Source organism: Erwinia phyllosphaerae, assembly GCF_019132875.1.
Taxonomy (GTDB): Bacteria; Pseudomonadota; Gammaproteobacteria; order Enterobacterales; family Enterobacteriaceae; genus Erwinia; species Erwinia phyllosphaerae.
This window is the reverse complement of record NZ_JAHSPF010000002.1, coordinates 113544-171214: the sequence shown is the minus strand read 5'-3', so window position 1 is coordinate 171214 and position 57671 is coordinate 113544. Positions and strand designations below refer to the sequence as shown.

Genomic DNA, 57671 nt, shown 5'->3' with positions numbered 1-57671 from the left:
GCGATTAGCGAGCTGAACAATATCGCCACGATGGGCCAGCGCGTCATTACCGATATCGGCACGCAGGTCCGCTGGTATGCCAAAAAGTCCAGCAACGGCAGGGGCGGCACGAAAACATCACAGGGTAAGGACTACAGCGGCTACAGCCCCGAGGACGTTATTCAGACCATCGACCTGCAGACCATGACGTGGCAGGGAAATACGGCCATCAGCGGCAGCGGAACAACCGTCGCCGGGCGTGATACCTCAGGCGCAGACACCACTATTATTCACGCCGGTGATATCACTGCGGATAGCGGACAGACACCGCTGACCCCACCTTCCGGACACCTGGTGGAAATCGCTCAGCCAGACGGCGATGGCGACACCGCAATCAGGGCGATCGTCCCAAACACAACGCTGCCGGATAACAGCCTGTATCAGTTGCATCCCGGCAGCAACGTGCCGTTCCTGATCGAGACCGATCCGCGCTTTACCGATAAAAAGCAGTGGCTGGGCAGCGACTATATGCAGAACCGGCTCACGCAGGATCCGGACAACGTGCTGAAGCGTCTGGGAGACGGGTTTTACGAGCAGCAGCTTGTCCGCCAGCAGGTGGTGGCGCTGACCGGCAACCGCTACCTGAGCGGCTATAGCAGCGACGAGGCACAGTTCCGGGCGCTGATGGATACCGGCGTCGCCTTTGCCGAAAAGTACAGCCTGACCGTCGGCGTGGCGCTGACTGCGGCACAGATGGCGCAGTTGACCAGCGACATGGTATGGCTGGTGAAACAGACCGTCACGCTGCCGGACGGCACCACGCAAGAGGTACTGGTGCCGCAGCTGTATGCCCGCGTTAAACCAGGCGATCTGGACGGCAGCGGCGCGCTGCTGGCGGGTAACAATATCTCGCTGAACGTCAGCAACGATCTGACCAACAGCGGACATATTAAAGGCCGCAACGTCACGCAGCTGACGGCAGATAATCTGAACAACAGCGGCTTTATCGGCGGCGGCCGCGTTGACCTGCGAGCCCGCACCGATATCAATAATACGGGCGGAACGCTGCTGGGCAGCAGCAGCCTGACGGCAATAGCGGGCCGCGATATCAACAGCATCAGCACGCTGGGCGGTCGCCCGGACAATATCACCTTTGATCGTCCGGCGGGCATCTACGTGCAGAACGACAGCGGCACGCTGGTATTGCAGGCGATGAACAATGTTAACCTCACCGCGACACAAATCAGCAACGGCGGCGCAGGCAGCCAGACGCAGATTGTTGCCGGAAACGACCTGAACCTGGGCACCCTCACCCTCACCGGCAGCGAGAGCGCCAGCTGGGGCAAAGGCAACGACCGCACGCTGACGCAGAGCACGGATATCGGCAGCCAGATTATCGGTAACGGCGACGTGCTGCTGTCGGCAGGCCACGACCTGAATGCCACAGCGGCCACGGTCAGTGCCGGTAACGCGCTGCGCGTGGCGGCGGGCAATGACATCAGCCTCACCAGCGGTAACGCCTCTTATCACCTTATCGAGAACAGCCACCAGACCAGCGGCGGCATGCTGTCGAAAAAATCGGTTACCACGCATGATGAGGTGCAAAGCCGGAGCGCGGTAAGCAGCAGCTTTGATGGCGAGACGGTCAGGATGCAGGCGGGACATGACCTGAGCGTCTCAGGAAGTACCGTGGCAGGCACGCACGATGTAGCCCTGGCGGCAGGCAACAATCTGACCCTCACCACGACGGAGGAAACGCGCCGGGAAAACCATCTGCGCAAGGAGACAAAAAGCGGCCTTTCCGGCACGGGCGGCATTGGCGTCACGGTCGGCAGCAGCTCGCTGAAAACCACCGACGATGCGGTAACCCACGGTAATCTCGGCAGCATGGTCGGCAGCTCACAGGGCAGCGTGACGCTGAGCGCGGGCAATAACCTGCTGGTTCAGGGTTCGGACGTGCTGGCAGGAAAAGACCTTCGCCTGAGCGGGAAGGAAGTGAATATTCTGGCAGCGGAAAACCAGTCTTCACAGACTCATATCACCGAGCAGAAGCAGAGCGGCCTGACGCTGGCATTGTCGGGGGCCGCAGGCTCCGCGCTGAACGCGGCGGTCACCACGGCGAAGCAGGCCAGCGAAGAAAGCGACGGCCGCCTGGCGGCGTTGCAGGGCATGAAGACAGCGCTTTCGGGCGTCAGCGCCACCCAGGCGCTCAGGCTGGACGAAGCGAAAGGTAACGACCCGTCGAACAACAACACCGTCGGCGTCAGCCTCTCTTACGGCAGCCAGAGCTCGAAATCGGAAAGCGTGCTGGCACAGACTACCCAACGGGGCAGCAGCCTGACGGCGGCCGGCAATCTCAGCATTACCGCAACCGGCAGCGGCGTAAAAGGCGAAAGCGGCGATATCACCGTGGCGGGCAGTCAGCTTCAGGCGGGCCAAGACCTGCTGCTGTCGGCCAGCCGCGACGTCAATTTGTTTTCAGCCGAAGAAACCAGCAGCACGCGCAGCAATAACAGTAGTAAAGGCGGCAGCGTGGGCGTCGGCATCACGGCGGGCAGCGGCGGCACGGGCCTTAACGTCTCGGCCAGCGTTAACAAAGGCAAAGGCCATGAAAATGCGGACATCGTCAGCCACGTGGAAACGCAGCTGAACGCGGGCAACCAGGTAACGATAGCCAGCGGCCGCGACACCACGCTTGCCGGCGCGCAGGTCAGTGGCGAAACGGTGAAGGTCGACGCGGGCCGCAACCTGACCATCGCCAGCGAGCAGGACAGCGAAATGTTTGACGCGAAGCAGCAGAATGCCGGTGCCGGTGCCGGTTATACCTTCGGTGCAGGCACGGCAACGGCCAGCGTAAACGCCTCACGCGATAAAATGAACAGCGACTGGCAGTCGGTGACGGAGCAGTCGGGTATTTTCGCCGGCAGCGGCGGCTTTGATATCACCGTGGGCAAGCACACGCAGCTGCACGGCGCGGTTATCGGCTCGACGGCAGAAGCGGACAAGAACAAACTGGACACCGGCACGCTGGGCTTCAGCGACATTCACAACCACGCGGAATACGAGGTTGAGCACGTCAGCGCGGGTATCAGCACGGGCGGCAGCATCGGCAGCCAGTTCGCCGGGAATATGGCAAACGGCCTGCTGGCGGGCCTGAACGGTTCGGACAGCGCGGACAGCACGACAAAAGCAGCCGTGGTGGAAGGCACCCTCACTATCCGCGATAAGGCAAATCAGCAGCAGAATGTTGCAGAGTTAAGCCGGGATGTGGAAAATGCGAATCCGGGGCTTGCACAAATCTTCGACAAGGAAAAAGAGCAGAACCGGTTGAAGGCGGCGCAGCTTATTGGGGAGATTGGCTCGCAGGTAATGGATATTGCACGGACGGAAGGCACCATCCGGGCAACGAATGCGGGCAAGGCGGAGTTGGAAGCTAAAGGGATTAAGGAGCCGGAGAAAGGCGCGTCGAAGGAAGCCTGGGCCGACTACAATAAAGCGCTGGCGGCAACGGACAGCTACAAAGCGGCGCAGCAGCAATGGGGAACCGGCAGCGCCATTCAGCAGGGACTTCAGGCGGCCACGGCAGCGATACAGGGCCTGGCAGGCGGTAGCGTGGCGCAGGCAGTCAGCGGCGCGGCGGCACCGTATCTGGCGGAAGTGATCCACGGCATGACCACCACGAAAGGCCCGGACGGCAAAGATGTGGTGAACGTCGAAGCGAACCTGATGGCGCACGCGGTGGTCGGTGCGGTCACGGCGTACGCCGCAGGCAACAGCGCGCTGGCGGGCGCGTCCGGTGCGGCAATGGGCGAATTTATCGCGCAGCAGATGTATCCGGACGTTGACCGTAACAGCCTGACCGAAACCCAGAAGCAAACCATCAGCGCACTCGGTACGCTGGCGGCAGGTCTTGCAGGTGGCGTTGTGGGTGACAGCATGGCGGACGCTGTGGCAGGGGCGCAGGCCGGGAAAAACTCGACGGACAACAATAACCTTTCGTTACCAGGCGGACTGGGAAGTTACGGCCAGGCGGCGGCTTCGCTGGGAACCTCAATGACCGAAGCCGGGGCAACGGCGGAAGAAATCAACGCCGCGCTGAGTAAGAATGCGAAAGGTGATTTACCCGAGGGCGCAAATATAACCAAAGTTATTGTTGAAGGTTATAAAGATGGCGTACTGATTGCCGGTGCTGGTTATTTAGGTCCGGCGGCATCGGTGGGTAAAGTTGTGGGTGGTGCAGTTATTGCCGAAATAGCCAACGGCACCTATCAGTGGTTCGATATAAGCCAGCCGGGTAATGAAAATAAAACCTGGGATTATGGCAGCAGCGTATCAGCCGGAATAACCGGTGCGCTGGCTCCGGGGCGTGGCGTCTGGCAAAACGTTGGCATAGCGGCAGGTGGCGCGGTGTTAACGGATGGCGCTGATGCCGGGGCTGTTGGTAGTGCCGCCGCCGGAGCCTGGGCTGGCGGGATGTTCGGAGAATATGCGCCGGGTATTGTAAATTCAGTAACAGGAAAAGAGCTACCCAGCATTGTTTATGATTACTGGGGGGGTGTCGCTTCTGAGTTTACATATGGCTTTATGAAGGACATAGGCACACCTCAAAATAACTCTAAGGATAAAAAATAATGAAAAAAATATGTGGTTATGCAGCCTTATTTTTCTATAGCTGTTTTTCATCAATAATAATGCTCATCATACTTGGGGCTGGGATCTCAGGCTTTTATTATATAAAGAGTGGTTTTTTTAATTTCCCTTTATCACAAATAAAACGAGCTATTGTTTTTGGCTGTATTGCAGGCACAGCCATAACAGTAGCAGCAATCGTCTTTAATCTGATTGATTATTTTAAAGCCCGAAAATCATCCCCATCCGCTCCGAAGTAAACAACGATCCCGGCCCAAACGAGCCGGGAGTTATCTTTGACAAGGAAAAAGAGCAGAACCGGCTGAAGGCGGCACGGCTTATTGGGAAGATTGGCTCGCAGGTTGCGGATATCGCGCGGACTGGGGGTCAGATAGCGGGCGAAAAAGCGAAGCGCGACCCGGCAAAACTGGCCGAAGCGAAAGCGCAGCTGGAAAGCAAAGGTAAAGCGTTCACGGATGAAGACGTTGCGAAGCAGGCTTATAGCAACGCAATGGCATCCTGGGGAACCGGCAGCGCCATCCAGCAGGGGATCAGCGCGGCCACGGCGGCAATCCAGGGCCTGGCGGGCGGAAATATCGGTCAGGCCATCAGCGGTGCAGCCTCACCCTACCTTGCTGAGCAAATTCACAAGCTGACGGAAGGCAATCCGGAAGCACAGGCGATGGCCCACGCGGTTGTCGGGGCGGTAGCGTCTTATGCCTCGGGCAACAACGCCCTGGCGGGAGCCGCCGGAGCAGTCAGTGGCGAGCTCATGGCGCAGCTGGTGATGAGGCAGCTGTATCCGAATAAAACGGACGTAAGCCAGCTGACGGAGACGGAGAAACAAACCATCAGCGCGCTGGGTACGCTGGCGGCAGCAAATAAACAGAAACCAGGAATTGTGGCTAATTATGAATCGGGAACCCAGGCCGCTATCAAAGAAGCCTGTAGCGGCGGAACGCCGGTATCCTGTGAAACGGCGATGGCAGCAGTGGGCAGCGCAATAGCCTGGCCGCTGCTGCCGGGTGCAGCAGCAGCAACCAGCCTGATCGGCGCGGGGGCTAATGCTGGGGTGGGCTTGCTGATTAATGGTGAAGTGAATCCAAATGATGTGATTCTGGGGTACTGGACAGGCGCATTTACAGCCGGAACGAGGCTGTGGGGTACGATGGCCGTGAATGCTGGCAGTGGTGCCACATCAAGTTACCTTAAAGGTGACAATCCGCTGAAAGGTGGATTGATCAGCGGGGCTGCATCTGGCCTAGGTTATGGTGCAGGTAAATTGGTTGAATTGCCATTTGATAAAGTCCTTAATCCAATGAAGCCATGGAAAGACTGGATCTGGACGGATGTCGGGATGGGAATATCCAAACCGTTGCCGATTAATCCAGTGCCAGGTATGGCTGGTAATGCCTCGGGTAGTACGGCGACAGAAATCTTCAATGATCAAGCAGGTAAAGCAGATGCGAAATTCCAAAAAAGGAACCAAAAATGAATACAAAATCTTGGTTCTTCATTTTTTTCTATCTGTTTTTTGCTTGCAATGTAGCAATGATCGTATTGTTTTTATTTTTATACGTTCTCATTAGAGGTTATCTCTTATTGGTTTACCACATCCCATTTGAGCTGACCTGGCGTGATTCATGGAAGTATACCAAAGCTGCCTGTTTCACAGGGTCGTTGATAGCTACTGGTTGTTGGTGGATTTATTACCAGCATTCAAAAAAAAAGTAGATACAAGTGACCTGACAGATACTCTTTAGCAATCAGCTGCAATAAAAAGGGTTCTGGTTCACTGAGACGGCCAGTATTACTGGTGCATATACGAGCGCTAAGTTGCAAGGGAAACATATACTTCCAAGTGTAATTGGTGCTGGTTTTGGTACAGCGGTGGGTGCAGCAGGTGGTAAATCTGTAGAAATTGGAAATAAATACTTCCCTATTGTCTCAGATAAAACCGCTGGTATTGCTGGAGCTATTGGCGGTTCTGTAATTAGCGAAGCGACGGGAAGTAAAGTTGAAGATAAGCTAAAGGTTGAAGGAGATAACAAATGACACCTAATACTTATGGCTTAAAATCTCTTTTTATTTTACTGATAACTTTTATCGTTACCATGACTCTTGCTTTTTTGTCAGGTTGCTTATGTGCTGCAATTTTGGTTTATTTTAAAAATGGTTCTTTCATTTTTGGCTGGCATGAAGATGTTCTTTTTTCAATTAAAAGAGGTATCGCGGTGGGAATCCCTACAGGCGTAGGTATCTGGCTTTTATCCAAGATGAAAGAAAAAGAAGATCCATCCTCAGACTCGTAAAGCTCTAACCCCGGTATTGGCCGGGGTTCTCTTCTCTGCTGATCACTCTTCAGTAGCCACGTAATCCAGCCTTCCCCACTCAACCGTGCCTGCCGGGATCTTGCGTGGCCGCTTCTGCGGCGTGGCAACCAGCTCAATATATGCCGCGATCTCCTGCTGCTTGCGGTCGGATAACTTCTTACAGGCCAGCTAAGAACCGGGAGCCGGTGCCACGAAGGAAGCCTGGGCCGATTACAATAAGGCGCTGGCGGCAACGGACAGCTACAAAGCGGCGCAGCAGCAATGGGGAACCGGCAGCGCCATCCAGCAGGGAATAAGCGCGGCTACGGCAACGATACAGGGCCTGTCGGGCGGTAGCGTGGCGCAGGCGGTCAGCGGCGCGGCGGCACCGTATCTGGCGGAAGTGATCCACGACATGACCACCACGAAAGGCCCGGACGGCAAAGATGTGGTGAACGTCGAAGCGAACCTGATGGCGCACGCGGTGGTCGGTGCGGTCACGGCGTACGCAGCAGGCAACAGCGCGCTGGCAGGCGCGTCCGGTGCGGCAATGGGCGAATTTATCGCGCAGCAGATGTATCCGGACGTTGACCGTAACAGCCTGACCGAAACCCAGAAGCAAACCATCAGCGCACTCGGTACGCTGGCGGCAGGTCTTGCAGGTGGCGTTGTGGGTGACAGCATGGCGGACGCTGTGGCGGGGGCGCAGGCCGGGAAAAACTCGACGGACAACAATAACCTTTCGTTACCAGGCGGACTGGGAAGTTACGGCCAGGCGGCGGCTTCGCTGGGAACCTCAATGACCGAAGCCGGGGCAACGGCGGAAGAAATCAACGCCGCGCTGAGTAAGAATGCGAAAGGTGATTTACCCGAGGGCGCAAATATAACCAAAGTTATTGTTGAAGGTTATAAAGATGGCGTACTGATTGCCGGCGCAGCTTATTTAGGCCCGGCGGCAACGGCAGGTAAAGTAATATCGGGTTCTACAATTGGTGCTATCGCAAATGGTACTTATCAATGGTTCGATATCAACAGTGAACAAAATAAGAGCCTGCCGGAAAATCAGCAAAAAACCTGGGATTTCTGGAGCAGCACATCAGCGGCAATTACCGGTGGTCTGGCTCCGGGGCGGAGTGTCTGGCAGAACGTGGGAATAGCGGCAGGGAGTGCAGTATTTACTGACGGTGTTGATACTGGTTCTATCAGTGGTGCGATGGCCGGAGGTCTGATTGGTGGCGCTGTTGGTAAATACTCACCTGATTTACTTGAACCTATCATAGGCCCTTCAGCTGGTTTCTGGACTGATGTAGGCAGCTCTTTTATATCTGAGGCTACAAGTAGTGCAACGAAAAATGCGATAAATAAGCTGGAGAAAAAACAGTGAAAAAAAAGCCGATAATAACGCTCTTAATATTAAGTATCTTATACGGGACGGCTTTCTTTTTTTGTATAGGCTTGATATTGAGATTAGCGATTAATTTTATATATCTGAGAAGTATCAGTCTAGATATACAAGATATCCTCAAAACAGGAGTTATAAGTTTTATAGCAGGTGTAGCCGGTGGCTTAGGTTCATGGATTTTCGCCAAAATAGACGAGCGTAAAGATCGAAAACCGCCCCCATCCGATTCGTAGTAAATAACAATCCCAGCCCCAGCGGCTGGGATCCTTACCTTACAACAAGCCACTTAATCCAGCCTTCTCCCACTCAACCGTGCCTGCCGGGATCTTGCGTGGCCGCTTGTGCGGCGTGGCAACCAGCTCAATATACGCCGCGATCTCCCGCTGCTTACGGTCGGATAACTTCTTACAGGCCCGCTTCAGCGTGGTCACCACCTCCGGCTCTGCGGGCAGCTCCGGCTACGGTTCCTGCTGGGTAATAATCAGATATTCCTGCATTACCTGCACGTTAACCGGCGCCCCCGTCGCAAGCCCTGCCTTTTCCAGTCGCCAGTATTCAAAGCAAAAAATGCTGAATAAACACCAACACAAAAATTCTTTTCATTTATTAATTTTAAAACCGAAGAAATAATTTAACTAAAAACGCCAAAAAGAAAAACCATATATTTTACTTTCAAGGTGTTTTTGTAATCTATTTTAATATCGTTATGGCTTAGAGAAGCCAGCAAAGTTCATCATATGCTATGGCTTTTTTATGCGCCTGACCACCCTCGCCTTTCTACGGCCATGCAGACATACAGACTTCCAAATACAGTTTTACCCATATTTAATAATGCATTAAGTTTTAACGATAGAATTTTAATTCATATAAGAACGTCATGTCCTCCGTGTTAGCTTATGCTGAAAATAATTTGTTATCGCATGCCTTGTTGGCAGGAGATCGTATGGCTGTGCAACACTCAAAAAAAACACATCTCGGTAATCGTGAGCTGCAACCCGAAACGCAAATGCTGAACTACGGTTTTGATCCGGCGCTCTCTGAAGGCGCCGTTAAGCCGCCAGTATTTCTGACTTCTACCTTTATTTTTAACAGCGCGGAAGAAGGCCGGGACTTCTTTGATTACGTCTCCGGGCGTCGTGAACCGCCAGAGGGCGAAGCGAACGGCCTGGTTTACTCGCGCTTTAACCATCCCAACAGCGAAATTGTCGAAGATCGCCTGGCGATCTATGAACGCACCGAAAGCGCGGCGCTATTCTCTTCCGGCATGTCCGCCATCTCTACTGCGCTGCTGGCCTTTGTCGAGCCTGGCGACGCAATTCTGCATTCGCAGCCGCTCTATGGCGGCACCGAAACGCTGTTGAGTAAAACCTTTCATAAACTGGGCGTGGCCTCCGTTGGCTTCGCTGATGGCGTGGACGAAGCCTCGGTGCAGGCTGCCGCTGATGAAGCGATGAAGCAAGGACGCGTCTCCGTCATCCTGATTGAGTCGCCAGCTAATCCAACCAATAGCCTGGTCGATGTTGCGCTGATTAAACGGGTGGCGGACGTGATTGAACAACGACAGCAGCATCGTCCGGTCATCGCCTGTGATAACACGCTGCTTGGACCAGTATTCCAGCGTCCGATTGAGCACGGGGCCGATTTGTCCCTTTACTCTCTGACCAAATACGTTGGCGGTCATTCCGACCTGATTGCCGGTGCGGTAATGGGCAGCAAGGCGTTAATTAAAAAGATTAAGCATCTGCGTAGCGCTATCGGCACGCAGCTCGATCCGCACTCCTGCTGGATGATTGGCCGTTCACTGGAAACCCTGGCGCTGCGCATGGAACGTGCCAACGAGAATGCGGCCGCCGTTGCGGCATTTTTACGCTCGCACGAAAAAATTGAAAAGCTGCACTATTTGCCGTTTCTGGAAGCGGGCTCCCCTGCGGCCAACGTGTTTCAAAAACAGTGTAGCGGCGCAGGCTCTACGTTTTCATTTGATGTCGTGGGCGGCCAGGCGGCGGCTTTTAAGCTGCTGAATGCGCTACAGCTGTTTAAGCTGGCGGTCAGCCTTGGCGGCACCGAATCGCTTGCCAGCCATCCGGCCAGCACCACGCATTCTGGCGTGCCGGTAGATGTCCGGACGCGTATCGGCATCAACGAAGCGACCGTGCGCGTTTCGATTGGCATCGAAAATAAAGACGATTTGATTGAGGATTTACGGCTGGCGCTGGCGGCGGTGTAATTTACTTCCCCGTTCCGCTTCTGTGTTCCAGCCATTTCTCATAAGCCCGGGGCCATGCAGCAGCAGGCGTGCCGGGCTTGCCCATGCCAAAACCGTGACCACCGCTGGCGTAACGGTGCATTTCAACCGGTACACCTGCTTTCTGGCAGGCTGCATACATAATTAAGGTGTTTGCCGGATCGGAGACAGGATCGTCTTCTGCCTGCACCAGAAAAAAAGGCGGTGCGGCGGGCGTGACGTAGTTCTGCACTGACCAGGCGGCTTCCGCTTTTGCTGTCGCATGCGGGCTGACAAGAATACGGTGGACAGAAGTGTGCGTATAAGGTTTTTCGAGGGTAATCACCGGATAGATCAGCGCGGCGCTGTCTGCCTGTGCGGGCAGGCTGTCGAGCTTATCTGTCGGTGGGTAAGACTGGAATTCAGGGCGTGCGGCGGCCATGCCCAACAGATGACCTCCGGCGGAAAATCCCAGCACGCTGACGGATTTTTCACGCTGCCTGATAATGCGTAAAGCCCGCTGCGCGTCCTGTAGAGCAACTAATGCCCCATCGTTCCAGCCTTCACTCGGCAGGCGATAGCTCAAAATGTAGCAGGTATAGCCGCGCCGGGTCAGCCACTGTGCCGCCGGCAGCGACTCTTTGCCCGTTTCAATCCGCTTGTAGCCTCCTCCGCCCGCGATCAGTACCGCCCGCCCGTCCGGATGCGCCGGAGTCATTACGGTCAGCGTCGGGACAGCAATCTGGTGCTGAGCGCCCGTTGCAGACACGATCATCTTACTCTCAGGCCCGCCGCCGCCCGGTGGAACGCCATCCCACAGTGGGATTATCTGGCTTTGCCCATACAAAGAGGAGGCAAATGAGAGCTCGCTTTTAGTAGCGACGAGAGTGGCCGCAACGCTCGCCAGAAAATGACGCCGGTTCATCTGATTCTCCTTAACGCTGCCGGAAATGACGTCTTATTATCGCTGGCTGAAGATAAAAACGCCGTGTTTCTTTGTTTCCTTACGGCGCAATTTGTTTCACCAGCGCCGTGACGCGTCCGGCAACCCGTCTCTATTTTTACGAAACGCAATGGTCCACGCTTTTCTTACCTTATGCCACAATGAAAACATCTTTTTTTTAGTAAAGGAATTCTGATGAATATTCGTTGTCGTGTTCTGTATTGTGCCGCAGCGTTATGGAGCAGCTCGCTGATGGCGATCCCTTTACCCGCGAAGCCGCCAGAAACGCTGGCGCCGGATAACTATATTTCCCGCGTAAACAAGGACAACAGCATAACCTGGCGGCTTTGGGCACCCTCCGCTAAAGCCGTAGAAGTAGTAACCGGTGCAACTCCCGATCGCTATGTCGCGCATGCCATGACCAAAGATGAGCGCGGTATCTGGTCGTTTACCAGCGACCCCGTACAGCCCAACTTATATGAATATTTCTTTAATGTGGATGGCTTCAGAAGCGTTGATACCGGCAGCGCACAGGTAAAGCCGCAGCGTCAGGTTAATACCAGCCTGATCCTGGTGCCCGGCAGCCTGCTGGACGAACGCGAAGTGCCGCATGGCGAAATTCATACGCTGACCTGGCACTCCTCGGTGTTAAACCGTGAGCGGCAGCTTTCCGTCTGGGTTGCGCCAGGCGCGGAAAAAAGCACGGCTCCTTTACCGGTGCTCTACTTTTATCACGGCTTTGGTGATACCGGCCTTTCTGCACTGGTACAGGGCCGTATTCCGCAAATCATGGATAACCTGCTGGCGGAACAAAAAGTCGTCCCGATGCTGGTAGTGATGCCGGATACGGAAACCGAGCTGGATGGCGTCATCCCCGAGAGCGTTCCTCCAGCCAGCCGCCGCCAGACGTTTTATCCGCGTAATGCGCAGGCCGCCGATAAAGAGCTTATGCAGGAAATTATCCCCCGGATTGCAGAGCGTTATAACGTGCGTAAAGATGCAGATGGTCAGGCGCTGGCCGGATTATCACAGGGCGGTTATCAGACGCTGGTCAGCGGCATGCGTCACCTGAATCAGTTTGCGTGGCTGGGTATCTTCAGCGGCGTCACCACGGAAAGCGTGCCCGACTTTCGCGTCACGGCGCAGCTCAAAAAAGCGACCGCCGTTAATCGCCAGCTTAAGCTGTTTACTCTGGTGACGGGCGAAGACGACATCACTGCGGGACGCGACATGACTGGCCTGAAAGCCCAACTCGATCGCAGCGGCATCGTTACGGACTGGCACAGCGTGCCCGGTCTGGGTCACGAAATGGATCTCTGGCGTCCGGCCTATATTGAATTTGTGCAAAAACTTTTTCGTTAGCGGTTTACCGGCGGCAGCATCTTGCTTAACGCCAGCCGGTTAACGCCGCCGTCCGATCGATAGCAAATTTTATCCACGCAGGCATACATCAACGCTATGCCTCTTCCGCCTTCGCTCAGGTTTTCCAACTCTGGCAGCGCATCGTCAACCGATGGCGCAGACGAAAGCTGCGCCGCAGGCACGGGCACTCCGCTGTCAATCAGCATCACGGTTATCGCACCCGCATCATGGCTGAATGCTACGCGATAGTCTGCCTCCTGCCGGGTCGGGTAGCCGTGGCGAATAATATTGCTGGCGGCTTCGCAAAGCGCCAGATCGAGTGGATAAATCCAGCTTTCATCAACGGGGAAATGCGCCAGATAGCGGCGCAAAACCGAACCCAGCATGGTCAGACTGTTAAGCGTGGCCGGAAACAGCCACTCTTCATCAGGCACCTGGTGCGTCATTGCTTATTCCCCCATGTTCAGTTCGGCTATCGCGTCGCTCCGCTCCGGGTAAATGGTAAAAACGCGATCCATGCGGGTTAGCGAGAACATGTTTTTGATATTGCCGTTTAGCGCGCAGAGCGCCAGCGTGCCTTTGCCGCTGCTGGCCTTCAGCAGCGAAATCAGCGCCCCCAGGCAGCTACTGTCGATAAAATCAACGCGGGAAAAATCCAGCACCAGTCGACTCTCGCCCTGCTGAATCACGGCTAACACTTCTTCTTTAAAGCGCAGCGCGACAGAAGCATCAAGCCGTCGCGTCACGGGCGTTAACAGCGTCACGCCCTGCTGTTTTTCTCTTTCAATTTTCATCGATTTTTTCTCCATTTGACAGATAGAGCGGCTGACGTTCAATGACCATCAGGGAGATATCATCCGCCGCCGGCGCGTTTTCACCCGGCGCGGTATCGCGCCAGAGATTAAGTCTGTGCTGCACCTGAGCCAGCAGGCTGGCCACCGGCATGTTGCCAAGCGAAGCCAGCAGCGACTCCAGCTGCCGGGAGCCAAACATAACGTGTTCCGGGTTTTCGCATTCGCTGATGCCGTCGCTATAGAGGCAGAGCCGTTCGCCGGGTTCAAGCCTGAAGCTGCTCTCTTCCCAGCTGAGCTCTTCGAGCAAGCCAACCGGCGGGCCGCCATCGCCCACGTGGCGTATGTCACCCTCGCAACTGACAATAAAAGGGGTTGGATGGCCGGCCTGGCAGAGCTTTCCCTCACCGCTTTGTAAATTGATGACGCCGTAAATCATGGTGAAATAGCTCAGCACATCGTGGTTTTGCGCGCAAAAACGTTCATTAAGGATGCTGACTACCTGGGCAGGAGGGGTAATCTCCTCTCCACTAAACAGAAAACGATCCACCGTACGACCATGCAGAAATTGCCTGGCGACAGCGACCGACAGCATTGCAGCGCTGACGCCGTGTCCTGCGACATCAACGCAATAGAAGCCTACGGCCTGGTGATCGAGCGGAAAAAAATTAAAAATATCGCCCGATACCCACGCCGAAGGAATAAATAGCCAGTCGGCGTAGTAAGGGTCATGGTGCAGAGCGTGCGGAGGTAAAATGCTGAGCTGTAGTCTGGCCGCCGCCTGTAGATCCTGCTCAATCTGTCTTAACGCTTCGCTTAAGTTATTGTTTCGGGCCGCCAGCGTAGCTTCCAGCCGCAGAACACGCTCGCCTGCGTGCAGCCTTGCCTGTAATTCGATTTGATTAACCGGCTTGCGCAAAAAGTCATCGGCGCCGACGGCAAAACCCGTTCGCAGATCTTCAACGCTTTCCCGGGCGGTAAGCACGATCAAATAGACATAGCGATCCTGCACCCGCTGGCGAACCTGCTGACAGAGCGTCAGGCCGTCCATTACCGGCATCTCCCAGTCGCTGATCAGCAGGTTGATCGGATGTTCCAGCAGTATGGCCAGCGCCTGTTCGCCGTTTTCGGCCTCGAAGACCTGATATCCCCATTTTTTCAGCAGTGCGGCCAGCAGCTTGCGCCAGGTGGCTGCGTCGTCGACGACCAGTACGGGCTGAGATTGCAGCGTTAACATAGTAGTGGCCTCAGAAGGGCAGAAACCAGATCAGGGAAACGGTACCTTCACGGAACTTTGCATTGCTGTTGCTGCGGCCAGGAAAGTGGGTTCCGCTGTAGTTACTGTACTGCACGGAAAACGATCCTGGCGTATAGCCTGCATAGCCAAAGCTGTAGCTATAATCCCCGTTCCAGGGCTGTTGCTGCTCAGATTTGGGATACCAGAAGGCGGTAGCCCGGATAAAAAAGTGTTGTTTGAAGGTATAGCCGCAGCCGCCCAGTCCAACCTGTTTATTTGCCCGAATATCGTTGTCGGCAAGCGAGTAATAACGCGGAACCCAGCTGTAGCCGACCTGGCAGGTCAGCGCATCGCCTTTATTGATCAGCAGATGTTTTTCCAGAGATTTCGGCAAAGAAAATTTATAGGCGAACGTAAAAGCGCCCTGCTCAAAATAGGTATGGCGCGCATTGCCGGAAGTAAACAGATGGTTATCGCCATAGTTACTGTAAACCAGGCTAAAGGTGTTGGGATGCCAGTCGTCATAGCCAAAGCTGTAACGAAAATCCGTGGTGTATTTGTCAAAATCGGTAATCGGCGCGCGGAGAATGACGTTGCCAAACCAGTAGCTGTACGGTGAATATTGCAGGCTGAGATTCAGCAGCTGATTAATTTTTTTCTTTTGCTGTGCAGAGGCCGAGCCGTTTGGAATGGTCAGCCACTGCTGTTTCATGCCGCTGGAAAAGCTGAGCGCGCCGGAAAACTTATTTTTATTGCCGGAAAACAGGCGGCTCCAGCGGCTGGTGAGCGCAGCGGCCTGCAAGGGTTCGCTGCTGGCCGACACGGTATCATTATCGGTGGTGGCGGCCTGCGCGCAGGGCAGAAACGCCGCGCAGATAAGCACCCACAGCAGCCCCCGGTTAAGCGCTGTCCGCCCGCGATAAAACATGCAGTTTTCCTTCTTCTAATTAGGGATAAAGCGGCCGCCAATCTCTTTTTTCGCCATCCACCACAGCAGGCCCAGCGCGCTGAGATGAATAAAAGTGTTGCGCAACCAGGCATGATGCCAGAGATCAAAATGCACAAACTGGCTGACTGCCAGCACCACAAAAACGTGCACGATAAAGGTGTACAGCGAATGCTGGCCCAGCGGGATCAAGAACCAGCCAAACAGACGTTCGACAGGCTGCCAGAAAAAAGTCAAAAGCAGATACACCAGCAGCATCAGGCAAAAATCATTCAATACCCGGCAGGGCCCCAGCGCGTTTTTTCCGGCCAGGTGATGATAAAACCAGTTGAAATCCGCTGGCGGAATAACGTGTAGCAATAGCGCTGGCGGCATAAAGGGGTTGGTGTGGTTCTGGGCAATAAACATCATTACCAGCGCGTAAATGACCATGATGCCCATAACAACGCGGCCTGGCGGCATGCGCGCCAGCGACATCAGTTCATCTTTGTACCAGCCGCAGCACATGCCGCAGACAAAAATAAGCTGCCAGGCAAGCAGAGGAAAAGCGAATTCAAACTCCGCTACCGTCAGCCGCGTTGACCAGAGCTGATAGCTGATATAGGCCGCCAGCGAAGCAAGCAGTAGCCAGACCACCCGCCCGCTTTGCAACAGGCCAAGGAACAGTGGGCTAACCAGCAGCAAACAGATATACAGGCCCAAAATTTGCGTCTGGTGCGGCCCTATTTGCAGGTAAAGAACGATATTAAACCAGGTCTCTTTGATCTGCGGCGTGGTGGGGAAAAGCGCCCAGACGGTGCCGGAGTAGCGATCGACAAAGTGCGTAACCTCAAAGGTATTTACTACGCTCAGCCTGTTTAGCGCCAGTATCAGCAAAATAATCGTAAGGTTAACCAGATAAATTTTTGCGGCGCGCCGCCACAGCGTCCAGCCAATCGTCAGCAGCACCTCTTTTTGCAGGCGCTGGCGGTTTAGCATGCCCAGCATAAAGCCAGACAGAATCACAAATCCTTCGGCCCCGGTGGTTAAACCAAAACGCTCCCAGGTGAAAATATTTACCAGCGATAAAATTTCGGTGTGGGCCACCACCATCATCACCAGCGCAATGCCTCGCAACATATCAATGCGCAAATCACGTTTTCCGGGAACGGCATAGCGCCAGGCGCGCCAGTCGATAGCTGTAGTCTGCGAAACGGAAGCTGAATCCACCATTATTCATTACCATAATTAATATCAAGCGAAGCGGAATGATAAGGAAAAAGCGCGTTTACCACGTAAAGAAAAGTGTAGACACGTTGCGATTTAAGTCACGCAGCCGCCATGAAAATAAAAAAATATTATAAACACCAATATAACAGTCGGTTAGAAGACAACCATGAATCATTGCCTTTACGTATCTTGCAATAGCCTTTACACAAACTATGATTCCAGTTAACAACAACTTAAGTAAACACCTTCATACAGATTACTGTTTTTATTTCATCAGGTGAAAAAGCATACAACGGCCCTATCAGACAGAGACCGGACGCCAATGGATCACTATTTTTCACGTTTTGAGCAGCGCCGCCCGCCCGACCCCTTGTCCACGCCAGCATGGGTGGTAAAAGCGTGGCAAATTCTTGCCGTAGCCGGATTGATTCTGGGGGCCAACTACATCCGCTGGCGCTGGACGGCTTCACTGAATATGGACGCCTTATGGTATGCCGTGCCGCTGGCTATGGCGGAAACCTTCGCCTGGTTCGGAACGCTGTTGTTTACTATCAATATCTGGCAGGAAAAAGATCCTCCGCGCTTCTCGGCGCCAGAAGATATTAACGATTGCCTGCAGCCTGAGGATCAGGGTGAATCCCGCCCGCCGAAGGTAGATCTGTTTATTGCCACCTATTCGGAAGATCCGGAGCTGGTCAGGCTTTCTATTCAGGACGCGCTGAAAATGCGCTATCCCGGCAAAATCATTTTTAAGATCCATGTTCTTGATGACGGCAAGCGGCCTGAAATGCGCGCGGTCTGCGAGCAGGAATGCGTCGGCTATATTAGCCGTGAGAATAATATCGGCTTCAAGGCGGGCAATATCCGCAACGGGATGGAGCAGACCGACGGCGACTTTCTGGTTATTTGCGATGCCGATACTCGCGTATTTCCCACGCTGCTGGCGAATACGCTCGGCTACTTCCGCGATCCGGACGTTGCCTGGGTACAGACGCCGCAGTGGTTTTACGATCTGCCTGAAGGAGAACGCTTCGCCAGCTGGCTGCGTCGTCGTGCCGGACTACCGGGCTATCTTTTCGGCCGTTTGACCGAGGGCGTATTTGGTCGTCTGACCGTCGGCAGCGATCCTTTTTTTAACGATCCGCGCATGTTTTATGATGTGATCCTGCGGCGGCGCAACTGGGCTAACGCGGCATTCTGCTGCGGAGCGGCCTCCATCCATCGACGTGAAGCAGTTATGCAGGCGGCACTGCGCAGCTACGTTTTTACTGTCGAAGAAGAAATTGCACGCTATACGCGCGATATCAGCGATGAAGAGACGCGGGCCGCGTTGAGTATGGCGATGCGTCCCCACGTAATTAACGACACCGAACTAACGCCGTATAAATTCCATGTTTCCGAGGACATTTATACTTCTATCGTGCTGCACGGCGACAGCGGCCGTCGCTGGCGGTCGGTGATGCATCCCGGTATTGAATCTAAAATGCTGTCGCCGCAGGATCTCTTAACCTGGATGATCCAGCGTTTTAAATATGCCGCTGGCTCGCTGGATATTCTGTTCCACGATAAAATTTTCAGCCGTCGGCGCTTCAGGCTAAGCCTGGGGCAAACCCTGATGTACGGCACTACCTTTTGGTCCTATCTTGCCTGCATCTGGAACACGGTTTTTCTCATTTCTCCGCTGGTTTACCTTTTTACCGGTATCCCACCAGTGTCGGCCTATTCCACGCCTTTTTATCTGCATTTTTTGCCGTTTTTTATCGTCTCCGAGCTGGCCTTTATGTTCGGCACATGGGGCATTTCCGCCTGGGATGGACGCTCATCCTACCTGGCTTTTTTCTCTGTCAATTTGCGTGCGCTAAATACGGTGCTGCGGGGAGAAAAGGTTAAATTCCACGTCACGCCAAAAGAGCGGCAGTCCGGCCGTTTTCTCTATCTGGTCAAGCCGCAGCTGGCGATTGTCGCGCTGACGCTGCTGGGGCTTATCTGGGGCGGCATTCAGGTGGCGCGAGGCAACGTCGATGACCCGTCGGGTTATGTGATTAATATCTTCTGGGGAGCGGTAAATATTGCTGCCATGATGCCAATGATTATGGCAGCCATGTGGACGCCGCCGACCGTGCAGGAGGCGGGTCCCGTATGAGCCTGAAAGCCGGTATTCTCAGCGCCCGCAGCTATCTGACTATCCTGATCGGCTTTCTGCTCGGTTTTGCCATCGTTTTGTGGGTAGAAAGGCAGATGCCTACACGGGTTGAAACCTCTGACGGTATTGTACTGAGCAAAAGTTTTCCTCCTTTGCCGCAGCCGCGTGAGCTTACCTTCGACGAGGCCGTCTGGGCGCGCATCGCCTGGCAATATTTTATCAACAACAGCCAGCCCAATGGCCTGGTAAATGCCGAAGCGGCTAAGCCCTGGCTAAGCCTCTGGAGCACCGGCAGCTATCTGCTGGCTACGATTGCGGCGTTTCAGCTACAGATTATTCCCGCAGACGAATTTGACGACCGGATTACCTCTGCCCTTGCCTCCCTTGGCGAACTGCCGCTTCAGCCTGAAGGATTGCCTGCCGCCCTCTATCATGCGGATACGCTGTTGCCGATCGCCTCACCCAATGGCAATGTCGGTTCAGCCATTGATATGGGTCGCCTGCTGATGCCGTTGCAGATCTTACTCTGGCGCTATCCACAGCACGCCGTTGAGGTCAACCAGCTACTGGCTAAGTGGCAGCTTGCCGCGCTATTGCAGAGCAGCGGGCCGCAAGGTGCCAGCCTGCCCGTTAACCGCTGGGTTATTCGTACTGACGATCCGCGCAGCAGCTACGGCTACCGGCTTTATGCGGGTAGCGTGCTGCGGCTGATCAATGCCGCTGCCGGTCTCGCCGTTAGCCAGCCGCCGGATGGCCTGAAAATGATAGAGATCGACGGCTATGCCATGCCGGATGAAGGCATACGGACGCCGTGGGGAAAACAGCCCTCTCTGGTCAGCATGCCTTATCTGCTTAGCGGTCTGGAACAGGGTTTCGATGCCCGTAGCGGAGAGATAACCTGGCGTCTGATGCAAATCCTACAGCAGCGCACCGGCAAGCCGGAAAATGAGGGTGAAATCAATGCGGATTACGCCGAGCAGGCGCCCGATTTTGCCAGCGCCCTGCCGGGCAGTCAGCCGCAGCAGGAGGACAATAATCATGCAGGCGAAGCGCTTACCGATCGTGCGCTTGTCTCTACCCGTTCCGCTTTTGCCTGGTACGCTCTGTTTCGCAACCACTGGAGCGAAGCGCTACGGCAGCAGATGCTGCCAATGATAGAACCGGGAAAAGGCTGGAAAGCGGGCTTCAATCCCGACGGCAGCATGAATTCTGCTGTGAATGCCGACACTAACGCAATGGTGCTGGAAAGCCTCTCTTACATTGCCCATGGCCAACTACTTTGCCTGGGCTGCCCTGCTCCGGCGTCAGCCGTTATAAGCCCGCAACAAGGAGTCGCTTCTAAATGAAATTATTATGGCTTCGTCAAACCCGTGCAGGCCTTTTGCTGATGCTGCTGATGCTGGCGGCACCTGCGCTACAGGCGGCGATAAGCCTGCCCGCTTCCGATTATAAAGTTCGACATGGCGAATTAACGCCGCGTGAAATGAACATAGCAAGAAATGCCTGGGCCTATTTTATTGCTAACTACCAGCCCACTACCGGGCTGGTGAATGCGGTAAACAAATATCCTTCTACCACCATGTGGGATAGCGCGTCCTATCTTGCCGCGCTGACCGCAGCAAGAGAGCTGGGCATTATTGATAAAGCGGAGTTCGACCGCCGCTTTTTGCAGTTTATGGCCACGCTTAACAAGCTGGTGCTGTTTCAAAACCAGGTGCCTAACAAAGCCTACAACACCATCACGGCCCAAAAGGTGAACTACCTGAACAAACCGGGCGAGATTGGTTTTTCCGCTATCGATATTGGCCGCATGCTGCTCTGGCTGAAGATCATCAAAGAACGCTATCCGGAACACGCTAACAACATTGATAACGTAGTGCTCGGCTGGGATTTCACCCATGTGGTGGATGACTGCGGAACGCTTTATGGCGCTTATCTGGATAAAGATAAGCAGCCGCAGTATGTCCAGGAAGGCCGTCTCGGCTACGAAGAGTACGCGGCGGCAGGCTATCAGCTGTGGGGCTTTTCCACCTGTCAGGCAAGTCGGCCAGAACCCTATGCCCTTGCGGATATCTACTGCGTGCTGGTGCCCTACGATTCCCGCGACTCACGCTTAACGAATCAGCATAACTATGTTGTTACCGAATCCTATCTGCTCCACGGGCTGGAAATGGGCTGGGACGACAGTGAAGACCGCTCGAACAGCCCTAACAATTTCAGCCATCCCTGGATGAAGAATTTTGCCGATCGCGTTTATCAGGCGCAGGAAAATCGCTACATGATTACGGGGACGCTGACCGCGCGATCGGAACATCAGCTCGATAAGCCACCCTACTTCGTTTACGACACCGTTTACAGCGACGGCTACAACTGGAACACCATCACCGATAAAGGCCAGTATGTCCCTAATGTGGCGGCGGTATCGCTGAAAGCAGCGCTCGGCATGTGGGTTCTATGGGACTCGCCTTATACCGATCGTCTGTTTGATGCGATTGAAAATGCCGATGAAAAAGATAAAGGCTATTACGAAGGGCTGTATGAGAACGGCGACGGGCCAATCAAAGAGTTTACCGCCAATAATAACGGCATCATGCTCGAAGCACTGCTGTTTAAAAAAGAGGGCAAGCTGCTGCGCTTTAATAGCAACGATCCTCGCAAGAGCGACTATGCGCCCTCGATGTGGGAGAAACGTCTGGTCGACACCTTTGAAGAGAACAACGGCAAACGCAATCGCCCGTTTCTTAGCGTGACGCCTGGCATTAAAACCTGGTGTGAGCAAAGCGGAACCGCCGTGCGTACGGCACCATCCTGCCGCGCCTGCAAGTGCGCCCGCTGTGACAGCCAGGCGCCCGTTAAACTGCCGCCGGTAGCCACCTCATGCCTAAAACAGTAACGCGTGTCGTTATCCTGCTGCTGGTGTTGCTGGCGGCGGCTGGCTGGCTGCTGGCGCGCCAGGACGCGGCGGGCTGGCGCTGGCTGGTGAACGGCGGATGGCATACCACTGCACGAATGGGCAAGCTGAATACGGAGGAGCAACGCTGGGCAACCATTGCCTGGCGCTATTTTGAAAATAACAGCCAGGCGGGCAGCGGGCTGGTAAACGGAGAAGATAAGCGGCCGGTCGCCAGCCTGTGGCAGATGGGCGATGTTCTTATTGCCCTGACCGCCGCACGGCAGCTCAACCTGATAGACGATGCCGCCTTCGACCAGCGCCTGACGCTGCTGCTCGGCACGCTGAACCAGATGCCGCTAACCCCGGCCAAACTGCCTAACCTGCTTTATAACACGCAAACGGTGAAGATGGTCGGCTATGGCAATACGCCGCAGGTGATTGGCTGGTCGTCCCGTGATATTGCCCGGCTGCTGATGGCGCTGCGCATCGTCGCGGCTTTTCATCCGGAATACAGCGAATACCTGGAGCGTACTCTTCTGCGCTGGGATTTTTGCCGACTCGTGGATGATAAAGGCCAGCTTTACAGCGGCCAGATGCAGGATAAAAAGCTGATTACCCGTGCAGAGGGTCGGCTTGGCGACAGCGAATACAGCGCGGCAGGTTTTGGCCTGTGGGGATTTGCTAATCAGCAATCGCTACGGCCTCCCGCGCAGCACGTCATCATTAACGGCCTTGCACTTGATATTGATGCGCGCGATCCCCGCACGACCTGGACGCCATCCGCTATCACCACCACGCCGTATGCCCTGAGCGGCATAGAGTATGGCTGGGAATTACCGGGCGCGGATCGTGACGTTATCAACCTGCTGCGCCAGCGCGCCAGCAACGTTTATCGCGTGCAGGAAATGCGCTGGGAAAAAGAAAAAATTCTGACCGCCCGCAGCGACTTTTCTATCTCTGCGCCACCGTGGCACGTTAACGACACCATTTTTGCCAACGGCTACGCCTGGAACACGCTGTCGGACGAGGGCAAATGGGTACCGCGGCTGGCTCAGGTTTCGACCCGGGCCGTGTTCGGACTCTGGACGCTATGGGACACGCCTTTTACCGATGCGCTAATGAAAATGACCCGGCTACAAAACGATCCCGCTCGCGGCTGGTTTGAAGGCCGCGTGGAAGCTACGGGCAGCTATAACCGCGCTATCACGCTTTCCACTAACGCTATGGTGCTGGAAGCGCTGTTTTTTAAAAGCAATATGGGGCCGCTGCTCCGTCACGGTGAAATCTCTGCGCAAAGCTATTTTCGGCGGCAGCTGGACGACCCTTTTACCGCACCGCAGCGCTGCTTTCCAGTGGTTGCCAGCACCGCTGATGCCGCAGATTAGGAGAGACTATGCCTGAAGTTCAGTTACCTCAAGCGCTTGATTCGCTGCGCGCAGCAGTACTTATGTACGATGCCAACGAGCGGTTAACCGCTTACAACAAGCAGGTAGTACGCTTCTATCCGGGAATAGAGGAGCGTCTCTGCCTGGGGATGACGCTGACGCAGATAGCGGAAAATTTTATCGCTTCGGTCTACATGACGGAAAACGACCAGCGCAAACAGGATATGGTGGAAAACCTGGTGAGTCGCTGTCGGCTTGATAATCACAGCGAAATGCGGCGCATCGGTAACCGGAAAGTTTTTGTGCAGCACAACCGCACGCCGCAGGGCGGCATCGTCAGCCTGCATATTGATATGTCCGGCTTTGAGCTTATTAACGAGTCGCGCCAGCAGCTGCACGAGGATTTTGTTCTGGCCGCAGAATCGACACAAATTGGCATCTGGGACTGGCAGCAGGATAACGACCTGTTACAGGTTAACGACGCCTTACTCAACATGCTTGGCTATCCGCGTGAAACCTGGCACTACAGCTCAAGCTTACTTGATACGCTGCTTCATCCTGAAGATCGTGAACCGCTTCAGCGGCTGTTTGCCAGCGCCAGTAATTCGCAGCTGCCTATCTTTGAAAGAGAGATCCGCTTACTTCACCTTAACGGCGAATACCGCTGGATGCTGCTGTCAGGCCAGGTCGCCAGCGTCACGGTAGAAGGCGGTACGGCACGGGTTATCGGGACGCTACAGGACATTACCAAACGCAAAGAGGCGGAACAGCTCTCTTTGCAGGCGGTGGCCGCCGCGCGTGCCGCTAACGAAGCGAAAAGCGCTTTTCTTGCCAATATGAGCCATGAAATTCGTACGCCGATGAACGGCATTCTTGGCATGACCCAGCTCTGTCTTGATAACCCACTGACGGAAGAGCAGCGGGAATATATGACGCTGGTTTATCACTCCGCCCATACGCTGCTGCGCGTTATCAACGATATTCTGGATTACTCGAAAATCGAAGCGGGTAAAATCGAACTGGATGAAGAAGAGTTCGAAATACGCCCTTGGCTTCAGTCGGTGATACGCCCACTGCTGCCTTCCGCGTCGGAAAAAAATATAGAGTTGTTAATACAGGTTGCTCCAGAAGCGCCGCTCAAACTTCTGACGGATACCGTTCGCCTGCGCCAGGTATTAACCAACCTCGTCAGTAATGCCCTGAAATTTACGCACACCGGGGAAGTGGAGCTTTCGGTCACCTCCGAACAGCCGCATCGCTTAAAATTTCAGGTTCGCGATACCGGTATTGGCATTCCCAAAGAGAAACAGCAGATTATTTTTGAGTCTTTCAGCCAGGCTGATACGTCCACGACGCGAAAATATGGCGGTACGGGACTTGGCCTGACCATTTCGGCGCGGCTGGTCGAGATGCTGGGCGGCGAACTCAGCGTCAAAAGCGAGCCCGGCCAGGGTAGCGTGTTCAGCTTTAGCCTGCCCGTCGCGGTACAGAGTGCCGCTGAACCGCTGAAGGCCTCACCGCCTTTAGCCAGCGTTCCCGTATTGGTCATTGATGATAATGCCACCAACCGGCACTTAATGAGCGATATGCTGCGGAATATGGGTCTGAAGCCCACGCTGGCGGAGAGTGCCGAGGCGGCTCTGGTCTTGCTACAGCAACAGCCTGATTTCCCTCTGCTTTTGCTGGATGCGCAGATGCCGGTAAAAGACGGAATGACGCTGGCCCAGGAGATAAAAGCGACGCCGGAGCTGGCGCACTGCCAGATTATTATGCTCAGCTCCATGAGCCGCCATATGGATGCGGAGCAGATGAAGCGCATCGGGATCACGCATTTTCTGAGTAAGCCAGTCGACCAGCGGGAGCTTTATGAGGCGATCCTGGCCGCGTTACGGCTACAGCCAGCCTCCTTGTCCGCCCCTTCGCCCGCCGCGCCCTTAACGGTGGCACGCGGCACGACGTTACGCATTTTGCTGGCCGAAGATAATCTGGTGAACCAAAAGCTGGCAACGCATTTTCTGACCCGCCTTGGCCACGAGTTCGCGGTTGCCAACAACGGTCTTGAAGCCCTGGAACTGCTCGATACTACTCGCTGGGATCTGATTCTGATGGATTTGCAAATGCCGGAGATGGATGGCGAGCACGCCACTCGCCTGATCCGCGACCGCGAAGCCCATAATCCGTCTCGTGCCCACCAGCGGATTATTGCCATGACCGCGCATGCGATGAAAGGCGATGAGGAGTTTTGCCTGACGCACGGCTTTGATGGCTATATCGCCAAGCCAATGAGCATGGAGATTATTCAGGCTGAAATAAACCGGGTAATGGCGCTGCCGCTGAAAGAGAGGGAGCCAGAGGCCTTGCCGGACAGGCAAACGTTGATTGCGCAGCTTGGGATCGACGATGCGCTGCTGGATGAGCTTCTGACGCTTTTTGCTACCGAGCTTCCTGAAAACATCGCCCGGTTAAAAGAGGCGCTGGCCGACGCGGACCGGGATCGGATACGACGGCTGGCACATAAGCTACGCGGCGAAGCTTCAGCCTTTCGCTTTCAGGTACTGACCGTGCTGCTTCAGCAAATCGAAACGGCGGCAGAACAGGAAGCACCTCTGGATGGCGCAGCCTGGACCGCGTCCTTAACACCGGCGGTAGAAGCTGTTATGCGCCAGCTGGACGATCTGCAGGAGACGCCATGACCCGTAGCCTTATAGCTTTGATTTTTACCTTTTCCGCCACGGTCGCCGTTGCGGTGGAAACGCCTCAGACATGGCCGCTGGGTGGAGAATGGCGCGCGCATGATGGTAACGACCCTGCTTTTGCGGGCTGGCGGGGCAGCGATAAAAACTGGCGGGAACTACGGGTGCCGGCCAACTGGTATAGCGCAGGCTGGGATCACCAGGGGGCGCTCTGGTATCGCACAGGCTTTACCGTCCCGAAACTAAGGGGCCAGCTGGCCACGCTGGAATTCGACGGCGTCGATTATTACGCCGACGTCTGGTTCAATGGCCACCAGCGTGCGCATCATGAAGGCTATTTTCAACGGTTTGCCGTGGACGTCAGCCAGGAGATGCGCCGTCACAATCAGCTGGCGGTACGCGTCGACAGCCCGTTTGAAGATCCCCAAAAAAACTGGCCGCTACGAAAAAACCTGATGAAAGGCATCCTGACCCAGCACGATTCACGGCCCGGCGGGGCATGGTCGCCACAGGGGCAGGATGCTAATTCCGGCGGGATCTGGGCACCGGTACGACTGCGTCTCAGCCGTGACGTTGCCATTGATAATCTGATTTTACGGCCCGACTGGTCGCAGGGACTGGCGCATCCCCAACTGCGTGCGGAAGTCGTTTATCGTGCACCGGCTGAAAAAAAGGCCGAGCTATTTTTGACGGCGCGACCTGATAATTTTTCGGGAAAAAACTATCAGCTACGTCAGCCGGTAACCTTACAGGCAACCGGGGACGTAACGCAAAGGATCACCCTGCTTCTTCCTATGCCAGGGGCGCATCTCTGGTGGCCTGTTGGCTACGGCAAGCCGAACCTTTACCAGGTCAGCGCAACATTACGTGATAAGAAAGGCGTACTCGATCGCCGCAACAGCAGGACAGGGCTACGCCAGGTCATTGAGCAACCCGAAAATAAGGGCTGGCTTGTCAACGGACAGCGCATGTTTATTCGGGGCACTAACTATATCGGGTCGCCCTGGCTGGGCACCATGACGAAACAGCGTTACGCCCGTGATTTTGACCTTGTCGAAAAAATGAATGCTAACGCTATTCGGGTACACGGCCACGTAGCAGGCCGCGCGCTTTATCAGGCTGCGGACGAGCGCGGATTATTAATCTGGCAGGATGTGCCGCTGCAATGGGGCTATAACGACAGCAAAGAGTTCGCGGATAATGCCGTCAGGCAAACCCGCGAAATGATAGAACAGTTTGGTAACGCTCCGGCCATTGTAGTCTGGGGAGGACAAAATGAGCCGCCGTTTAATTCGCCGTGGATGCAAAAGCGTTTTCCGGACTGGAATAAGGATCTTAACCGTAATTTAATGCAGCGCGTGGCGGATACGCTGGCTGAGGATCGCAGCCGTATCGTGCACCCTTTTTCGGCCGTGGAAGAACATTACTGGGCCGGATGGTATTTTGGCACCCTTAATAACCTGCTTGAACCAGCAAAAACGGCTACCATTACCGAGTTTGGCGCGCAGGCGCTGCCAGCGCTCTCCACGCTTAAAACCATTATTCCCCACCGCGACTGGTGGCCAGCAACCACGCAGCCCGCCGATCCAAAATGGATCAGCTGGAAATACCATAACTTTCAGCCTATCCAGACGTTTAAAAATGCCGGGATCGCTCGTGGGGAAAACATTCAGAGTTTTATTGCTAACACGCAGCGGTATCAGGCCCTGCTGGTGGCGCTGTCGGCAGAAAGCTATCGTCGGCAACGCTTCCAGCCGGTGACGGCGCTGTTCCAGTTTATGTTCGTTGAAACCTGGCCCTCCATAAACTGGGGAGTGGTCGATTATCTGCGTCATCCTAAACCCGGCTACTTTGCGCTACGGCGCGCCTACCAGCCGCTTCTGCCCTCAATCGATCCCGTCACCACGAGCTGGAAAAAGGGAGAAGCCGGGAAAGTTAACCTCTGGATAATTAACGACACGCCCAAAAACCATCATCACAGCAAGCTGGTATGGCAAATACGACAAGCTCAGAAGATGCTGGCTAAGGGAGAACGAAAGGTGCAGATCAAGCCCGACTCCGGAGAAAAAGTTGTGGAGCTTCAGGTGATACCGACCAGCACCGTACCAATGATTATTTACAGTAAAATTGTTGATGCGAGCGGACGGAGAATAGCTGAAAATCAGCTGACGCTTCCGCTTGTTGCGGAAAAGCAGTAACGGCGAAAGTTGCGGTTCTGGATAGCCCGGCGCGATTTTTTAGTGCCTGACCGCCTGGCTTATTTCCCCGCAATTTCCTCCGCAAGCGGGAAGAAAGCTTTCTACCAGACGCGATAAACCTTTCCGCTATCAATACCTTCCAGACTGCGTCGATAGGCCAGGGCAACGCGGCTGGCCGACGCGCTTTCGAAACCGGGAAAAAACGGGCCATATTTATCCAGCGCTTCGGTCAATACCGTTGGGCTGACTGCGTTAATCCGGAAATCCAGCTCGTTTGCCGCTGCCAGAACAAATCCCTCCAGCGCGGCGTTTACCGCTGTCGCGTTAACGCCGGTACGGATGGGATGTTGCGTCAGAATACCTGTGGTCAGGGTAAAAGAGCCGCCCGCATTCAGATACTCTTTGCCAATCAGCACCAGCCGCACCTGCCCCAGCAGCTTATCCTGCAAGCCAGCATTAAACTGTTCGCTGCTCATCTCTGACAGCGGCCCGAAATGCACGCCGCCGGTTGCCGCGATAACGGCGTCGACCTTGCCGCTTTTCGCAAACAGCTGCTTTACGCTGTTTTCATCCGTTAGATCGACCTGTAAATCGCCCTGCGTTTTACCCACACATATGATTTCATGATCTCTCTTCAGATCTTCAACAATCCCGCGCCCGACCGTGCCGCTCGCGCCAATCACCATGACCTTCATTTTTTATCCTCCGCTTTCACCAGATTCCATACTGCAATATTGCAATTAAGGGAAAAATGGCCGAAAACTTTAAAGATAAAAAACCTGAGGTTAGGAATAATGAATAAGCTGCGCTGGATGGAAGTCTTTGTCGCCGTTGTTGAGAATGGCAGTTTTAGCGAGGCGGCAAAGCAGCTGGATATCTCATCGGTCATGGTGGGGAAAATGGTAGCGCAGATGGAAAAAGCGCTACAGACCAGTTTATTGCAGCGCAATACCCGTCGTCAGGCCCTGACGGAAGCCGGTCACGCCTGGTATGAAGAGAGCCTGAATATGCTGGCGGCAATGCGCAGTGCAGAAAATCGTCTTGAAAGCTTGCGCCGTTTCCCGGCCGGAAGCCTGCGCATATCGGCTTCGACCACGCTTGGGAGCTGCACCATTGCGACGCTGTGCAGCGAGTTTCAGCTGCATTTTCCCGCTGTGCATATTGAGCTGGAGCTGAGCGATCGCTTTGTGGATCTTACCGCAGAAGGTTTTGATTTTGCCTTCCGCATTGGTCAGTTGCCTTCAGACAGCCCGCTGATTGCGCGCCACGTTGGTGACTATCGTATGGTGATTGCTGCCGCGCCGTCTTATCTGGCAAAGCACGGCACGCCAGGAAATCTGGCCGATTTGGCAAGCCATCGCTGCCTGCGTTACAGCAACTGGAACAAGCGCAACGCCTGGCGCAGCGATGACGGACTTATCTGGCCAGAGAACGCAACATTTAGCTGTAACGATGGCCAGGCTCTGCGCCGCGCCGCACTTTCCGGAGCCGGACTGCTCCTGCAACCCGCTATTTTACTGGCGGAGGATATCAGCAGCGGCCGCCTGATCTCACTGCTGGAAAGTGAATTGCCTGCGCCACGCCCCGTTTCCCTGCTTTGGCGTCAGGATTTGCATGCCAGCGCTAAACACCGCAGTTTTATTGACTGGATACTGGCACGCGTCCCGGAAAGGCTGGAAAGAAAATAAAACGTGCTGTTGCCTGCCGATATAAAAGCGCAAACAGGACTGCGGCAGCTACCGTCACAAAACTGTCTGACAGGAAGACCGTTCCTGTCGTAAGGTAAAGTGTTCAGGCAGCGCTGCGTTCAATCATAAAATCAAATTTGATAGCGTCGAAGGGAAAAACAATTTTACCCTCTTCCAGGCAAATGACGTCTGCCGCAAGTAAATCCTGCACATCACGATAAACCGCTTTAAAATCTCGATTTATCCGGCGCGCCAGCTCCCGAATAGACATCGCTTGCGCACCAGCCATCGTATGAAGAATGGCGAGCCGGTTCGGTGCCAACATCACCTTTGCCAGTTGCTCAATTGAACTAAAACTATGCACAAAAGGCTCGTCAGCTAACTTGCCGGACATGACTGAAATAAAGTTATTTTTCATTATGCTACGCGCTCACCGTAAAACCGAGCATCATGCCGGTGTCTTCATGCTCCAGCAGATGGCAGTGCGCCATATAGGCCCTTTCTCTGTCGGCCAGATGATTAAAGCGCACCAGCACTTCACTACGCCAGCCCTCCACGCGCACCGTGTCTTTCCAGCCGCTGCGGTGCGGCGCTGGCGGTTTGCCGTTTTCGGAAATAATGCGGAACTGCGTGCCGTGAATATGAAACGGATGCAGCATTTCGTCACCTTCGCCGGAAATCGTCCACTTTTCCGTAATACCCTGTTTAACGTCGAAAGAAGGCTTATTCATATCGAAGGCAACACCATTGATTTTGTTGCCGCTATGAAAATCATATGGCGCGGCAGGCTGAGAAGAACCGGCGCCGGACGAGTTCATTGCATGGCTGTCGCCGTTCATTCCGGCCATTGGCTGAGAGGCGTTATCTTTTATGCCGGACATGGCCTGAGAAGCATTATCCTTCATGCCGGACATCTCGCCATGCATGCCGTCCATCGATTCATTGTCGTGCGCATCGCCGCTCATTCCGGCCATCGCCGTACGGCCATATTTCTCCATCAGCGCCAGCATGCCGCGACGATCCAGCTCCGCATCCATCGACAGCTGTAGCCAGCGGTTTTTCAGGCCATCCTGCGGCGGCAACGGCGGCACCTCTACCAGCTTATCCGGCAGCGAACCGCTGGCCATCACCTGAAGGGGCTGAATGCTCAGCAGCGGCAACGGCTGGTCGAAAGGTGCCAGCGTCATGCCCATTTGCCGCACGGGCAGCGTTTGTAGATCAAAAGGCTTACCGTCCAGCGTATCCACCAGCACTTCAAAACGCTCGCCCGGCATCATTGACAGCTCGGTTAGCTTGACGGGCTCGCTTAACAGGCCACCATCGCTGCCGATAACGTAAAGCGGGCGGCGATCGCAGGTCGTGATGTTCAGCGAACGGGCGTTACAGCCGTTCAGTAATCTCAGGCGTAACCAGCCGCGCGGGACGGCATGCTGCGGATAAATTGCGCCGTTGGTCAGCATAGTGTTGCCAAACCAGCCGACGGCCGCGCTCATTATATCCAGCTCGTAATCGATCTTGCCGTCGTGCAGCCTTTTGTCCTGCATGATGACCGGAATATCGTCGATGCCCCAGATTTTCGGCAGCAGCAGCTTTTCCGTCGCGTCGTCTTTCACGATAACCAGACCGGCCAGGCCTTGCGCGACCTGATAGCCAGAACGGCCATGCTGATGCGGATGAAACCAGCAGGTTGCACCGGGCTGATCGGGCGTAAAACTCACGGTTCGCGTTGCGCCAGGCGCAATTTGTGCCTGCGGGCCGCCATCCACTTCGCCCGGCAGTTCAAGCCCGTGCCAGTGCACCGTCGTCGCTTCCGGCAGATGGTTACGCAGGTTCAGCGTCACCGGTTTGCCTCGCTCCAGCACCACCGCCGGCCCCAGCAGGCTGCCGTTATAGCCCCAGGTTGCGACTTTCTGCCCCAGCCAGCTTGTGCTGCCCTGCTGCGCGGTAAGATTCATTACGCCACGCGCGTCCGGCGTCAGTAAAGCGGGTATCGGCAGCTCCGGACGCTGTTGCGCCGCCATCAGTGAACGGCTCCATAGCGGCAGCGCGCTGGCCGCGCCCAGCGCTGTAGTCAACTTTATAAACTCACGACGTTGCATCAACTTTTCCTTTACTGGCCAGTTATCGTTGCAGCATAAACCTTTCCCCGGCGGGAAGGTCAAGTTTCGTGGCTCATCGGCAGGCACTCCCGCAGAAAAAAAGTCCTCTATGGATATTTCTCTGGTGAAATTGACTGTCGCCAGGCGGTAACTGTGCTAACGTCAGAGTATTGTTATCAGTTGAGTACAATTATGAAGAAAAGCATTAAGGCTCTGTTGTTACTGGGTCTGTTTGGCTTCTCATCGACAAGTTTTGCGCTGAGCGAGTCGGAAGCGGAAGATCTGGCGGATCTGACCGCCGTCTTTGTTTATCTGAAAAATGACTGTGGCTATCAGGCTCTGCCAGACGATCAGATTCGCCGCGCGCTGGTCTTTTTTGCCCGACAAAACCGTTGGGATTTAAGCAATTACAGCACGTTCAATATGAAATCGCTGGGCGCGGACAGCTATCGCGATTTAAGCGGTATCGCCGTTCCTAATGATGCCAAATGCAAATCACTGGCCCGCGATTCGCTTAGCCTGCTCGCCTACGTGAAATAACCCCCGCCTGCTTTTTCAGCTTATAATTTGACCGTGCAACCACGGTCAGAGTTAGCTATGATATCGCCCCCATTTTTGTGGCTGTAATAACCAGGAGAGCCTCGTCATGGCTGATAACGAGATGTGGCATGAAACGCTGCATACCGGCTTTGGGCAGTATTTTGCTGTCGATAAGGTATTGTATCGCGAACAAACCGATCATCAGGATCTGGTCATTTTTGAAAACGCCGCGCTGGGCCGCGTGATGGCGCTGGACGGCGTGGTGCAAACCACCGAGCGCGATGAGTTTATCTATCATGAAATGATGACGCACGTGCCGCTGCTGGCGCATGGCGCAGCAAAACGCGTGCTGATTATCGGCGGCGGCGACGGCGCAATGCTGCGTGAAGTCAGCCGCCATAAGAACATCGAACAGATTACGATGGTAGAGATTGATGCTGGCGTGGTGACGTTCTGCAAACAATATCTGCCCAACCATAACGCAGGCGCTTATGACGATCCGCGCTTTCGCCTGGTGATCGACGACGGCGTCAACTTTGTCAGCAGCTGCAACGAAAAGTTTGACGTGATCATTTCCGACTGCACCGATCCTATTGGGCCTGGCGAAAGCCTGTTCACCTCAGAATTTTATGCAGGCTGTAAGCGCTGCCTCAATGAAAACGGCATTTTTGTCGCGCAGAATGGCGTCTGCTTTCTCCAGCAGGATGAGGCTATCAACAGCCATCGCAAGCTGAGCCACTACTTTGGCGATGTCAGCTTCTACCAGGCGGCGATCCCGACCTATTACGGCGGCATCATGACCTTTGCGTGGGCAAGCGACAACCCGGCGCTACGCCAGCTGGATACGGCAACGCTTGCGGCTCGCTACCAGCAAGCTGGCCTGACCTGCCGCTATTACAATCCGGCGATCCATACTGGCAGCTTTGCCCTGCCGCAATATCTGTTGAATGCGCTGGCCGACTGACCGCGCATTTTAAGGGGGTGAACGAAATTGCAAAAGCTTAAACTACATGGCTTCAACAACCTGACGAAAAGCCTGAGTTTTTGTATCTACGATATCTGTTATGCGAATACCGATGCGGAGCGTGACGGATACATTGCGTACATTGATGAGCAGTATAATGCTAACCGCCTGACGGAGATCCTTAGCGAGACCTGCTCGATTATTGGGGCCAACGTGCTGAATATCGCGCGTCAGGACTATCAGCCGCAGGGTGCCAGCGTTACTATTCTGGTCAGCGAAGAGCCGATCGATCCAAAAGATATTGATAATTCAGAACATCCTGGCCCGCTGCCGGGTTCGGTGGTTGCGCATCTGGATAAGAGCCATATTTGCGTGCACACCTATCCGGAAAGCCATCCGGAAGGCGGCCTTTGTACTTTCCGCGCGGATATTGAGGTTTCGACCTGCGGCGTGATTTCGCCGCTGAAAGCGCTGAACTATTTAATCCACCAGCTTGAATCCGATATCGTTACCATCGACTACCGCGTGCGTGGTTTTACGCGCGACGTCAACGGCGTGAAGCACTTTATCGATCATGAAATCAATTCGATTCAAAACTTTATGTCGGAAGATATGAAGTCGATGTACGACATGATGGATGTGAACGTCTATCAGGAGAATATCTTCCATACCAAGATGCTGCTGAAAGAGTTCGATCTGAAACACTACCTGTTTAACACCAGACCGGAAGACCTGACGCCGCAGGAGCACAAGCGTATTACCGATCTGCTGTGGAAAGAGATGCGGGAAATCTATTACGGACGCAATATTCCGTCTGTTGGCTTTAAAACGCTGTAGGTTTTGCGAACGGGCCGCTGACGGCCCGTTTTTACTTTGCCAGCGTCAGCGTAAAAGGCTGGCCGCTGAGTTCCTGCACTTCCTTCTCGCCCAGCTGCTCGTCGGTAATGATATCGGTCAGATTTTGCAGCGGCGTTGCGCAAAACAGCGACCACGATCCATATTTGCTGCTGTCCGCCAGTAAAACTTTGCGGCGCGCATTGGCCAGCAAATCCTCTTTCAGTCCCGCTTTTTCCTCGGTCGGCGTGGTAATGCCCTTTTCCAGACTCCACGAGTTACAGCTGACGAAAGCCACATCCGGATAGATATTGCGCAGCAGCCTGCGGCCATGCTCACCGACGCAGGACTGGCTGGAATCGTCAATCCGTCCGCCAATGATAGTGACTTCAATCTGCCTGAACTCCGACAGAAACAGCGCGATATGCAAATCTGCCGTAATCACGCGCAGCGGCAAATGCGTTAACTGACGCGCCAGTTCCAGCATAGTGGTGCCCGCGTCCAGCACGACGGAATCGTTAGCCTTCACCAGGCCGGTGGCCGCTATGGCGATAGCCTGCTTTTCCGTCAGGTGACGCTGCATTTTCTCAAGCGTGGTAGGCTGCGCGGGAATAAAACGGTTAAGCGTAACGCCGCCGTGCGTACGGCTGATTACGCCTTCCTGATCGAGCTTGATGAGATCACGCCGAATCGTGGCTGGCGACGCGGATATCGCGGCAACCAGCTGATCGACGGTAACCAGATTATGACTTTTCAGATAGTCCATAATCTGGTCGAGGCGACTTTGTCCCTTCATATATCCTTATGCAAGCTGCATCGCTAGCTGAATGGAAATCGCCATGCTCTCAGACTTCGCTTTACCTGTCCAGGCAATATCAAACGCCGTGCCGTGGTCGGCCGAGGTGCGGATAAACGGCAGGCCAGCGGTGATATTGACGCCGTCGTAAAAGCCCAGCAGCTTCAGCGGGATATGTCCCTGGTCATGGTACATCGCGACCACTATATCGTACTGCCCTTCATAACATTGCAGAAAGACGGTATCCGGCGGACAAGGGCCAAACACGTTGATGCCCTGCTCCTTCATCGCCTTAACCGATGGCCCGACGATGGTTATTTCTTCGTCGCCGAACAGGCCGTTTTCGCCCGCATGGGGATTAACGCCAGCGACCGCGATACGCGGTTTCTCGTAGCCAACGCGCTTGAGGAAGGTTTCTGCCATACCGATTACCGTTTCCACGCGCTCGCGGTTCAGCGTATCCAGGAACTTACGCAGCGCGATGTGCGTGGTGACGTGGATGACTTTCAGCCTGTCGGTATAAAGTACCATCGCGTAGTTTTTAGTGTCGGTCAGCTTCGCCAGCAGTTCAGTATGGCCCGGATAAAGATGGCCAGCGGAATGCAGCGCTTCCTTGTTCAGCGGCGCGGTAGCAATCGCCTGAACTTCGCCCGCCAGTGCCAGTTCGGTCGCGCGTTTCACACAGCGCCAGGCTAAATCGCCCGCCGCGACCTGGACCACGCCAGGCTTTAACGCGGCGGGATCGGCCAGCGGCTCGTCAATAATATTGATAATGCCTGGCGCAAAATGCGCGTCGGCCACGCTGTTTAATACCCGTAGTTCTGCCTGCGGCGTAATACCTAATGCCATAATGCGCTGCAGCGTACTGGCGCAGCCCACTACCACGGCTGACGCGCCGGACAATGCTCCCTCGGCCAGAGATTTGATGATAATTTCCGGGCCAATCCCTGCCGGATCGCCCATAGTTACGGCTACAACTTTATTTTGCCTCACTGTACATCTCCTCTATATAGCAGATAGCTTCACGCAATATGTTTTCACTGCCAAACCCGCCTGCTTTGGTAATCACAGGAAGATCGTCAATATCACTTTGAGTAAACGTTCCCCAGGGGATGCAGGGTGCAATCTCTCCGGCAATGCGGTAGCCCTGCGCGTTGAGAATTCGGGCAACGGCAATAGCGATATCGCCGCCCGTCAGAAAGAGGCTGCCAACCTGCGCCCGGTCCAGAATAGCCAGCGTCAGCTCCGCCAGCCGCTGGCTAATGATTTCGCCCAGCGCCTGCCTGGTCAGCTGCCACTGCTCACACAAAGTATTAATTTGTTCCCTGTCACGCTCGTCGCGGCAGGTTCTCAGCACACAGTGCTGGCGCTGATGCAGTATGCGGGCGGCAATCCCGGCCAGTTCATCCACCTGCCGATGCGGTTCGCTACCGAGCAAGGCCTGCACCTCAATATCAACAATCCGTAGATTTTCCTGCTGGCTAACGCAGGCAACCTGGCGCCGTGTTGCTTCGCTCATCGATCCGGCAACAATGAGCATTGGCAGTTTTGCGCGCGCCGTAAGGTAAGCAGAGCAAGGTAAGGCATTGGCCAGACCTGCCGCGCCCGCCAGCACATAACGACAGTCAAGACGTACCGCAGCCTGAGCCACAGCCTGCAAATCTTCTTCGGTTACGGCATCGACAACGACGAGGGTTGGCTCATCTTTGGCCAGCAGTTTTAACGTTTGATCAAGGTCTGGTGAGCGAACCTGCTCAAGATAAAGCTCCTGTACCTTCAGGCTAGCCTGCTGCGCCAGAAGATCGGCAATGCGAGAGGTGGCTACCGGCGTTTTAGGATCGCTGGCGAATTCGGTTTGATGAACAGGGATCTGGTTTACCAGACAGTGTCCGTTCAGGGTTACTCTTCCTGCGGCAGGGATGGCGGCGGCCACGATAGCGATACGGGCATGCACCGCCTGCATTGCAGCCGCGATTTCCGCGCCCACGTTACCGCGAAAAGTGGAATCTATTTTTTTATAAATTAAAGGTGCGTCCATGGCTGAAAGCAGCCCGGCAATTGCTTTACTGACCCGGTTCGCCGCCGTCAAAGCATCACAGGCACGGCTATCCGTATTGACCACAATAACGTCTGCGTGCCTGTTATAAGCGCTCCCATCGCGGAGCAGAACATCAGTACGGGCACCCTTTTTGGCCAGCTGCACGCCGGTATCGTTAGCGCCAGTGAAATCGTCGGCTATCACTAACATCTTCATCGCATAGGATCCTTTTTTACTGGAGCAAGGCGAGCATTGCGCCTGGCTACCCATGATGTCAGCAACGGCATTCATAACGCGGTCGTCATCCGGGCCTTTATCTTTATCGATTATGCAGGCCTGTCAGTATTAACACACCGCAAATTGATTATACTCAATCATAATTGATTATATGTGAGCACGATCAAATTAATCAATATCGATTTGCCCTATAAATTTACCAGGCCTTGCTCAACACTGACGAGCAAATGACTAAATATAATCAATTCACTCATCAGCAGGACAGGACGCATGACCATCAACAGCACCGTGATTAGTGGCTATCAGACGCTTAACGACATCGGCTATCTGCTACAAAACCATCAGCACGTACTGCTGGTGACGGATAAGAACATCGCTGGCATCGCAGCGGTACAACAGCTTATCGGGCAGCTTCGCAGCACAACGACGCTGAGTATTGTGGACACCGTTCCGCCGGAGCCCAGTCAGCATGACGTGGCAGCCGTTGTAACTTCGTTACAGGTACAAAACGTGGATCTGGTGATTGGCGTTGGCGGCGGTAGCGTGCTGGATGTTGCCAAGCTGCTTTCCGTGCTGTGCTGTACCGGTGCGCCTTCGCTGGATGCGCTGTTAGCGGGCGAAAAACCGCAGCGCCGCACTGCTTCTTTATTAATACCTACGACCGCCGGAACAGGTTCCGAAGCCACGCCGAATGCGATTCTGGCAATCCCGGAAAAGGAAACCAAAGTCGGCATTATTTCGCCCGTGATGCTGCCGGATTACGTCATTCTTGCGCCCGAACTGACCACCAGCATGCCGGCGCATATCGCATCTTCTACCGGTATTGATGCGCTCTGCCATTTAATTGAATGTTTTACCGCCACCGTGTCGAATCCGGTCAGCGACAACTATGCGCTGATCGGCCTGAAAAAGCTGTTTACCAGCCTGGAAACGGCAGTGGCCGACCCGAAAAACCTGGCGGCGCGTCTCGATATGCTGTGGGCTTCTTACTATGGCGGCGCGGCTATCGCCCATGCGGGAACGCATCTGGTGCATGCCATGTCCTATCCGCTTGGCGGCAAATACCATATTCCACACGGCGTGGCGAACGCCATTCTGCTGGCACCGTGCATGCGCTTTGTGCGCCCTGCCGCCGTCGGCAAATTTGCTCAGGTCTATGACTTACTGCCGGACGCGGATGCTTCGCTAAGTGAAGAAGAGAAGTCCGTGGCGCTGGTGGACTACTTCGCCGCGCTGGTAAAGCGCCTGAAACTCCCCGCCAGCCTGGATGAGCTGGGTATCAATGCCGACCACCTGCCGTACCTGGTCGAAGCCGCGCTGGACGTACAGCGCCTGATGAAGAACGTTCCTGCCCCGGTTAGCGCCAACGACGTCCGCAAGGTCTACCTGACGCTGTTCCCGGCCCTGAATCACTGACAAATTACGAGGACACCATGAGCAAAAAAATCACCGGCGTACTGACCGCCATCGTCACGCCGTTTACGAAAGATGGCGACTATAACGAAGCGGCCATGCGCGTACAGATCCGGCGCCAGCTGGCAGCGGGTAACGGTATTTTCTGCGGCGGCACCAACGGCGAGTTTTTTGTGCTGAATGCACAAGAGAAGCTGGCCGTAGCGAAAACCTGCGTGGAAGAAGTGGCAGGCAAAGCACACGTAGTGGCGCACATTGGCGAGATCTCCACTCGTGAGACTATCCGCCTTGGCAAACAGGTAGCCGCGCTGGGCGTAGACGCCGTTTCGGTGATCACACCGTGGTTTGTGCCGCTGAAGCAGGAAGAGCTGATTGCGCATTATGAAGAAGTAGCGGATGCGCTGGACGTACCGATTTTCCTCTACAACATCCCGGCCCGCACCGGTAACACGCTGCAACCTGAAACGGTGCGCAAGCTGGCCGCTCACCCGAACATCATCGGCATCAAGGATAGCGCGGGCAGCTATGAAAGCCTGAGCGGCTTCCTGCAGGCGGCGGAAGGCATTGATAACTTTGACGTTCTGAACGGCCCTGACTCGCTGATCCATCAGGGTTTTGTTGACGGCTGCTCTGCCTGTATCTCCGGGCTGGCCAACGTCGCACCGAACGAGATCAACGCTATCTGGGCACGCTTCCGCGACGGCGATATTGCCGGTTCGCACAAAGCGCAGGAAAACGTCACCGGCCTGCGTACCGACCTTTACAGCGTGGGCTTCTCGCCTGCGGCCGTGAAAAAGGCCGTCGCGCTGATGGGCCATGACGTAGGCGAAAGCCGCTATGCCGTCCGCTTCAGCGCGGAAGAAGAACAGCGTATTCGCCAGATCGTTAATCAATATATTCACTAATTTGCGGCGGCGTTGCCGCCCGATTTGATACCAGGACACGCAAGATGAAAGTGATTTGCACTTCCCCATCCTTCGCGAAATACGATACTCAGCCGATCGACACGCTGCGGCAGCAGGGATTTGAGCTGATCAAACTGCCTGCCGATGCACCGCTGAGTGTCCTACAGCCACACCTGGCGGAAACCGTGGCGATGATCGTTGCCTTTACCGACGTGAATGAAGAACTGCTGGCGCTGGCCCCGCAGCTTTCCATTGTCTGCAAGCACGGCGTAGGCGTCGATAACATCGATCTGGCTGCCACCAAAGCACGCGGTATCTATGTGACCAACGTGCCGGATGCCAACAAGCACGCGGTGGCCGATTTTGCTTTTGCGCTGATCCTTAACGCGGCACGTCAGGTCACGACGGCAGCGGTGGAAACCCGTGCCGGGCAGTGGCCGCGCCTTTTCGCCACAGATGTTTATGGTAAAACGCTGGGCATTATCGGCCTTGGCAACATCGGTAAGCAGGTTGCACTGCGCGCCAGCGGCTTCAATATGCGTGTGCTGGCCTTTGATTTCTATCCCGACCAGCAATTTGCCGCCGAACACAACGTTGAGTTTGTCAGTCTGGATCGGCTGACGGAGCAGTGTGACTTTATCACCCTGCACACGCCGCTGACCGCTGAGACACGTAACCTGTTTGATGCCGCCAGAATCGCAAAGATGAAGAAATCCGCCTTTCTGATCAACGTTTCACGTGGTGGCGTGGTGAACGAAACCGATCTGTTTAACGCGCTTTCCGACAACGTGATTGCCGGTGCCGCAGCAGACGTCTTTGACCACGAGCCGCTGGAGTCGCATCCCCTGTTCTCGCTGAATAATTTTATTCCTACCTCACATATCGCGGGCTATACCGACGGGGCGATCAGCGCCATCGGCGAGCGCTGCGTGCAGCAGATTATTCAGTGTGTGAAAGAGCAGCAGCGGCCGGCCAACGTCATGAATTCACTGTAAGCAGGCCCGGGGCGTCGTTCCCGCCCCCTTAAATAAAGCTGGACGCTGCTCCAGCCTATAACAACCTCTGTATCGGGCTCAGACTATGAATACTCTTGCTGGAAATACCCGTATCCGCTGGTGGATTGCAGGCCTGATGTGGCTGGCAATTGCCATAAACTATATCGATCGCACCGTGCTGTCGGCGGCGGCACCGCACCTGATTGACGAGCTAAAACTGACGCCCGAGTTGATGGGCTTCATCATGGCGGCGTTTTTCTGGTCTTACTCGCTATTGCAAATCCCGGCAGGCTGGTTCGCTGACCGCTTTGGCCAGAAAAAAGGCCTGGGGCTGGCCGTTGCCTGGTGGTCTATCGCTACCTCAATAATGGGCCTGGCGACCGGCTTTAAATCCCTGCTGGCGTTACGCCTGGCGCTAGGCGTGGGCGAGGCAGCGGCCTATCCAAGCAATGCCGGGATCACCGCTCGCTGGTTCCCGGATAAAGAACGGGCCACCGTTTCCGGCCTGTTCGACAGCGCCTCGAAGTTCGGTGGTGCGGTGGCGATGCCGCTGATCGTCTGGATGATCTATATGTTCGACTGGCGGCTGACCTTCCTGATTATCGGCGCCGTCGGCCTGCTATGGGTCATCGCCTGGTACTTTATCTACGCAGAAAATCCCGAAGATCATCAGTACATCAGCAAACATGAAGTCAGCCTGATCCGCGATGGACAAGCCCGCAAGCACGGCGATAAAAGCGTAAAACCGATGAAATGGTACAAGCTGCTGCGCTACCGCAACATCTGGGCGATGTGCATCGGTTTTTTTACCATTAACTACACCTCCTATTTCTTTATCACCTGGTTGCCCACCTACCTGGTAAAGGAAAAAGGCATGGACTTCATCAAGATGGGGATGATCGCCGCCCTGCCGCTGCTGTGCGGAATGATTATTGAAGTCGTGGCTGGCTGGGCCTCTGATCGCATGGTGCACAAAAAAGTGCTGTCGCTGACCGCCACCCGCAAACTTTTCCTGACTATTGGCCTGTTAATGGCGCTGTGCATTGGCTTTGCGCCATTTACTGACTCGGTATTTATGACCGTATTCCTGCTGTGCGTGGCCAAGTCCGGCACCACCGTGGCCGCCTCTCAGGTCTGGGCGCTGCCGGGCGACGTGGCACCGAAAAACAGCGTCTCGATCGTAGCCGGATTACAGAACACCGTCTCTAACCTTGGCGGGGCCATTGGGCCAATTGTTACCGGCGCCATTGTGGCCGCCACGGGCTCTTTCACCTGGGCGCTGGTGTTCTCCGCCGCGCTGGTGGTGATTGGCATCCTTAACTATCTGTTCCTGATGGGCAAAGTCGAGCCGATTTCCGACGGCGAAACCGCTCTGGCTCATCGGGCTTCGCCCGGACACGCTTAACGTTCCGGTTCACCGTTTTACGCAGGCGTTCGCCAGAACGCTTTACCCTACACGGGCGCGAAAAGAGCCATAAGGCCACCGCGCTCTTACTCATCGTGAGGCATCACAATGAAAGAGTTTTCAACCGAAGGTACGTTAATTATTATCGGCATGGTGGTCATTTATATTCTGTTCACTACCTGGCTAACCTGGCGATTAAGAAGCAAAAGCTCCGGCGATTTTATGGAAGGCTCGCGCGCCATGCCTGCCTTTATTGTCGGTATTATGCTGATGTCGGAATATATCGGTGCAAAATCAACTATCGGCACGGCGCAGGCGGCCTTTGAAGGTGGTTTTGCCGCGTCCTGGTCCGTCATTGGTGCGGCTATTGGTTTCCCCATCTTTGGGCTGCTGCTGGTTAAACGTATTTATAATACCGGCAAAATTACTATTTCCGGCGCGATAGCGGAGAAATATGGCAGCACCACCAAAAACATTATTTCTATTATTATGATTTACGCGCTGCTGCTGGTGAACGTCGGTAATTACGTTAGCGGTGCCGCGGCTATTTCTACCGTATTAAAAGTCAACTTACCCGTAGCGGCTTTTATTACCGCCGTGGTCAGTACCTTTTATTTCGTCTTTGGCGGAATGAAAGGGATGGCCTGGGTTACCATGCTACATAGCGCGCTGAAGTATATCGGCATTCTGATTATTCTTGGCGTGGCGCTGAAAATGACCGGCGGCATTACGCCAATGATACAGAAGATGCCGGACTTTTACTGGACGTGGGATGGTCACATCGGTGCCAGCACCATTGTCGCCTGGCTGATTGGCACCATCGGTTCCATTTTCTGTACTCAGTTTGTTATTCAGGCTATCTCTTCCACTAAAAGCCCTGCGGCGGCGCGGCGCGCGACCTGGGTTGCGTTTTTCTTTTGCCTGCCAATTGGTATTGCGATTGCCATAATCGGCGTGGCGGCAAAATATCTGCATCCGGATATAAAAAGCCTGTATGCCCTGCCGGTGTTTTTACAGGATATGAGCCCGTGGTTAGCCGGAATCGTCACCACTTCTCTGGTCGCTTCTATTTTTGTCAGCGTTGGCACCGTGGCGCTGGCTATCGCCTCGCTGATCGTGAAAGATTTTTATGTGCCGTACCGCAAGCCTACACCAGAGCGTGAGTTTAAAATGACGCGCTGGCTGTCGCTGGGGATCGGCTTTGCGCCGCTGATTTTTGTGCTTTTCGTGCCGGAAGTGCTGAAGCTCTCCTTCTTTACTCGCGCTATTCGCCTGTCCATTTCCGTAGTAGCGATTATCGCCTTCTATCTGCCCATGTTTAAAAGCGCACGCGGCGCGAACTGGGGACTCATTGGTGCCTGCGTCATGACGTCCGTCTGGTTTGTGCTGGGCGATCCCTTTGGCATCAACAATATGTATATCGCGCTGATTACGCCAGCCGTGATTATGGCGATTGACCACCTTATTCCGGGTCGTCAGACCGTGAAAAAAACCGACAACAGCATGCAAAAAAGTGGAGCCTGATATGACCGAAACCCCGACCGTGGAACGTAATGGCCTGGTGCACAACGCGGACAGCGATCCACATCTGCAAACGGCGATGCTGCCTTCGCCTTGTCCGCAAAACCATGCGGCTAACCTGCTGCCGCTGCCGGACGGCGATCTGCTGTGCGTCTGGTTTGGCGGCACGCAGGAAGGCATTGCCGATATTTCTATCTGGTGCTCGCGGCTGGTAAAAAACAGCAACCGCTGGAGCGAACCGCAGAAGCTTTCAGAAGACAGCAGCCGTTCTGAACAGAATCCGGTGCTGTTTCTGGCACCCGATAACGTGTTGTGGCTACTCTATACCGCACAGAAATCGGGCAATCAGGACACGGCGATTGTGCGCTATCGCCAGTCTACCGATTTTGGCAAAAGCTGGGGGCCTATCGCTACGCTGCTGAAAAATCCCGGCACTTTTATCCGTCAGCCAATTGTGGTGCTGGCGAACGGTAACTGGCTCCTGCCGGTGTTTTACTGCACCACCCGGCCTGGTGAAAAGTGGGTCGGCAGTTACGACACCAGCGCGGTAAAAATCTCTGAGGATCAAGGCAAAAGCTGGCGCGATGTGCCCGTACCGCAAAGCACTGGCTGCGTACATATGAATATCACGCTGCTGAAAGATGGCTCGCTGCTGGCTCTTTATCGCAGCCGCTGGGCGGACAATATTTACTTCAGCCGCTCCACCGACAACGGCGAAAGCTGGACGGCGCCACAGCCGACGGAGCTGCCCAACAACAACTCGTCGATCCAGGTTACCACGCTGGCGAACGGCGATCTGGCGCTGGTGTTTAACGCGATGAGCGCGGAAGGGGCCAGCGAGCGCCGTCTTTCACTGTATGACGAAATTGAAGATGAAGATGGCGACGTTGCCACGGCGCTGGAACCGGTGGTGCACAGCGGCAAAACGGCTTTCTGGGGCGCGCCGCGAGCGCCGATGACGCTGGCGATTTCAAAAGACGGCGGCAAAAGCTGGCCGTGGCAGTACAATCTGGACGAAGGCGACGGCTACTGCATGACCAATAATTCACAGCAGAAGCTGAACCGCGAGTTTTCCTATCCCTCTGTTAAAGAGGGCATAAACGGCGAACTGCATATTGCCTACACCTACTTCCGTCAGGCGATTAAATATGTGCGCATAGATGAAGCATGGCTGCGGGAGGCGCAATGATTACCGGCAATCTGACAGCGCTGAAAATGGCTATGTTACCGCCTTCGCTTGCTGCCATATTAGCGAACCCGCAACACAGCCTTGTAGCTCTGCGGGCGCGGCAGGATGGTAAATTTCAGTCGGAAAAGAACAGCTGGTTCTGCAATATTGGCGTGGCGCAAACCGCGCCACGGGAAACGCGCCATACTGAATTTCACCGGCACTATCTGGATATTCAGATAGTGCTGGCTGGCGAAGAGATCATTCATTTTTCCTGCCTGGATGCGCTAGATCAGCAGGCAGAAGAACGCAAGCCGGACCTGTTTATCCTGACTCAGCCGCAGCTACCACATTCTGTCCATTTGCAGCCTGGCGACTTCGTTATTTTCTCTCCTGGTGAGTCGCATCAGGCACTGTGCGCCGTTGGTGAACCGGCCGCGGTACGCAAAGCCGTGTTTAAAATCCCCTTAACGATGCTGGAGGAAGCATGAGCCGTCACGTGTTGATAACCGGCGTCAGTTCAGGCATTGGCGCAGCGATTGCCGAACAGCTGCTTAACCAAGGCTGGCAGGTCACCGGGTTAAGCCGGACGCTGGTCAAGCGTGATAACCCACGATTTACCTCGTTATCGGTCGATCTGTTTGATGTGGTCGCGCTGAAGCAAATGCTGGCGACGCTACCGCAGGTGGATGCGATTATCCACGCCGCCGGCATGATGAAGGCCGCGCCGTTGGGCGATCTTGATGAAGGGATTAGCGAAAAGCTTTGGCAGCTGCATATTCGGGTTGCGGAAGTGCTGGCAAACCAGCTGGCGCAACAGTTGCCAATGGGTGGCCGCATCGTGCTGATTGGAAGCAGAACATCAACCGGCGCGGCGGGACGTAGCCAGTATGTCAGCACGAAAGCGGCAATGAAGGGCATGGTAAGAAGCTGGGCGGCGGAACTGGCACCGCGCGGCGTCACCGCGAACATCGTTGCGCCTGGCGCCACGGAAACGCCGATGTTAAGCCAGCCGGGACGCGAAAGCTCGCCGCCAAAACTGCCGCCGATTGGCCGCTATATTCAGCCGCAGGAAGTCGCTGCGCTGGTCTGCTACCTGCTTTCGCCTGCCGCCGATGCGATTACCGGGCAGGAGATAGTGATTTGCGGCGGGGCATCGCTGTAACAATTCTTTTTAGATAAAAATCTATAGCCTGGTACGCTGCTTTATAAGCTTATCAGGCTTACTTTTACACTGGATCCAACATGTCGACACAGGGTTTTAGTATGTTGTAACTATCTGCCGCTGCGCTGTAAAAAGCGTTAATGTGATTGTTTTTTCGCCAACCAGGCCGATGGATATTGGCTGCCCGCTAACTTTAACGACCTTGCAGAAAGCTTCTGTAAGCGGCAATGACCGCCAGAAAATCTTCTACACCGCAAAAGCACAGGCTTTCTTCGTCGTAGTAGCTCATGCCCTCTTCCATCTCATCGCCTTCGATACTGAGCAAATTAGCGCGAACGATAACCTCTTCTTCATCCAGCCAGATGGTGTATTCACGGCCTACGCGCTGCCACTGCCGCTCGCTGCCTTTAACCTCTTTTACCGCGGCTTCGACCTCCTCCAGCAGCGGCAGATTGTCTACCACTTCCTCATTAAACCAGTGGCCGATTGCTTCATGCCCCATCGACATACGTACCTTTACGCTGCCGGTGACATCTCTTAAAAATTCATATTCCATGCTGCTTTCCTTTGAACTGCCAGACCCGTTATAAGTTAACGCGCGTGCGCTTGCCACGTAAACGGGAAACGGGTTTTATTATCGCAGCATTGAAAAGGAAAATCAGCGGTACTGGTTGAAGACAGAAGCGCTGGCAGGTGCACGTCACATAATATCAACGGCATGAATTTGATACGGCCTGTAGAGCGTAAGCACCAGCGTTATAGGTTATTTCCAGGCTGCCTGTACGGCAGTGAACTGCTTTGCCGACTCGAGGAAAAAAGCCTTACTTTTCTTAAGCTGCCTGTACGGCAGTGAACATCTGCAAATGGCTGGTTATGCAGCCGCACTGTTTCTAAGCTGCCTGTACGGCAGTGAACAACAACGAGCAGTTTGATTTTGAATTCAGCGATTTCTAAGCTGCCTGTACGGCAGGGAACTTCCAATGCCCACCGCGCTCGGCGCCCCACCATTTCTAAGCTGCCTGTACGGCAGTGAACCTGTATATGCATCATTTGCGAGTGATGCCAGCTTTCTAAGCTGCCTGTACGGCAGTGAACGTGATTGTTGAGTGGATGGCTCGATTTACCCATTTCTAAGCTACCTGTACGGCAGTGAACACAAGGAGGATTCCATTGGTAAGCTATGTCCATTTCTAAGCTGCCTGTACGGCAGTGAACTTTTAAGTCCTATCTGCGTGGCGATCGTTCTGTTTCTAAGCTGCCTGTACGGCAGTGAACATGTTAAGCGCTACGTAAAACGCTGCTCTAAATTTCTAAGCTGCCTGTACGGCAGTGAACATAGTAAGATTCAATCCCCGCCCAATGAGCATTTTCTAAGCTGCCTGTACGGCAGTGAACCCGGTAAATCAAAAAAACATAATCCCGTTAGTTTTCTAAGCTGCCTGTACGGCAGTGAACATGGGATCGGCCCCGCAGTAAAGCAGGTGCATTTTCTAAGCTGCCTGTACGGCAGTGAACGTTGCGTGAACAGTTTAATCCAATGTTTTACGAAGAAAATTGAGCAATCCCAGGTTAAAACCCTTTTTTATCTTTCTTTAAAAATAATTTAAAATCAAATAATTAAAATTACGTTCAGGAAAAGGGTCTTAGTGATGTATCGAATTTTATGCCTGGCTATCATCTTTCGCCCGAAACCATAAAAAAATCCGGAACTATAAATAGTCCCGGATGTTTATTTCCAGCAAGCGCTATTCGGCTCTGAATAACGCTGATTGCTGTTATACCGCCGTCTGGAAAATCACGCCGTCGGCTTTTTCAGTATATTGATTCAGCTTGTCGAAGTTCAGATAGCGATAGGTATCCACCGCCGTCTTATCAACCTGATTCATAAACTGCTGGTACTCTTCCGGCGTTGGCAGCTTGCCTAACAGCGAAGCGACCGCAGCCAGCTCGGCCGAAGCCAGAAAGACGTTTGCGCCGTTGCCCAGACGGTTCGGGAAGTTACGCGTAGAGGTAGAAACCACCGTTGCGCCATCCGCCACGCGCGCCTGGTTACCCATGCAGAGTGAACAGCCTGGGATCTCAATACGCGCGCCGCTCTTACCGAATACGCTGTAATAGCCTTCTTCCGTCAGCTGCGCCGCATCCATTTTGGTCGGTGGGGCTACCCACAGACGCGTTGGCAACTGGCCTTTATGGCTGTCCAGCAGCTTGCCGGCCGCGCGGAAGTGACCGATGTTGGTCATGCAGGAACCGATAAAGACTTCGTCAATCTTTTCGCCCTGCACGTCAGACAGCAGACGCGCATCGTCCGGATCGTTCGGTGCGCACAGAATTGGCTCTTTGATCTCAGCCAGATCGATATCGATTACCGCCGCGTACTCTGCATCCGCATCGCCTTCCAGCAGCTGTGGATCCGCCAGCCATTTTTCCATGCCCTGAATACGACGTTCCAGCGTACGGCGATCGCCATAGCCTTCCGCAATCATCCACTTCAGCAGAACGATGTTGGAATTGAGGTACTCGATGATCGGCTCTTTACCCAGCTTGATCGTACAGCCCGCTGCCGAACGCTCAGCGGAAGCATCAGACAGTTCAAACGCCTGCTCAACCTTCAGTTCCGGCAGGCCTTCGATTTCCAGAATGCGGCCAGAGAAGATGTTTTTCTTACCTTTCTTCTCTACGGTCAGCAGACCCTGCTTGATAGCGTACAGCGGGATGGCGTGAACCAGGTCACGCAGCGTGATACCCGGCTGCATTTTGCCTTTGAAGCGCACCAGCACAGATTCAGGCATGTCCAGTGGCATAACGCCAGTTGCCGCAGCAAACGCTACCAGGCCAGAACCCGCCGGGAAAGAGATGCCGATTGGGAAACGGGTATGTGAATCGCCGCCGGTACCAACGGTATCCGGCAGCAGCATGCGGTTCAGCCAGCTGTGGATGATGCCGTCGCCAGGACGCAGCGAAACGCCACCGCGGTTCATAATGAAGTCCGGCAGCGTGTGGTGCGTGGAAACGTCAACAGGCTTTGGATAAGCCGCCGTATGGCAGAATGACTGCATCACCAGATCGGCAGAGAAGCCCAGGCACGCCAGGTCTTTCAGCTCGTCACGGGTCATTGGCCCGGTGGTGTCCTGAGAACCTACAGAAGTCATTTTTGGTTCGCAGTATGCGCCAGGACGCACGCCTTCCGTACCGCAGGCACGACCAACCATTTTCTGTGCCAGCGAGTAGCCGCGGGTGCTTTCCGCCACGTCTTTCGCCTGACGGAATACTTCGCTGTGCGGCAGACCTAAAGCTTCACGGGCTTTGGTAGTCAGACCACGACCGATAATCAGCGGAATACGGCCACCGGCACGAACTTCATCAAGCAGAACGTCGGTTTTCAGTTCGAAATTCGCCAGTACTTCGCCCGTTTCGTGGTTACGCACTTCGCCTTTATAAGGATAGATGTCAATAACATCGCCCATATTCAGCTTATCAACGTCCACCTCGATTGGCAGCGCGCCCGCATCTTCCATCGTGTTGAAGAAAATTGGCGCGATTTTACCGCCCAGCACGACGCCGCCGCCTTTTTTGTTTGGCACGTATGGGATGTCGTCGCCCATAAACCACAGCACCGAGTTGGTAGCGGATTTACGGGAAGAACCGGTGCCGACTACGTCGCCGACGTAGGCCAGCGGGAAGCCTTTGGCCTGCAGCGCTTCAATCTGTTTGATTGGGCCGACGTTGCCTGGCTGGTCCGGCTCGATACCTTCGCGGGCATTCTTCAGCATCGCCAGCGCGTGCAGAGGGATATCCGGGCGGGACCAGGCGTCAGGAGCAGGAGAAAGATCGTCGGTGTTGGTTTCGCCGGTGACTTTGAATACGGTAACGGTAATTTTTTCCGCCAGTTCCGGGCGAGAAAGATACCATTCGGCATCGGCCCAGGACTGCATAATCTGTTTCGCGTGCGGGTTGCCAGCTTTGGCTTTCTCTTCGACATCGTAGAAGTTGTCGAACATCAGCAGCGTGTGGGAAAGTGCTTTAGCGGCAATCGGTGCCAGCGTTTCGCTGTCCAGCGCGTCAATCAGCGGATGAATGTTGTAACCGCCCTGCATGGTGCCCAGCAGTTCAACAGCTTTTTCAGGAGTAACCAGAGGAGAGGTCGCTTCGCCTTTGGCGACAGCAGCCAGGAATCCGGCTTTAACATAGGCCGCTTCGTCAACGCCCGGCGGAACTCGATTGATTAACAAATCGGACAGGAATTCTTCTTCACCCGCTGGCGGGTTTTTCAGCAGTTCAACCAGCGCGGCCATTTGGGAAGCATCTAATGGTTTAGGAACGATCCCTTCAACAGCACGCTCGGCAACGTGCTTACGGTATTCTTCTAGCACGACGTTCTCCTCGCTCACATTGTAATGACCGGGCGCCTTCAGGTTTACCGCAAATTGATTTGCTCATTCTGTAGGGTAAGGTGCCCGGTTTCGCGAGGGCCAGCATAGCAGGATTTTAGGGTGGTGTTAATCTGTTTACAAAAAAGCAACATCATTAACAGCACAAAACGCAACCGGGTTTGGCTGCAAAAGGGCCGCATGTACGGGAAACTGACGTCGTATGCAGGATCGTAAAAACAGTAAAAAACCTGCTGTTTCTGAACAATTTATTGCCTACGGTTAAACTAAGCGGGTTTTTAATAAATTTACGTTAGTGAATGCGCTAAAGGCGTAGCGCATTCTTAGTGCTACCTGTACGGCAGTGAACCTCTATCTCGTCTGCAACTACGCCCGCGCCCATTTCTAAGCTGCCAGTACGACAGTGAACATCACGACTCCGGTAATGATCGCCACGTTTTATTTCTAAGCTGCCTGTACGGCAGAGAACGCTTTACCAGCTCTTTAATCTTGCTCATTTGCTTTTCTAAGCTGCCTGTACGGCAGTGAACAGAAAACACAAAAAGCGGATGCGATCGCTCAGTTTCTAAGCTGCCTGTACGGCAGTGAACTTGGTGGGGCCGTCGTCGATACAAATCAGCATTTTCTAAGCTGCCTGTACGGCAGTGAACGAAACCTGCTGGGTTAAAGGAGATATGCTTATTTTCTAAGCTGCCTGTACGGCAGTGAACGCCGAGATTCAGGAACTGATGAAAACCGTCCCTTTCTAAGCTGCCTGTACGGCAGTGAACAGCACACCAGCCTTCCGCTGATGCTTGAGGGTTTCTAAGCTTGCCTGTACGGCAGTGAACTTAACCTGTACGGCAGAACTGGCTAACGGGATTTTCTAAGCTGCCTGTACGGCAGTGAACAATCTGCATCACTTGCGGACAGAACGCCGATATTTCTAAGCTGCCTGTACGGCAGTGAACCCATTCCCGCCGCATGATATCCAGCGTTTCCCTTTCTAAGCTGCCTGTACGGCAGTGAACTTTATGTGGCTTTGCCCGTCCTGCCTGATACGTTTCTAAGCTGCCTGTACGGCAGTGAACTTGAACAGCGCGGCGTCGAGGTTATCCCCTGGTTTCTAAGCTGCCTGTACGGCAGTGAACAACCTCGCAGAAGGTCTGCGCAACCATTGCATTTTCTAAGCTGCCTGTACGGCAGTGAACGACTATGGTCGGGTAGCATAGTGAGAACGCCGTTTCTAAGCTGCCTGTACGGCAGTGAACCCGTCCTTTTTGCCTGCTGCAACTGTTGTTGGTTTCTAAGCTGCCTGTACGGCAGTGAACTGGCCGTCTTCTTTCCAGGCCATTTTGATGTTTTTCTAAGCTGCCTGTACGGCAGTGAACCTATAATTTTAAAAAATACTCCGGCGCATACATTTCTAAGCTACCTGTACGGCAGTGAACCTACTGAGGTAATGTCTCGCCTTGCGGCGGAATTTCTAAGCTACCTGTACGGCAGTGAACTTGGAATCTCTCGAAATCGCACTCCCCATACTTTTCTAAGCTACCTGTACGGCAGTGAACGGTAAAGCCAGTGAAGCAACAGGACTTTCACGTTTCTAAGCTACCTGTACGGCAGTGAACACTAACCTGCCTATTTCCTGGATACTCGGCGATTTCTAAGCTACCTGTACGGCAGTGAACGGATAGCAGAATTACTGCCGGTGTTGCTCTGATTTTCTAAGCTACCTGTACGGCAGTGAACAGTTGACGACATAGCATAAGCAACTTATTACTGAAGAATTTTGACCCAAACCCGGTAAAACCCTCTTTTTTAGCCACCAACTAAATACAAGTAAAAACAATAAATTAAGACGGCCCTGAAAAAAAGGGTTTAGCCAGGCAGAGACCTTACCGCCCCAATAAAAAACGGCCCCCGCAGGAGCCGTTTTTAAGCGTGGTTAACGCTTACTTCTTCTTCGCTTTCGGGTTTGGCAGATCGGTGATGCTGCCTTCGAAGATTTCTGCCGCCAGGCCCACGGATTCGTGCAGCGTTGGGTGAGCATGGATGGTCAGCGCGATATCTTCGGCGTCGCAACCCATTTCAATAGCCAGGCCAATTTCGCCCAGCAGCTCGCCGCCGTTGGTGCCGACAACCGCGCCGCCGATAACGCGATGCGTCTCTTTATCGAAAATCAGCTTGGTCATGCCGTCTGCGCAGTCGGAAGCGATAGCACGGCCGGAAGCCGCCCACGGGAAGGTGGCCGTCTCGTAGCTGATGCCCTTCTCTTTCGCTTCTTTCTCGGTCAGACCAACCCAGGCAACTTCTGGCTCGGTATAGGCGATAGATGGAATCACTTTCGGGTCGAAGTAGTGCTTCTTACCGGAAATCACTTCTGCCGCCACGTGGCCTTCATGCACGCCTTTATGCGCCAGCATTGGCTGACCAACGATGTCGCCGATAGCGTAGATATGCGGCACGTTAGTGCGCATCTGCTTGTCGACGCGAATAAAGCCGCGATCGTCGACTTCCACGCCCGCTTTGCCCGCATCCAGACCTTTGCCGTTCGGTACGCGGCCGATAGCAACCAGCACCGCGTCGTAGCGCTGCGGTTCAGCTGGCGCTTTTTTGCCTTCCATCGTCACGTAGATGCCGTCTTCTTTGGCTTCTACCGCCGTGACTTTGGTTTCCAGCATCAGGTTGAACTGCTTAGAAATACGTTTAGTGAAGACTTTCACCACGTCTTTATCGGCAGCCGGAATAACCTGGTCAAACATCTCCACCACGTCAATCTGAGAACCCAGCGCGTGGTAAACGGTGCCCATTTCCAGGCCGATAATCCCGCCGCCCATCACCAGCATGCGCTCTGGCACTTCTTTCAGTTCCAGCGCAGAGGTAGAATCCCACACGCGCGGATCGTCATGTGGAATAAACGGCAGTTGAATAGGACGAGAACCGGCAGCGATGATCGCATTGTCGAAGTTGATGGTGGTGCCGCCGTTTTCGCCGTCAACGAACATGGTGTTCGCGCCGGTGAATTTCGCTTCGCCAGTGACGACTTTAACCTTACGGGCTTTCGCCATGCCAGCCAGACCGCCGGTCAGCTGATTGATGACTTTCTCTTTCCAGGTACGGATCTTGTTGATATCGGTCTGCGGCTTGCCGAACACCACACCGTGTTCTTCCAGCGCTTTCGCTTCTTCAATCACTTTTGCCACGTGCAGCAGCGCTTTAGAAGGGATACAACCTACGTTCAGGCAAACCCCGCCCAGGGTGCTGTAACGCTCAACAATGACGGTCTCCAGACCTAAATCGGCAGCGCGGAATGCCGCAGAATAACCTGCCGGACCTGCCCCAAGTACCACGACCTGAGTTTTGATTTCTGTACTCATCATGACCTCTTAGTTAACTGGAGGATATCCATCCACCGGTTCGTATTCAGGGCAAGAGTTTACAGAATTGTTAACAGAGTGCAAACAACCTGCCCCAAACGACTGTACTATCTTGTCGACTAAAACAGCAGAGTCGGCTAATTAAGAAGGCCGGCATAAGCCGGCCAGAGTACTGTTACATCACCAGACGGCGAATATCAGACAACATATTGTTGATGATGGTAATAAAGCGGGCACCATCAGCACCGTCAATGACGCGGTGGTCGAAGGAAAGAGAGATTGGCATCATCAGACGCGGCGCAAACTCTTTACCGTTCCAGACCGGCTCCATAGCGGATTTAGAAACGCCCAGGATAGCCACTTCCGGCGCGTTGACGATTGGCGCAAAGTGCGTGGTGCCAAGACCGCCAAGGCTGGAGATAGTAAAGCAGCCGCCCTGCATATCGCTGGCCGTCAGTTTACCATCACGCGCTTTTTTCGACGTTGCCATCAGCTCGCGAGAAAGCTCGGTGATGCCTTTCTTGTTCACATCTTTAAACACCGGAACCACCAGGCCGTTTGGCGTATCTACCGCCACGCCGATGTTGATGTATTTTTTCAGCGTTAGCTTCTGCGCATCTTCAGACAGCGAGCTGTTAAAGCGCGGCATCTGCTCCAGCGCGGCAGCAACTGCCTTCATGATGAACACGACTGGCGTATATTTCACATCCAGCTTGCGCTTTTCGGCTTCGGCATTCTGCTGTTTGCGGAACGCTTCCAGATCGGTGATATCCGTCTTGTCGAAGTGCGTAACGTGCGGGATCATTACCCAGTTACGGCTCAGGTTCGCGCCAGAGATTTTCTGGATGCGGCCCAGTTCGACTTCTTCGACTTCGCCGAACTTGCTGAAGTCGACTTTCGGCCATGGCAGCATGCCTGGCAGACCGCCACCGCTTGCCGCAGCAGCCGGTGCCGCTTCGGCGCGTTTGACCGCGTCTTTCACGTAAGACTGCACGTCTTCTTTCAGGATACGGCCTTTACGACCCGTGCCTTTTACCTTCGCCAGGTTTACGCCAAACTCGCGCGCCAGACGACGAATAACCGGCGTGGCATGCACGTAAGCATCGTTCTCGGCGAAGTCGCCTTTCGCTTCCGCTTTTGCCGGAGCCGGAGCAGCCGGAGCCGCTTTGGTTTCCTGCGCTGCCGGTGCCGGAGCCGCTTCCTGCTTAGCGGCTGGCGCTGGTGCCGCGCCTTCTACTTCGAAGACCATAATCAGCGAGCCGGTGCTGACCTTGTCGCCGGTGGCAATTTTAATCTCTTTCACCGTACCGGCAAATGGCGCAGGCACTTCCATAGAGGCCTTGTCGCCTTCTACGGTAATCAGCGACTGCTCGGCAGCCACTTTATCGCCTACTTTCACCATCACTTCGGTCACTTCAACTTCGTCACCGCCGATGTCAGGAACCTGAACTTCTTTCGCGCCGCTGGTTGCCGCTGGTGCCGCCGCCGCTTCTTCTTTCATTGCTGGCTTCGGTGCCTGTGCAGGCGCTGCGCCTTCCGCTTCGAAAATCATAATCAGCGTGCCGGTGCTGACTTTGTCGCCGGTAGCAATTTTGATCTCTTTTACGGTGCCTTTAAACGGCGCTGGTACTTCCATTGAGGCTTTATCGCCTTCAACGGTCAGCAGCGACTGCTCGGCTTCGACTTTATCGCCCACCTTGACCAGAATCTCGGTAACTTCCACTTCGTCACCGCCGATATCCGGCACGTTAACTTCTTTGCTTTCGGCCTGGGCGGCAGGTGCTGGTGCCGCTGGCGCTTCCGCTTTTTTCTCTTCTGCCGGCGCGGTAGCCGCACCGTCAGCCGCTTCGAAGATCATAATCAGCGAGCCGGTTTCAACTTTATCGCCGGTAGCGATTTTGATCTCTTTAACCACGCCCGCTTCTGGCGAGGGCACTTCCATAGAAGCCTTGTCGCCTTCTACGGTAATCAGCGACTGCTCGGCTTCCACCTTATCGCCAACCTTGACCAGGATCTCGGTAACTTCCACTTCGTCTGAACCGATGTCCGGTACTTTAATTTCGATAGCCATTAATCTTTACCTCTTATGCCAGACGCGGGTTGACTTTATCGGCATCGATATTGAATTTAGTAATGGCATCCGCCACCACTTTCTTATCGATTTCACCGCGTTTAGCCAGTTCGCCCAGTGCTGCAACCACGACGTAAGATGCGTCCACTTCGAAGTGGTGACGCAGGTTTTCGCGGCTGTCGGAGCGGCCGAAACCGTCAGTGCCCAGTACGCGATAGTCGCTGGCTGGCATGAAGGTACGGATCTGCTCGGCGAACAGTTTCATATAGTCGGTTGAAGCTACTGCCGGTGCTTCGTTCATGATCTGCGCAACGTAAGGCACACGTGGCTCTTCGGTAGGGTGCAGCATGTTCCAGCGCTCACAGTCCTGACCATCGCGGGCCAGCTCGGTGAAGGAGGTTACGCTGTAAACGTCGGAACCTACGCCGTAATCCTTCGCCAGGATCTGCGCGGCTTCACGCACGTGACGCAGGATAGAACCCGAGCCCAGCAGCTGTACTTTACCTTTGCTGCCTTCCAGAGTTTCCAGCTTGTAGATACCTTTACGGATACCCTCTTCCGCACCCTGCGGCATTGCAGGCATGTGGTAGTTTTCGTTCAGCGTGGTGATGTAGTAGTAAATATTTTCCTGCGCTTCGCCATACATACGTACCAGGCCGTCATGCATGATGACAGCAACTTCGTAAGCGTAAGCAGGATCGTAAGAGATACAGTTAGGAATAGTCAGCGACTGAATGTGGCTGTGGCCATCTTCATGCTGCAAACCTTCGCCGTTCAGCGTGGTACGACCGGAAGTGCCGCCGACCAGGAAGCCGCGCGCCTGCTGATCGCCCGCCGCCCAGCAGAGATCGCCGATACGCTGGAAGCCGAACATAGAGTAATAGATATAGAACGGGATCATCGGCAGGTTGTTAGTGCTGTAAGACGTTGCCGCCGCCAGCCATGATGCGCCCGCACCCAGTTCGTTGATACCTTCCTGCAGGATCTGGCCTTTCTCGTCTTCTTTGTAGTAGGCAACCTGCTCACGGTCCTGCGGCGTGTACTGCTGGCCGTTCGGGCTGTAAATGCCGATCTGGCGGAACAGGCCTTCCATACCAAAGGTACGCGCTTCGTCGGCGATGATTGGCACCAGGCGATCTTTGATCGACTGGTTCTTCAGCATCACGTTCAGGGCACGCACGAAGGCGATAGTGGTAGAGATCTCTTTGTTCTGCTCGTCCAGCAGCTGGCGGAAATCTTCCAGCGCAGGCATGGATAGCTTCTCGCTGAAGTTTGGCTGGCGAGTTGGCAGATAGCCGCCCAGCTTCTGGCGCTGGCCGTGCAGATATTTGTACTCTTCAGACTCTTTGCTGAAGGTCACGTACGGCAGGTTTTCGATGGTGTCATCAGTGACCGGCACGTTGAAGCGATCGCGGATGTAGCGAACGCCATCCATGTTCATCTTCTTCACCTGGTGCGCGATGTTTTTACCTTCCGCCGTGTCGCCCATACCATAACCTTTAATGGTATGCGCCAGGATGACCACAGGTTTGCCTTTGGTGTCCTGCGCTTTTTTCAGCGCCGCGTAGATTTTCTTCGGATCGTGGCCGCCACGGTTCAGCGCCCAGATTTCGTCGTCGGTCATATCTTTGACCAGCTCGGCGGTTTCCGGATATTTGCCGAAGAAGTGCTCGCGCACGTAGGCACCGTCGCGGGATTTAAAGGTCTGGTAGTCGCCGTCAACGGTTTCGTTCATC

Annotated in this window: 45 protein-coding genes and 3 CRISPR repeat arrays (2 of these 48 cut by a window edge); of the genes, 26 read left to right on the top strand and 19 right to left on the bottom strand. The window is 54.5% G+C overall.

Annotation, left to right across the window (positions count from 1 at the left end; genetic code table 11):
- From KUE00_RS04025 to KUE00_RS04005, 5 genes are all read left to right on the top strand, one after another.
- Positions 1–4611, top strand: partial view of a hemagglutinin repeat-containing protein gene (locus KUE00_RS04025; RefSeq protein WP_246758246.1) — the 3' portion only. 3705 nt of this gene lie to the left of the window's left edge; 4611 of the gene's 8316 nt are visible here — the last part of the coding sequence; its start codon lies beyond the left edge, outside the window; its stop codon occupies positions 4609–4611.
- Complete coding sequence (locus tag KUE00_RS04020; protein ID WP_246758245.1) at positions 4611–4868, top strand: hypothetical protein; 258 nt, start codon at positions 4611–4613, stop codon at positions 4866–4868. Before KUE00_RS04025 ends, KUE00_RS04020 begins: the two co-directional genes overlap by 1 nt.
- Positions 4869–5119: 251 nt before the next feature.
- Positions 5120–6103: a VENN motif pre-toxin domain-containing protein gene (locus KUE00_RS04015; RefSeq protein ID WP_246758244.1), complete on the top strand. Its 984-nt coding sequence runs from the start codon at positions 5120–5122 to the stop codon at positions 6101–6103.
- 341 nt (positions 6104–6444) lie between these two features.
- On the top strand, positions 6445–6663 hold the full coding sequence (locus KUE00_RS04010; protein ID WP_246758243.1) for a hypothetical protein: 219 nt from the start codon (positions 6445–6447) through the stop codon (positions 6661–6663).
- Entirely contained in the window at positions 6660–6920 is a 261-nt protein-coding gene (locus KUE00_RS04005) for an immunity protein (RefSeq protein ID WP_246758242.1), read from the top strand. Before KUE00_RS04010 ends, KUE00_RS04005 begins: the two co-directional genes overlap by 4 nt.
- A 261-nt stretch (positions 6921–7181) precedes the next feature.
- Here KUE00_RS04005 and KUE00_RS04000 read toward each other — a convergent pair whose 3' ends face one another.
- A complete protein-coding gene (locus KUE00_RS04000; protein WP_246758241.1) occupies positions 7182–7337 on the bottom strand; it encodes a hypothetical protein in 156 nt (51 codons plus the stop codon).
- Here KUE00_RS04000 and KUE00_RS03995 point away from each other — a divergent pair.
- Positions 7336–8304: a VENN motif pre-toxin domain-containing protein gene (locus KUE00_RS03995; protein ID WP_246758240.1), complete on the top strand. Its 969-nt coding sequence runs from the start codon at positions 7336–7338 to the stop codon at positions 8302–8304. The two genes, KUE00_RS04000 and KUE00_RS03995, sit on opposite strands and share 2 nt — an antisense overlap.
- Positions 8305–8594: 290 nt before the next feature.
- On the opposite strand, the gene KUE00_RS03990 is transcribed toward KUE00_RS03995, so the two are convergent.
- A complete protein-coding gene (locus KUE00_RS03990; protein WP_246758239.1) occupies positions 8595–8753 on the bottom strand; it encodes a SymE family type I addiction module toxin in 159 nt (52 codons plus the stop codon).
- 512 nt (positions 8754–9265) lie between these two features.
- Here KUE00_RS03990 and KUE00_RS03985 point away from each other — a divergent pair.
- A complete protein-coding gene (locus tag KUE00_RS03985; protein WP_246758238.1) occupies positions 9266–10549 on the top strand; it encodes a cystathionine gamma-synthase family protein in 1284 nt (427 codons plus the stop codon).
- Position 10550: 1 nt separating this feature from the next.
- Here the strand turns inward: KUE00_RS03985 and KUE00_RS03980 are convergent, their stop codons facing one another.
- Positions 10551–11471: an alpha/beta hydrolase gene (locus KUE00_RS03980; RefSeq protein WP_246758237.1), complete on the bottom strand. Its 921-nt coding sequence runs from the start codon at positions 11469–11471 to the stop codon at positions 10551–10553.
- Positions 11472–11690: 219 nt separating this feature from the next.
- Here KUE00_RS03980 and KUE00_RS03975 point away from each other — a divergent pair, with 219 nt between their 5' ends.
- On the top strand, positions 11691–12851 hold the full coding sequence (locus KUE00_RS03975; RefSeq protein ID WP_246758658.1) for an alpha/beta hydrolase-fold protein: 1161 nt from the start codon (positions 11691–11693) through the stop codon (positions 12849–12851).
- On the opposite strand, the gene KUE00_RS03970 is transcribed toward KUE00_RS03975, so the two are convergent.
- The 5 genes from KUE00_RS03970 to opgC are packed head-to-tail and all read right to left on the bottom strand — an operon-like array spanning position 12848 to position 17037.
- Positions 12848–13297, bottom strand: coding sequence for an ATP-binding protein (locus tag KUE00_RS03970; protein ID WP_246758236.1), 450 nt, complete (start codon positions 13295–13297; stop codon positions 12848–12850). The two genes, KUE00_RS03975 and KUE00_RS03970, sit on opposite strands and share 4 nt — an antisense overlap.
- A 3-nt stretch (positions 13298–13300) precedes the next feature.
- Positions 13301–13645 carry an STAS domain-containing protein gene (locus KUE00_RS03965; protein ID WP_246758235.1) on the bottom strand — a complete coding sequence of 115 codons (345 nt, stop codon included), beginning with the start codon at positions 13643–13645 and terminating at the stop codon, positions 13301–13303.
- Entirely contained in the window at positions 13635–14870 is a 1236-nt protein-coding gene (locus KUE00_RS03960) for a PP2C family protein-serine/threonine phosphatase (protein ID WP_246758657.1), read from the bottom strand. Before KUE00_RS03960 ends, KUE00_RS03965 begins: the two co-directional genes overlap by 11 nt.
- Positions 14871–14889: 19 nt before the next feature.
- Positions 14890–15807: a hypothetical protein gene (locus tag KUE00_RS03955; protein ID WP_246758234.1), complete on the bottom strand. Its 918-nt coding sequence runs from the start codon at positions 15805–15807 to the stop codon at positions 14890–14892.
- 15 nt (positions 15808–15822) lie between these two features.
- Positions 15823–17037 carry an OpgC domain-containing protein gene (gene opgC / locus KUE00_RS03950; RefSeq protein ID WP_246758232.1) on the bottom strand — a complete coding sequence of 405 codons (1215 nt, stop codon included), beginning with the start codon at positions 17035–17037 and terminating at the stop codon, positions 15823–15825.
- Positions 17038–17356: 319 nt separating this feature from the next.
- Between opgC and KUE00_RS03945 the strand changes: the two genes are divergently transcribed.
- From KUE00_RS03945 to KUE00_RS03920, 6 genes are read left to right on the top strand one after another with little or no spacing between them, the layout of a single operon-like run.
- Entirely contained in the window at positions 17357–19177 is a 1821-nt protein-coding gene (locus tag KUE00_RS03945; protein WP_246758231.1) for a glycosyltransferase, read from the top strand.
- A complete protein-coding gene (locus KUE00_RS03940; protein ID WP_246758229.1) occupies positions 19174–20523 on the top strand; it encodes a DUF3131 domain-containing protein in 1350 nt (449 codons plus the stop codon). The genes KUE00_RS03945 and KUE00_RS03940 overlap by 4 nt, the downstream gene beginning before the upstream one ends.
- Positions 20524–20564: 41 nt before the next feature.
- Positions 20565–22070, top strand: coding sequence for a DUF3131 domain-containing protein (locus KUE00_RS03935; protein ID WP_246758655.1), 1506 nt, complete (start codon positions 20565–20567; stop codon positions 22068–22070).
- Entirely contained in the window at positions 22055–23455 is a 1401-nt protein-coding gene (locus tag KUE00_RS03930; protein ID WP_246758228.1) for a DUF3131 domain-containing protein, read from the top strand. Before KUE00_RS03935 ends, KUE00_RS03930 begins: the two co-directional genes overlap by 16 nt.
- A gap of 8 nt (positions 23456–23463) precedes the next feature.
- Positions 23464–26148, top strand: a complete 2685-nt coding sequence (locus tag KUE00_RS03925; protein ID WP_246758227.1) for a response regulator — start codon at positions 23464–23466, stop codon at positions 26146–26148.
- Positions 26145–28346 carry a glycoside hydrolase family 2 protein gene (locus tag KUE00_RS03920; RefSeq protein ID WP_246758226.1) on the top strand — a complete coding sequence of 734 codons (2202 nt, stop codon included), beginning with the start codon at positions 26145–26147 and terminating at the stop codon, positions 28344–28346. Before KUE00_RS03925 ends, KUE00_RS03920 begins: the two co-directional genes overlap by 4 nt.
- A gap of 101 nt (positions 28347–28447) precedes the next feature.
- On the opposite strand, the gene KUE00_RS03915 is transcribed toward KUE00_RS03920, so the two are convergent.
- Entirely contained in the window at positions 28448–29041 is a 594-nt protein-coding gene (locus KUE00_RS03915; RefSeq protein WP_246758225.1) for a short chain dehydrogenase, read from the bottom strand.
- 99 nt (positions 29042–29140) lie between these two features.
- Here KUE00_RS03915 and KUE00_RS03910 point away from each other — a divergent pair, with 99 nt between their 5' ends.
- Entirely contained in the window at positions 29141–30034 is an 894-nt protein-coding gene (locus KUE00_RS03910; protein WP_246758224.1) for a LysR family transcriptional regulator, read from the top strand.
- Between the two features lie 103 nt (positions 30035–30137).
- On the opposite strand, the gene KUE00_RS03905 is transcribed toward KUE00_RS03910, so the two are convergent.
- A complete protein-coding gene (locus KUE00_RS03905; protein ID WP_246758223.1) occupies positions 30138–30452 on the bottom strand; it encodes an HVO_A0114 family putative DNA-binding protein in 315 nt (104 codons plus the stop codon).
- A gap of 4 nt (positions 30453–30456) precedes the next feature.
- Positions 30457–32133, bottom strand: coding sequence for a multicopper oxidase CueO (cueO, locus tag KUE00_RS03900; protein ID WP_246758222.1), 1677 nt, complete (start codon positions 32131–32133; stop codon positions 30457–30459).
- Positions 32134–32325: 192 nt separating this feature from the next.
- On the opposite strand from cueO, the gene KUE00_RS03895 reads away from it, so the two are divergent.
- The 3 genes from KUE00_RS03895 to speD all read left to right on the top strand — a co-directional run bounded on the left by KUE00_RS03895 (position 32326) and on the right by speD (position 34474).
- Positions 32326–32673 (top strand): YacC family pilotin-like protein, encoded by a 348-nt coding sequence (locus KUE00_RS03895; RefSeq protein ID WP_246758221.1) that lies wholly within the window; start codon positions 32326–32328, stop codon positions 32671–32673.
- A gap of 106 nt (positions 32674–32779) precedes the next feature.
- Positions 32780–33637: a polyamine aminopropyltransferase gene (gene speE, locus KUE00_RS03890; RefSeq protein ID WP_246758220.1), complete on the top strand. Its 858-nt coding sequence runs from the start codon at positions 32780–32782 to the stop codon at positions 33635–33637.
- 27 nt (positions 33638–33664) lie between these two features.
- Positions 33665–34474 (top strand): adenosylmethionine decarboxylase, encoded by an 810-nt coding sequence (speD, locus tag KUE00_RS03885; protein WP_246758218.1) that lies wholly within the window; start codon positions 33665–33667, stop codon positions 34472–34474.
- Positions 34475–34505: 31 nt separating this feature from the next.
- Here the strand turns inward: speD and KUE00_RS03880 are convergent, their stop codons facing one another.
- Genes KUE00_RS03880 through dtnK form a run of 3 tightly spaced genes read right to left on the bottom strand, consistent with a single transcriptional unit; the run spans position 34506 to position 37521 of the window.
- Complete coding sequence (locus KUE00_RS03880) at positions 34506–35267, bottom strand: DeoR/GlpR family DNA-binding transcription regulator (protein WP_246758217.1); 762 nt, start codon at positions 35265–35267, stop codon at positions 34506–34508.
- A gap of 6 nt (positions 35268–35273) precedes the next feature.
- Positions 35274–36230: a D-threonate 4-phosphate dehydrogenase gene (locus KUE00_RS03875; protein ID WP_246758654.1), complete on the bottom strand. Its 957-nt coding sequence runs from the start codon at positions 36228–36230 to the stop codon at positions 35274–35276.
- 16 nt (positions 36231–36246) lie between these two features.
- Entirely contained in the window at positions 36247–37521 is a 1275-nt protein-coding gene (gene dtnK, locus KUE00_RS03870) for a D-threonate kinase (protein ID WP_246758653.1), read from the bottom strand.
- A gap of 291 nt (positions 37522–37812) precedes the next feature.
- Between dtnK and KUE00_RS03865 the strand changes: the two genes are divergently transcribed.
- From KUE00_RS03865 to KUE00_RS03830, 8 genes are all read left to right on the top strand, one after another.
- A complete protein-coding gene (locus tag KUE00_RS03865; RefSeq protein ID WP_246758216.1) occupies positions 37813–38958 on the top strand; it encodes an iron-containing alcohol dehydrogenase in 1146 nt (381 codons plus the stop codon).
- A 17-nt stretch (positions 38959–38975) separates the two neighbouring features.
- Entirely contained in the window at positions 38976–39860 is an 885-nt protein-coding gene (locus KUE00_RS03860) for a dihydrodipicolinate synthase family protein (RefSeq protein ID WP_246758215.1), read from the top strand.
- Between the two features lie 44 nt (positions 39861–39904).
- Entirely contained in the window at positions 39905–40855 is a 951-nt protein-coding gene (locus KUE00_RS03855; RefSeq protein WP_246758214.1) for a phosphoglycerate dehydrogenase, read from the top strand.
- An 85-nt stretch (positions 40856–40940) separates the two neighbouring features.
- On the top strand, positions 40941–42260 hold the full coding sequence (locus KUE00_RS03850; protein ID WP_246758213.1) for an MFS transporter: 1320 nt from the start codon (positions 40941–40943) through the stop codon (positions 42258–42260).
- 108 nt (positions 42261–42368) lie between these two features.
- Positions 42369–43784 carry a sodium:solute symporter family protein gene (locus KUE00_RS03845; RefSeq protein WP_246758211.1) on the top strand — a complete coding sequence of 472 codons (1416 nt, stop codon included), beginning with the start codon at positions 42369–42371 and terminating at the stop codon, positions 43782–43784.
- Between the two features lies 1 nt (position 43785).
- Positions 43786–44970 carry a sialidase family protein gene (locus KUE00_RS03840; RefSeq protein WP_246758210.1) on the top strand — a complete coding sequence of 395 codons (1185 nt, stop codon included), beginning with the start codon at positions 43786–43788 and terminating at the stop codon, positions 44968–44970.
- The gene (locus KUE00_RS03835; RefSeq protein ID WP_246758209.1) at positions 44967–45440 is read left to right on the top strand and encodes a NanQ anomerase/TabA/YiaL family protein; all 474 of its coding nucleotides are present in this window, start codon (positions 44967–44969) and stop codon (positions 45438–45440) included. Before KUE00_RS03840 ends, KUE00_RS03835 begins: the two co-directional genes overlap by 4 nt.
- Positions 45437–46114, top strand: coding sequence for an SDR family NAD(P)-dependent oxidoreductase (locus KUE00_RS03830; protein ID WP_246758208.1), 678 nt, complete (start codon positions 45437–45439; stop codon positions 46112–46114). Before KUE00_RS03835 ends, KUE00_RS03830 begins: the two co-directional genes overlap by 4 nt.
- Positions 46115–46307: 193 nt before the next feature.
- Here KUE00_RS03830 and yacL read toward each other — a convergent pair whose 3' ends face one another.
- From yacL to aceE, 5 genes are all read right to left on the bottom strand, one after another.
- On the bottom strand, positions 46308–46670 hold the full coding sequence (gene yacL, locus KUE00_RS03825; RefSeq protein WP_246758207.1) for a protein YacL: 363 nt from the start codon (positions 46668–46670) through the stop codon (positions 46308–46310).
- A 210-nt stretch (positions 46671–46880) separates the two neighbouring features.
- Positions 46881–47629: direct repeats of the CRISPR family, unit length 28 nt; unit sequence TTTCTAAGCTGCCTGTACGGCAGTGAAC.
- A 260-nt stretch (positions 47630–47889) separates the two neighbouring features.
- Positions 47890–50487: a bifunctional aconitate hydratase 2/2-methylisocitrate dehydratase gene (gene acnB / locus KUE00_RS03820; RefSeq protein WP_246758206.1), complete on the bottom strand. Its 2598-nt coding sequence runs from the start codon at positions 50485–50487 to the stop codon at positions 47890–47892.
- A 399-nt stretch (positions 50488–50886) separates the two neighbouring features.
- Positions 50887–51275: a CRISPR direct-repeat array (repeat unit 28 nt; unit sequence TTTCTAAGCTGCCTGTACGGCAGTGAAC).
- Positions 51276–51366: 91 nt separating this feature from the next.
- Positions 51367–52236: direct repeats of the CRISPR family, unit length 28 nt; unit sequence TTTCTAAGCTGCCTGTACGGCAGTGAAC.
- 203 nt (positions 52237–52439) lie between these two features.
- Positions 52440–53864: a dihydrolipoyl dehydrogenase gene (gene lpdA, locus KUE00_RS03815; RefSeq protein ID WP_246758204.1), complete on the bottom strand. Its 1425-nt coding sequence runs from the start codon at positions 53862–53864 to the stop codon at positions 52440–52442.
- Positions 53865–54039: 175 nt separating this feature from the next.
- Positions 54040–55935 (bottom strand): pyruvate dehydrogenase complex dihydrolipoyllysine-residue acetyltransferase, encoded by a 1896-nt coding sequence (gene aceF / locus KUE00_RS03810; protein ID WP_246758203.1) that lies wholly within the window; start codon positions 55933–55935, stop codon positions 54040–54042.
- Between the two features lie 13 nt (positions 55936–55948).
- Positions 55949–57671, bottom strand: partial view of a pyruvate dehydrogenase (acetyl-transferring), homodimeric type gene (gene aceE / locus KUE00_RS03805; protein ID WP_246758201.1) — the 3' portion only. Its footprint extends 941 nt past the window's final position; only the last 1723 of its 2664 coding nucleotides appear in the window; the start codon falls outside the window, past its right edge — the gene reads right to left on this strand; its stop codon occupies positions 55949–55951.

Bases quoted from the DNA above. Each gene is read 5' to 3' on its own strand.
- KUE00_RS04020 (WP_246758245.1), top strand. From the start codon at position 4,611: ATGAAAAAAATATGTGGTTATGCAGCCTTATTTTTCTATAGCTGTTTT.
- KUE00_RS04015 (WP_246758244.1), top strand. From the start codon at position 5,120: ATGGCATCCTGGGGAACCGGCAGCGCCATCCAGCAGGGGATCAGCGCG.
- KUE00_RS04005 (WP_246758242.1), top strand. From the start codon at position 6,660: ATGACACCTAATACTTATGGCTTAAAATCTCTTTTTATTTTACTGATA.
- KUE00_RS03995 (WP_246758240.1), top strand. From the start codon at position 7,336: ATGACCACCACGAAAGGCCCGGACGGCAAAGATGTGGTGAACGTCGAA.
- KUE00_RS04000 (WP_246758241.1), bottom strand. From the start codon at position 7,337: ATGTCGTGGATCACTTCCGCCAGATACGGTGCCGCCGCGCCGCTGACC.
- KUE00_RS03985 (WP_246758238.1), top strand. From the start codon at position 9,266: ATGGCTGTGCAACACTCAAAAAAAACACATCTCGGTAATCGTGAGCTG.
- KUE00_RS03980 (WP_246758237.1), bottom strand. From the start codon at position 11,471: ATGAACCGGCGTCATTTTCTGGCGAGCGTTGCGGCCACTCTCGTCGCT.
- KUE00_RS03970 (WP_246758236.1), bottom strand. From the start codon at position 13,297: ATGACGCACCAGGTGCCTGATGAAGAGTGGCTGTTTCCGGCCACGCTT.
- KUE00_RS03965 (WP_246758235.1), bottom strand. From the start codon at position 13,645: ATGAAAATTGAAAGAGAAAAACAGCAGGGCGTGACGCTGTTAACGCCC.
- KUE00_RS03955 (WP_246758234.1), bottom strand. From the start codon at position 15,807: ATGTTTTATCGCGGGCGGACAGCGCTTAACCGGGGGCTGCTGTGGGTG.
- opgC (WP_246758232.1), bottom strand. From the start codon at position 17,037: ATGGTGGATTCAGCTTCCGTTTCGCAGACTACAGCTATCGACTGGCGC.
- KUE00_RS03945 (WP_246758231.1), top strand. From the start codon at position 17,357: ATGGATCACTATTTTTCACGTTTTGAGCAGCGCCGCCCGCCCGACCCC.
- KUE00_RS03940 (WP_246758229.1), top strand. From the start codon at position 19,174: ATGAGCCTGAAAGCCGGTATTCTCAGCGCCCGCAGCTATCTGACTATC.
- KUE00_RS03935 (WP_246758655.1), top strand. From the start codon at position 20,565: ATGCTGCTGATGCTGGCGGCACCTGCGCTACAGGCGGCGATAAGCCTG.
- KUE00_RS03930 (WP_246758228.1), top strand. From the start codon at position 22,055: ATGCCTAAAACAGTAACGCGTGTCGTTATCCTGCTGCTGGTGTTGCTG.
- KUE00_RS03925 (WP_246758227.1), top strand. From the start codon at position 23,464: ATGCCTGAAGTTCAGTTACCTCAAGCGCTTGATTCGCTGCGCGCAGCA.
- KUE00_RS03920 (WP_246758226.1), top strand. From the start codon at position 26,145: ATGACCCGTAGCCTTATAGCTTTGATTTTTACCTTTTCCGCCACGGTC.
- KUE00_RS03915 (WP_246758225.1), bottom strand. From the start codon at position 29,041: ATGAAGGTCATGGTGATTGGCGCGAGCGGCACGGTCGGGCGCGGGATT.
- KUE00_RS03910 (WP_246758224.1), top strand. From the start codon at position 29,141: ATGAATAAGCTGCGCTGGATGGAAGTCTTTGTCGCCGTTGTTGAGAAT.
- KUE00_RS03905 (WP_246758223.1), bottom strand. From the start codon at position 30,452: ATGAAAAATAACTTTATTTCAGTCATGTCCGGCAAGTTAGCTGACGAG.
- cueO (WP_246758222.1), bottom strand. From the start codon at position 32,133: ATGCAACGTCGTGAGTTTATAAAGTTGACTACAGCGCTGGGCGCGGCC.
- KUE00_RS03895 (WP_246758221.1), top strand. From the start codon at position 32,326: ATGAAGAAAAGCATTAAGGCTCTGTTGTTACTGGGTCTGTTTGGCTTC.
- speE (WP_246758220.1), top strand. From the start codon at position 32,780: ATGGCTGATAACGAGATGTGGCATGAAACGCTGCATACCGGCTTTGGG.
- KUE00_RS03880 (WP_246758217.1), bottom strand. From the start codon at position 35,267: ATGAAGGGACAAAGTCGCCTCGACCAGATTATGGACTATCTGAAAAGT.
- KUE00_RS03875 (WP_246758654.1), bottom strand. From the start codon at position 36,230: ATGGGCGATCCGGCAGGGATTGGCCCGGAAATTATCATCAAATCTCTG.
- dtnK (WP_246758653.1), bottom strand. From the start codon at position 37,521: ATGAAGATGTTAGTGATAGCCGACGATTTCACTGGCGCTAACGATACC.
- KUE00_RS03865 (WP_246758216.1), top strand. From the start codon at position 37,813: ATGACCATCAACAGCACCGTGATTAGTGGCTATCAGACGCTTAACGAC.
- KUE00_RS03860 (WP_246758215.1), top strand. From the start codon at position 38,976: ATGAGCAAAAAAATCACCGGCGTACTGACCGCCATCGTCACGCCGTTT.
- KUE00_RS03855 (WP_246758214.1), top strand. From the start codon at position 39,905: ATGAAAGTGATTTGCACTTCCCCATCCTTCGCGAAATACGATACTCAG.
- KUE00_RS03850 (WP_246758213.1), top strand. From the start codon at position 40,941: ATGAATACTCTTGCTGGAAATACCCGTATCCGCTGGTGGATTGCAGGC.
- KUE00_RS03845 (WP_246758211.1), top strand. From the start codon at position 42,369: ATGAAAGAGTTTTCAACCGAAGGTACGTTAATTATTATCGGCATGGTG.
- KUE00_RS03840 (WP_246758210.1), top strand. From the start codon at position 43,786: ATGACCGAAACCCCGACCGTGGAACGTAATGGCCTGGTGCACAACGCG.
- KUE00_RS03835 (WP_246758209.1), top strand. From the start codon at position 44,967: ATGATTACCGGCAATCTGACAGCGCTGAAAATGGCTATGTTACCGCCT.
- KUE00_RS03830 (WP_246758208.1), top strand. From the start codon at position 45,437: ATGAGCCGTCACGTGTTGATAACCGGCGTCAGTTCAGGCATTGGCGCA.
- yacL (WP_246758207.1), bottom strand. From the start codon at position 46,670: ATGGAATATGAATTTTTAAGAGATGTCACCGGCAGCGTAAAGGTACGT.
- lpdA (WP_246758204.1), bottom strand. From the start codon at position 53,864: ATGAGTACAGAAATCAAAACTCAGGTCGTGGTACTTGGGGCAGGTCCG.
- aceF (WP_246758203.1), bottom strand. From the start codon at position 55,935: ATGGCTATCGAAATTAAAGTACCGGACATCGGTTCAGACGAAGTGGAA.